Genomic DNA, 57128 nt, shown 5'->3' with positions numbered 1-57128 from the left:
CAAATAGTTTCACTGGTGCGTAAGTTAACCCTTGGGATGCTTTTATTTTTTTCTTATGGCGCCAATTGCATTATTAAGCGTTTCAAATAAAAAAGGGATAGTGCCTTTTGCTAAGGCATTAACTGAAGAATTTAAATTTCAAATAATCTCAAGTGGTGGAACTGCAAAAGCATTAGAAGATGCATCTATTCCTGTAAGCCGCATCTCAGATTTCACTGGTGCACCAGAAATACTAGGAGGGAGAGTCAAAACACTGCATCCCAAAGTTCATGGAGGAATTCTTGCGAAAAAATCAGATTCATCTCATCAGTCTGAATTGAAGGAACAAAATATTCCCTTCATTGATTTAGTAGTAGTAAATCTTTATCCCTTTAAAGAAACCATTGAAAAGCCTGAAACCCTATTTGAAGAAGCCTTAGAAAATATTGATATTGGAGGGCCAACAATGATACGTGCAGCAGCAAAAAATCATCAATCAGTAATTGTTTTAACTAATCCAAGTCAATACGAAAACTGCCTTCTCGCTTTAAAGAATGGAGAAGTATCTAAACAAATACGGTTTGAATTAGCTTTAGAAGCCTTTGAACATACTGCTGACTATGACGCAGCAATAGCTAGATGGATGCAAACAAAAAAACCAGAAAAGAAGTCTCCTTGGATTCAATCTACTCCTCTCAAACAAACGCTACGTTATGGAGAAAACCCACATCAAAAAGCATCTTGGTATAGCTCAAGAAGACATGGCTGGGGTGAAGCAAAACAAATTCAAGGCAAAGAACTGAGCACAAATAATCTTTTAGATTTAGAAGCTGCAATATCAACAATCAGGGAGTTTGGATATGGCACTAACATCAAAAATCAAAATTGTGATAATGCTGCAGTTATCATTAAACATACTAACCCCTGCGGAGTTGGAATAAGTAATTCATTATCCTCAGCATTTAGCAAAGCTCTAGACGCCGATAGAACAAGTGCATTTGGAGGAATAGTCGCACTTAATTGCTCTGTAGATCTCAAAACCGCATCTCAATTAAAAGGTATATTTTTAGAATGCATAGTTGCTCCACACTTTGATGATCAAGCTAAATCAGTCTTGGCAGAAAAGAAAAATCTAAGACTTATAGAACTAGACCCCATTTCAATAGAAAAAACAGACAAGCATAATGTAAGAAGTATACTCGGGGGAGTAATAGTTCAGGAATTAGATGATAAGCCAATCCAGGAAAATGCTTGGAAAGTAGTTACAAGGAAGGAGCCAAGCAAAATACAAATTAATGATTTAACTTTTGCTTGGAAAGTAGTTAGACATATAAGATCAAACGCCATATCAATTGCATCCTCTGGACAAACTCTAGGGATTGGGGCTGGTCAAATGAATAGAATTGGTGCAGCTAAAATAGCACTGGAGGCAGCAGGGATAAAAGCAAATAATGCTGTATTAGCAAGTGATGGTTTTTTCCCTTTTGATGACACCATAAGATTGGCAGCAAAATATGGAATCAGTGCAATTATTCAACCTGGAGGAAGTATAAAAGATAATCTATCAATCGATGCCTGTAATGAATTAAATTTAAGCATGATTTTCACTGGTAGAAGACATTTTTTACATTAAAGTCTTAATTAAACATATAAAAATAATCTATTAATTATCATTAGACTTTGGATAATAGGTTACTTTATTAGTCTTTCTAAAAGCAGACAATCTTCCAGGACCAGCACATAAAAAGTATAAAGAAATAGCAGCATAAATTGCAGACAGCTCAAAAGCATAATTGTGATCATCTACAACAGCCAAAGGAAATCCTTCTAAGCCTGTATCAACCAGGTGAAAATAAACTGCAAAAAGCATTGTATTTAAAAGGCCCAAGGCAGAAATTCTTGCAAATATTCCTAAAGCAAGTCCTATTGGGCATACAATCTGAGTAATAGCTGCAGCAAAAGTCCATATAACAGGATCTCCTGGAAGAAATCCAAAATATTTACCAACAACAAACTCTGCAAAGCCTTGGGGGTCTTGAAACTTTTCAAGGCCATGATGGATCATGAAAATACTAAATCCAACTCTAAGAATAAAAATCGCAAGTTCTCCCAAAATATTAACTTCACCATCATTTGGACTTGCTACAACCACTTCAACCTTCTGCGATTGATTAGCTTTTGAAGATTGAGATTCCTCTGAGTTAAGCTGGATAGAGTCAGGCATCATTTATAAGCATCAGGTACATATATTAGTTGTTTACAAGCAAACTTGATTAAAACAATAAATTTTAATTCTTTATTATGCTTATCTCTAATTCTCAGTTTGTATAAATTAAGTCCATTATCTTAATTGAATCTAAAACAATCAATATCAACTTTTAACTTTCTTGGTACTAAGTTTTATAAGTTTCTGAATGACATGCTCAACTATTCTATCTGGCGTAGATGCTCCAGAAGTAATCCCAACATTAATTTCTCCTTCTGGTAGAAAATTCGATTCAGTTGTAAGAACATTTCCTAAAGGTTTATGGGTAATAGTATTGTCCTCATCGCCAATTCGCTCAGGAGTATCTATATGAAAGGAACGAATACCTTTGCTAAGAGCAATTTCTTGCAAATGAGTAGTATTAGAGGAATTAAAGCCTCCAATCACTACTAATAAGTCAAGTGGTTCGTCTACTAAAGAAAACATTGCATCTTGTCTTTCTTCAGTTGCATCGCAAATAGTATTAAAAGCTAAAAAATGCTCATTCAAATCTGCTGGTCCATATTTGCGAAGCATAGTTTTTTCAAAAAGCCTTCCTATCTCTTCAGTCTCGCTCTTTAACATTGTAGTTTGATTTGCCACTCCAAGTCTTTTAAGATCTCTATCTGGATCAAAACCTTGTGACGAAGCTTTCGAAAACTTTCTCAAAAAGTCATCTCTATTACCTTCTCCTAAAATATAATTAGACACATATTGAGCTTCTTCTAGATCCAAAACAACAAGATATGTACCAGCAAATGAACTAGTGGCTAAAGTTTCTTCATGTTTGACCTTTCCATGAATAATTGATGTGAATTGATGCTTCTTATGTTTTTCTACCGTATGCCAGACCTTTGAAACCCAAGGGCATGTCGTGTCAATAATATGGCAGCCTCTTTCATGAAGAAGTTTCATTTCTTGAACTGTTGCTCCAAAGGCTGGCAAAATCACAACATCACCTTCTTCTACTAAAGAGAAATCTTTCACACCCTTCTCTGCAGATATAAAACGTACATTCATATGCCTTAAATGATCATTTACTGAGGGATTATGAATAATTTCATTCGTAATCCAAATGCTTTCAGTTGGATAATGTCTCCTTGTTTCATATGCCATTGCAACTGCTCTTTCTACACCCCAACAGAAACCAAATGCTTCTGCAAGCTTCACTCGTAATCGTCCATGTTCTAATAAATATCCATTATCACGAATTGACGCAATTAAATTACTTTGGTATGCCTTCTCAAGAGCTTGTGCTCTTTTTGCAGGGGACTCAAATCCCCTCCGGTTATAACGATCAGAGTGGTGTAGAGATCTTTTAAAAGCCTGAGTATCCATTTTTATATTTTATAGAGACTTCATTATTTAATAAGACTCTATTAGCAAGAGCTCCAAAGCACAAAAAAACCTGGCATAAAGCCAGGTTTTTTTATAAATGTAAAAGTTGTTATTAATTGGACGAAGCAAAGTCTGGATAAGCTTCCATTCCATGCTCTCCAATATCAAGTCCTTGGATTTCTTCGGCTTCACTAACACGAATGCCACCAAAGAAGCCCCCAATTACAGACCAAGCGATCCAACAAGTAATCACTGTCCAAATTGCATAAGCAGCTGCACCTAGTGCTTGTATTAACAAGACTGATAATCCCCCTCCATTAAAGAGTCCAATACCAGCTGCGCCAGGATCCATACCATCAACACCCCAAAGTCCAATTACAACAGTTCCCCAAATACCACAGACACCATGTACTGAAAAAGCACCTACAGGATCATCAATTCCTGCTGAGTCCAAAGTTGAAACTGCAAAGACAACAATCACGCCACCAACAAATCCAGCAAGCCAAGATCCAGTTAGTGTCATGTTGCCGCACCCAGCAGTAATACTTACTAAACCAGCAAGAATTCCATTAATGATCATTGTCAAATCAGGCTTACCTGATGTCAATGTAGAAACTACTGTTGCAGCTATTGCTCCTCCAGCAGCAGCAAGGGTTGTTGTTACTGCAACATAAGCAACATATTGATCCATAGCCAGTTCAGAACCTGGGTTAAACCCATACCAACCAATCCAAAGCACCAATGCGCCAAGTGTGGCAATTGCCATGTTATGACCTGGCATTGCTTGGGCTTTACCATCAACAAATTTGCCAATCCTTGGTCCAAGAAGCATTGCGCCTACAAGACCAGCCCAGCCACCTACAGAGTGCACAATCGAGGAGCCAGCGAAGTCTATAAAGCCCAGTTCACTCAACCAACCTCCATTCCACTGCCAACTACCTGAAATTGGGTAAATAAAAGCAGTCAAAATCAAAGAAAAAACAACGAACTCACCAAATTTGACTCTTTCAGCAACCAGCCCTGAAACAATTGTTGCTGCAGTACCTGCAAATGCAGCTTGAAAGAGAAAATCAACCGCAGGGACAAGGCAACCATTGTCACCTGCAGCAGCACATGCAAGTGCTCCAGAGGGATCAGGATCGAAAAACAATCCTTTAAAATATAACCAGCCGCCAACTAAAGAATCTCCATACATTATGGAATAACCAATAAACCAATAAGCAGTTACGGCTAATGCAAAAACAAAAAGATTTTTGGCAAGAATGTTGACAGCATTCTTTTGGCGACACATACCGGCTTCGACCATTGCAAAACCAGCATTCATAAAGATTACTAGTATTGTTGCAATGAACAACCAAAGATTATCAGCTAAGAAAGTTGCAGCCTGTGCACCAGTTAAATCAGAAAGTCCAACTTCAGCACGAGCAGCAAAACCAAAAACACCTAAACCAAGAAGGGCTAACGGAACAGTGGCTAACCAAATCAAAGATTGACTTGATCGAAACCCACGAACGCTTCGAAGGAGTAGCATAGGACCTTCAAGAAGACTGGCTTCCTGAAGACGAACCATGCGACGCCCAGGAGGCGATTGCAAAGCGGTGGTCATAAAAAAATGCAAATCATACAAATGAACTAAATCAGAACGATTTAGTTCTTTCATCTACAAATATGAATAAATTAGAGGCCCTGTCCAGTAATAATTTATACATAATCAAAGATTTGTCTCTTTGGTTTTTAATTTAACTTTCTGGCCTATGACCAAAAAGAAATTTCATAACTCACCCAAAACAACTGAAAAGGTTAAGTCTGATGGGGCAAAAGGAATGATTGTTGGAGGGACGATATTGGCTTTAACTTCAATATTTGTATTAGCAATTATTATTAAGACAAAACTCTTGTAGCTAACGAGAGTGAATCTTCTTCCCTTTTTAAAAAAGGTTTAGTGCCTTCCCAAGTTATATGGTCATTATGGAAACCAAAGGAACAAGGTATTATTTCGACCCCAGCAGTTATAGCCCTTCGAAAAAGACCGCCATAAACTGGATCAGCTGAATCACCTGGCGCAAAGACTTCCACATCAGACCTACTAATACAAGGAACTAAAACAGACCTTGATTGAGGAAGTTGGCTCATCATTTCATTCAAATGTTTTTGCCCTCTTGTGGTTACTGTGTCAGGGAAAAGAGCCTTCTCTTCTTTAGTCCAAGTTGTGTTTTTAATTTCTATATAGATTTCTCTAAGATCACAATTATTGCTATCGGGTGTTAGGAGTAAATCAATGCGACTTTTTCTTTCAATTCCATAAACGACTTCATTTCTAATTTCTTTGATCTCACCCAATTCTTTTTTTAAAAAACCTGCTTCTATAGCAAGTCTAACAAGTTTATTAGGGGCAGAAGTATTTACACCAACCCAACAAAAACCTTTACCTGAAGGCACTTGAGCCTGTTCCCATGACCAAGACAATTTACGAGATGGTGAGGGTACATACCTCAATCTAATACGACCTCCTGGTTGCAAAACCCCTGTCATGGGGCCAGTATTGGCACAATGGGCAGTGACCAATTCACCACTGTCAAGTTTCACATCTGCTAAAAAGCGTTTATATCTTTTCAGCAAGATGCCCTCTGTTAATGAGGGAAAAGTTTGAATAGTCTGGCCAATCATGAAAAACAAATCAAGATTTAATCAATTCAAGAATCTTGATTAAGACGATATCTAAAAACTATGCATTTTGATAAACCAAAAATATGAAAAGGTCACTGAAAAAAATTTCAGCCCTTATTAGCTTTGGTACATTTCTTAGCAAAGCCGGCGGAATGGCCCGTCAAATTGTGATAGCTGGTTTTTTTGGAGTTGGCACTGCATATGATGCATATAATTATGCATATATATTGCCTGGTTTTTTTCTTATTCTAATTGGTGGTATTAATGGTCCATTGCATAATGCAATAGTCTCGGTACTTAGTAAGGCTCAAAAAAAAGATGGGGCATATATTGTTTCATCTATTAATACTTATATCTTAATTACGTTATTATTTATTAGTTTAATTTTGTATTTAAACGCAGATTTAATAATCACTATATTTGGACCTGGGCTAACAAATAAGACTCATGATATTGCAGTAATGCAGCTTCAGATAATGTCTCCTGTTATACTATTATCTGGATTAATTGGGATAGGTTTTGGGTCGTTAAATGCAAGAGATGAATTCTTTCTTCCTTCTATATCACCTCTAATTTCTAGTTTAGTAATAATAACTGGAGTAAGTTTTTTCTGGTTATATCAAAAACCAAATATTAGCGTTATCAACCTTCCTATAGAAAGTGGAATAGTACTGGCAAAAGCAACATTAATAGGAGCAATTTTACAGTTGATAATTCAAATTCCTTTTTTAAAAAAGAAAGGACTGCTAAAATTCAAATTCAATTTTGACACTGAGCATTCAGCTATTAAAGAAGTGTGGAAAATTATTATTCCAGCAACTTTATCATCCGGAATGTTACAAATAAATGTTTTTACAGATCTGTTTTTTGCTTCTAACATACTTGGAGCAGCTGCAGGTTTAAGTTATGCAAATTTTATAGTTCAAGCTCCTTTAGGAATAATATCAAATTCAATAATAATACCTTTACTACCTACTTTCTCAAAACTTTTTCACAATGATAATAATAAAGATTTAATAAGAAGAGTTAGGCAAGGTATTATATTTTCAGCCTCTAGCATGATATTTTTAGGCTCTATTTTTATAGCACTAAATCAATCAGTTACAGAAATATGTTTTGGCAGAGGAGTTTTTGACACCACTGCAATCAAGCTTGTCTCTGGATTGCTCATTTGCTATGGAATTGGAATGCCAGCTTATTTAATAAGAGACTTATTAGTTAGAGTATTTTATACTCTTGGAGATGCAAAGACCCCATTTAAAATATCCACAATAGGAATAATTCTAAATATTTTTTTAGATTGGTTATTTATTGGGTGTCCAACTCCATGGACAAATCAGATTGGAATTAATTTTGGAGCGAATGGGATTATTCTCGCTACAGTAGGAGTTAATATTTTTACTTGCATACTGCTTTTACTAAAATTAAAGATAAGACTAGTCGAAATACCATTAAAAAAATGGGGTTTTGAAATAGGTAAACTTTTAACTTGTGGAATTATTTCAGGCTATATTGCTTGGCGTATAAACTCAATCACATTAATACCCGTAAATAACTTTTTATTGGAAGTAATGCAACTAATTTTCTCTATAACAATAAGTTTCTGCACTTACTGCCTTTTATCTAATATTTTAGGAATAAAAGAAGTTCAAGAGCTAACTAAAATATTTAAATTAAAAGCTGTCAATTGTTTAAAATAACATCACGTTCTTCTCTTATTTGCAAAGGTATTTGCAAGCTATCAGTCCCTTTCAAATTAGGACCCTTTACTGAAAGTATTCTAGCTTCTATTCCAAATTCATTAAAAGCATTTTCTATCTCCTGAATCAATGCTTTCTCAACTTGTGACTCTGCATCAGCGACTTTGCCAATAAGTCTCTCTCCTAATCTGCCGATTTGCTTGCGGACAACATCTCTAGCATTAGTGACCTCAATGATTATCACAATAAAGACCTAACTTAAATAACCCTATCTGCAATAGGGAGCTAATATCTCTTCTAATTCAAAAAACTGGTCAGAAGATACTAAATTAGATAACGGTAATTTTGTTTTACCTTTACCTAGAACAACTTCTACTCCTTCCAATGCCTTTTGTGCAGCTACATTCGCTTCATCATTAAAATGAGCCTGGCATTCAATTGCCAAGGCTTCAGATAAACCTGCATCTCCCAAATACAGATTCCAGTTCTGAACCTGTAGATAAATTCGATCAGCAATTGCGAGCTGTAGCTCTCTTAACTGGGCAGAATCTATATTCATGAAAATTTCTAATCTGATATAGGGAACCTACTCACTCTTTAGAGAAGAGTCACTCTGAGCTGAAGGTCTTCGAATAATTACAAATGTCAAATGAAAAATTAAAAATAAAAGCCATAAACCAGTTATCCATTGCAACTGAGGCAGATTATGACGGATTTGGTGAGCCAACCACAACCCACTATTAACCGCTGCAAAAGCCATTGCATGAATAGTAAAATTTACTATTCGAGAGAAATGCAAATAAAGGGGATCAGTAGGATCTCCATTTCCATACCACCTAAGAGGCATTGCTTTTTTGTATTAATGTAATTCTCACGTCATCCTATAGTTGAAGAAGTAGATCTCAAAATTCTACTTAATCTCATGCGCCTGTAGCTCAGCGGATTAGAGCATCTGACTACGGATCAGAGGGTCGGGAGTTCGAATCTCTCCAGGCGCGTTACAAACTTTTTAATGTGATCAACACAAAAAGGAAAATTAAGCAGGGTTTTTCTTAATCAGACCAAACCTTTGCTTACTATCCGAACAGTGAACCAAAAGGAAACTATTCCCTTGCTTTCGATTAATTCAAATCTCCATACAACTGATCCAGAAATATCTCTTTTGATTAACAAAGAGCTCACAAGGCAACAAACTCATCTGGAACTAATAGCAAGTGAAAACTTTACTTCCAAGGCGGTAATGGAAGCACAAGGGTCAGTTTTAACTAATAAATATGCAGAAGGTCTCCCTAACAAACGTTATTACGGAGGTTGTGAGCATGTAGATGCTATAGAAAATTTAGCTATTTCTCGTGCAAAAAAACTTTTCAATGCGGCTTGGGTAAATGTTCAACCTCATAGTGGAGCACAAGCTAACTTTGCGGTTTTTCTAGCCCTACTCAATCCTGGTGACACAATAATGGGTATGGATCTCTCTCATGGTGGACACTTAACTCATGGATCGCCAGTAAATGTAAGCGGAAAATGGTTCCAAGTTGTGACTTATGGAGTAGACCAAGACACACAAATGCTCAATATGGAAGAAGTGAAGCAAATTGCACTTAAAAACAAACCAAAGCTAATTATTTGCGGTTTTTCCGCATACCCTAGAACTATTGATTTCAAGGCCTTCAGAGCCATAGCAGATGAAACAGGTGCATATTTGTTAGCAGACATAGCTCATATCGCTGGTTTAGTAGCCACTGGAATACATCCAAGCCCTATCCCTCATTGCGATGTTGTAACTACCACTACGCACAAAACACTAAGAGGTCCCAGAGGTGGGATCATACTTTGTAGGGACGAACAATTTGGCAAGAAATTTGATAAGGCTGTTTTCCCAGGGAATCAAGGAGGTCCTTTAGAACATGTGATCGCTGGTAAAGCAGTTGCATTTGGCGAAGCACTAGATAAAAGTTTTGAGATATATACTCGTCAAGTAGTTTCTAATGCAAAGGTATTAGCCAAACGATTGCAAGAGAAAGGGATATCAGTGGTTAGCAATGGAACTGATAATCATATTGTTCTTCTAGACTTAAGAAGTATAAAAATGACAGGTAAAAAAGCAGATTCAATAATGTCAGATATAAATATAACTGCAAATAAAAATACAGTTCCTTTTGACCCTGAGTCACCTTTTGTCACTAGTGGTTTAAGATTAGGGACTGCTGCTTTAACAACTAGAGGATTTAACGAAAAAGCTTTCTTTGAAGTAGCTGATGTAATATCAGATTGTTTATTAAATCCAGAGAATATATCTATTAAAGAAAAATGCAAAGACAAAGTACTTAATCTATGTTCAAGATTTCCTCTCTATAATTCATTGAAATAAAAAAATTGTCTAATAATCAAAGTGTTGAAATTATTAATGTTGGAACAGAATTACTTCTGGGAAACATATTAAATAGTAATGCAAAGTGGTTAGCAGAGAATTTAGCTGAACTGGGAATCGAACACTATAGACAAACTGTTATAGGAGATAATTTTGATCGACTGAAACAAATTATTCTGGAAGCATCTCAGAGAAGTCGTATTGTAATTACAACTGGGGGATTAGGGCCAACTCCTGATGACATAACAACTGAAGCAATTGCCTCAGCCTTTGGTGTAAATTTAACTGAGAATAAATATATTGTAGAAGATATAAAAAATAAGATGGGATCTAGCTTTAACCTGCCCAAAAGTAATTTAAAGCAAGCATTCTTTCCTCCAGACGCAGAAATTATTTACAACCCATCAGGGACTGCTCCAGGAATGATCTGGTCACCAACAAAATTCTGTACCATTCTTACGTTCCCAGGAGTACCTTCAGAAATGAAAAAAATGTGGGAATTAACTGCACGAAATTGGCTTATAATTAATCATCCTTCGAAGAGGATTTTCACTAGTACAAATCTAAAATTTACTGGAATTTCAGAATCTGCACTTGTCGAAAAAATACCTAATTTAATAAATAAAAAAAATCCGACTGTAGCTCCTTACGCATCATTAGGTGAAGTTAAAATAAGAATTACAGCAAAGAGCAAAGATACTAAAGAAGGCAATATTTTAATAAGTCCTATTGCAAATGAATTAATAAATAAATTTGAACATAATTTTTTTGGCAGAGATAAGGAAACATTATCTTCTGTTGTGATTGATTTATTGCGTCAAAAGAAACAAACAATTGCTGTAGCTGAATCTTGCACAGGAGGATTATTAGCAGCATCACTAACTGCCATCCCAGGGTCATCAGATGTTTTTTTAGGTGGTGTAGTCGCCTATAACAATTTAATCAAGGAAAATATTTTGGGTGTCCCTAAAGATCTATTGACAAAACATGGAGCTGTTTCAGAACCTGTTGTTCAATCTATGGCTTTTGGGATTCAAAAAGCATTTAAAACAGATTGGGCCATAGGAATAAGTGGGATTGCTGGACCAAGTGGAGGAACCCTTTCCAAACCCATCGGCAATGTAGAGTTTTACATTTCTGGTCCTAAGGTTAATCAATCAATACAAGAAAAATTTGGTAGTTTCCGAGATCGAGCCGAGATCCAAAAATTGAGTGTTGTAAGAGCACTAGATCAAGTTCGGTTATTTTTGCTCTGTCAAAGCTAATGTTGAATCAGATAAGAATCTAATCATTGAGCTCAAGAACGCTATACGACAAAATTTGGGATCTCCATAAGGTACAAGATTTACCAGGAGGTTCTACTCAATTATTTATAGGCCTTCACTTAATTCATGAAGTCACCAGCCCACAAGCATTTGCTGCGTTAGAAGAAAAAGGGTTAAACGTTTATTTGCCAGAGAGAACAATTGCAACGGTAGATCATATTGTCCCAACTACTACTCAGCAAAGACCATTTTTAGACCCTTTAGCAGAGCAAATGCTCCAAACACTTGAATCTAACTGCTCAAAGCATTCGATCAAATTTTTTCAAATTGGTTCTGGAAATCAAGGAATAGTTCATGTAATCGCTCCTGAAACAGGGTTAACACAACCAGGAATGACTATTGCATGCGGTGATTCTCATACTTCCACTCATGGTGCTTTTGGTTCAATTGCCTTTGGCATTGGAACTAGTCAAGTTAGAGATGTTCTGGCTAGTCAAACTTTGGCAATGAAAAAACTTAAGGTTCGTAGACTGTGGTTTGACGGAAATCTTAAAAAAGGTGTATTTGCAAAAGATCTAATACTTCATGCAATTGAACAACTTGGCGTAAAAGGAGGAGTTGGTTATGCCTATGAATTTGCAGGACCTGCAATAAAAACTCTCTCTATGGAAGAAAGGATGACCATTTGCAATATGGCTATTGAAGGAGGTGCTCGCTGTGGGTATATAAATCCTGATCAAAAAACTTTTGATTATTTAAAACATAGAGAATATTCTCCTAAAGGAATTAAATGGGAGAATGCAATTAAATGGTGGGAGTCAATTATTAGTGATGAAAAAGCAATTTATGACGATGAAGTTAGGTTTAATGCATCTAATATTCCACCAACTGTTACCTGGGGCATCACACCTGGTCAATCAATTGGGATTGACGAATCTATTCCTAGCCCAGAGTCATTAGACCCAAGTGATAAACAAATTGCTATTGAGGCATATCAATATATGAATTTAAAACCTGGGAGTTCCATAGAGGGACTACCTATTGATGTTTGCTTTATAGGTAGCTGCACAAATGGTCGTCTAAGCGATCTACAAATAGCTGCTGAAATTGCTAAAAATCGTCATGTAGCAAATGGAGTAAAAGCTTTTGTGGTTCCTGGCTCAGAGAAAGTTGCAAAGCAAGCTGAAGAAGAAGGTTTACATGAAGTATTCAAAAAAGCAGGCTTTGATTGGCGAAAACCTGGCTGCTCTATGTGTCTAGCAATGAACTCAGATAAACTAGAAAATGATCAAATCAGCGCAAGTTCAAGCAACAGAAACTTTAAAGGTCGTCAAGGTTCAGCAAAAGGGAGGACCCTTTTAATGAGTCCTGCAATGGTTGCAGCAGCCGCAGTTACAGGCTCAGTAATTGATGTGCGAAAACTTATTAATTAAATTTCTCTAGAAAAAATTCTTAGAATCAATGCATCAAACTTCAAATTTACCTCAAGGGCCTATTAAAAAAATAAAGGGGAAATGTTTCTACCTGCAGGGTAATGATATAGATACTGATCGAATTATTCCAGCTCGTTTCCTCAAATCTATTAGTTTTGAAAAATTAGGAGAACAAGTATTTTCAGATGATAGAAAAGAACAAAATGGATTACATCCTTTTGATTTAGTAATTAATCAAACAAAATCTATTTTAATAGTTAATAAAAATTTTGGTTGTGGGTCAAGCAGGGAACATGCTCCCCAAGCCCTAATGAGGTGGGGAATAAGAGCAATTATAGGTGAAAGCTTTGCAGAGATTTTTTATGGTAATTGCTTATCAATTGGTATCCCTTGTGCAAAAATTTCGAATTCTAATATTACAAACTTAGTGAATCATATGGCGTCTTTGAGAGATATGGAAGTTGAACTAAATCTACAAAATGAACAACTAATATCAAAAAAGAATTCATGGCCTTTAAATATAGAAAAAAGTTCACTAGACATGTTTTTGTCTGGGAATTGGGATGGAACTTCTACCTTAATCAAAAGCCAAGATCTGATAAAAAGTAAAAGCAAAAGCATTCCTTATCTAAATAATTTCAAATTCTAATTAATTAATTAGAATTTGAAATTATTAATTATTTTCTTTTGAACTTCTTTTATCTGTGAAGTCAAAGCCATTTAATCGGAAGCTTGCTCCTCCCCGTTCATTCATGTAGTCATAAAAAAGACCAATCTCATAAGACCTTCTTTGCCAAATAACTGATGTTTTAGATTGAATCGAATTACCATAGCTATCTGAAGAAGCATCAATGTTTACTTCATAAATATTTTTAATTAAAATAGGTCCAATTATTTGCTGAGAAAATTCCATATTTAATTTAATTAAATCTCTTGCATTATCAAATTTAAATGGACTATCTCCAGACTTGAGTGTATAAGAAGGCATAAAAGATATTTTAGTATAATCAAAATATTTTTTTTCTAATCTCCCTATTGTCAATACAGGTCCAACGGAAAAGGTCAGCTCAAACTGATGATCTCCATTACTATAAAAATTATTATGAGAACTAATTTTAGTATTTAAAAAAAGTGAAGGATTAATATTTTCAGGAGAAAAAGGTAGAGGGGAATAAATCAGTTTATTTTTTCCTTTAAAAACATTGAGTGGCTTCTTAATATTTAAACTTCCATCTATATTAGATCTCCATAAAGTAATTAATTCAGACTTATTGAACTTTTCAGCCTGATATTCTCCGGTCATACCTATTAGTTTATATGTAAAAAAATTATCGCCTTGCTTCCAACTTTTACCCTTTTCTAGCTTTGTGCCATAAGAAGTATAAATGTCATTACTACCTAAACTTCCATTGAAAACCTCGTCACGATAGGCTGCAAAAAATGTGGTTTTTAAGTTGTCAATATTTGGAAGATCTATTATCTTCTCAAAATTCAATGAATATCTAGATCCATGAAAAAATCTATCTTGATTAAAAGTTGTAATTTTTATATTTAGATTTGTATCCCAATCTAAAGTAGTCCCTTTAACATTAGTCTCTAAACCAAATAAATCTCTTGCTCCAATTGGAGATTTAACTTTTTTACTTATTACAGATTTTCCTTTTGATGGATAAGACTTAGTATCTCCTTGTATTGAACGTTGAATCAAAAACTGTGGTTGCAATAAAATTTCAAAGTTATCATTTATTTGAAAAGGCTTTATCTTTCTACCAACAAAAAAACCATCTTTATCGTTTTTATCATAACCAGTAATCCACTTCTGTATTTTTTCTTCGCCAATTCCAAACTCTCTATTTCCAATTGGGAATTTGATTTTATCTTCTAATATTAAATAACTACGTTTAGCAGTAATTACTGTATTAACAGAAGAATCATCAGATTCTTTAACTTCAACACTAAAAGATTCAATTCGATTTTGCGCAGGCAAATAAGGATCATTAGTCAAACTAACTTGATCAGCTTTCCAAAGATCTTTCTTAATGTAAATTTTAGCTGCTTTTATTCGCCATTGAGTTATAGATTTAGACTTTGATTTATCATGGTCTATAATATTCATTTCAGGGTCAAATCCACCTTGCAATATAAACCCATCTTTCAATTTAACTTTTTTAGAAATAGAGGTTAATTTATCTTTATTATCGAACAAGTTAATATAATTATCAAAATCAGATTGATTTTGAAAATTCAGATCTTTAGCTATTAATTCAAGGTCAACAACTCCATAAACATTATTCAAAATCCCTTCTTTTTTATCTAAATCATATTGGAAATCAGAAGCTGATAAATATTGAGAACCTTTTTTAAAGACTATATTTCCATTTGCTATAATATTTTTCTGGTTTTGGTCAAATTCAATTCTATCTGCAATAAGAATACCTCCTATAAGAGATACTTTTACATTCCCTTCAGCGACAAATAAATTATCAGTTTCCCAAAATTGTTTATCTGCAATAACGTCAAATTCTAGTTTTAAATTATTTTCTAATTCATTGATATTATTTTGCTTCGTAGAAGCAAGGTAGAAGAAAGGTTGAAATAAAAAAAAATTTCCTCTTTTAGAATCTAAGTCTTTAATATGAACATCTCTAATAAAATTTTGGTTTTTAAAATTCTGACTTAAATCGAACAGAGAAGAGGTCTGAACAGATTTCAAGTATTGCTTAGATTCAAATCCTGATTCAACAGGTTGGTTCTCTAATCCTCTTGCTGCCATTAAAGAGCTATTCGCCCTATAGGAGGTGCTATAAGCATCCAAAGGGCATAAACATAGATTTGCTACTGAAATAGATCCAGCAATGATTGCAGTAGGTACTAGCGTCGCCAAAATCTAATCGCCGACGCAAATAAAAAATTCATAAGCCGAAAAACGCTGGCCTATTAGAGCCATTGTTCTAATTAGAACAATGGCTGATTGTATTTAGTCTTGAGGTCCCTCGAGATCTTTTCTGGCTGGAGTCCTTGATGGATCACTAGCCAAGAAACCAAAGAGGAAAACACCAACAAAGAAGAAGACGACCGTATATACGGATATCTTTAAGGCAAGCATGACTAGCTAAATCATCTATAGAAACATGCTTATCTTATGGGGAGTTGTACCCAAATTGACCCAATTATTACCTTTGATTGAAATGTTTCTATGCTCAACATTGGCAAAGAAGGACATTAAAAAGACAGATTCTTAATCATCATGATCATCCCAGGGATCCTCTAAAGCCTTTGCAGGAGGGCCAAATGCTGTATAGAGACCAAAGCCTGTTAATCCCAATAAGACTACTAGGAAGGTTATTGCTATTGAAAGCGCTGGAGATGAAGTTTGCATCAAATCTTTCTAAAGGTTGGACATCTTAGAGGGTATTTCTCATACAATATCGAAAATGATTCATTAACTGAGGAACAAAACTCAAAATGGGACAAAAAACAGCTCTTGGCTCTCTACTTAAATCCATTGGCAATTCTGGCCAGGGCAAGGTTGTAGCCGGTTGGGGAGCAGTACCAGTGATGGCATTGGTTGGAGTATTACTTCTGGTTTTTCTGGTGATAATGCTGCAGATTTACAATCAATCACTACTTTTACAAGGTTTCTCCGTTGATTGGAATGGTGTTAATTAAGTCACAAATCTGACTTAATTATTTCATTTATGAACATTTTCGGGGTGGGGCTGCCTGAAGTAGCAGTCATAACAGCTCTTGCTTTGGTTATTTTTGGACCAAAGAAACTTCCCGAGCTTGGGCGCAATCTTGGCAGGACTCTAAAAGGTCTTCAAAAAGCATCTTCCGAATTTGAAAATGAGCTTCAAAAAGCAATCTCTGATCCTGAAGAAGATGCTAATGAAAAAAACACTGATCTAAATCCTCAAGAAGATTCCTCTAAAAAAAAATACAAAATATAATTAAACCCTATTACACTTCATAGCAAACTCAATGAGCCGAGGTTGTTTCAGGTTATTAGCTGGTCTAGGGAACCCAGGAACTAAATATTTGCAAACTAGACATAACATTGGTTATATGGCACTGGAAAAGCTTGCCAAAAGAGAATCAGCTTCTTTTAAACTTAACAAAAAACTTCTTGGGCATTTAGCAGAAATAGATTCAAGCAGTAAAAAGAAGGTGCTTTTATTACCAAATACATTTATGAACGAAAGTGGACGCTCAATCAATGCTGCAATTAAATGGTTTGATCTAGAAATTCATCAAATCTTGATACTTGTAGATGATATGGATCTACCACTAGGTAAATTAAGGCTTAGAGAAGAAGGAGGCTCTGGAGGTCATAATGGTCTCAAAAGTATTATTCAACATTTAGGATCTGAGGATTTTTGCAGGTTAAAAATTGGGATTGGTGCACCTTCATTAATAATGCAAGAAAGAAAAGCAAAAACAACGCGCCATGTTCTTGGGAGATTTGATAAACAGGAAGAAGTAATTGTAGAAAAAGTTTTAAATAAAGTAGTAGAAGGATTGGATACTATAAAAAAGTATGGATTAGAGCGGGGTACGACTTTTATAAACTCCTCTCAATCAAGCTTGGAAAGTTAGAAATGAATAAAAAAACTTCTACAACAGCATATTTAAAAGTTTATAGTCAAAATTTTGCAACCCAGACAATTAAAGGAGAAGTATGTGCAGGAAGTTTTCATTGGGATTTTATTTGGAGCTTCAGCAATGGTACTCTTACAATAGAACCACCACTAGGTAGAGCACTAATACAAGATGCTCTTTTACGATTTCTTATAAAATCTGACTATTATCTTGAGCCAGGAAGTGATTACAACTTTATAATTAGGGCCAAATTTTGAAATTAGGAGGGCATTTCCATGTTATTTGAATACCAAAATAATCCTCTATTAATATCAAAGAGACAACACTATCTATATTTTTAGGTGTTAAAGATAATGTTTTTAAAAGCTTGCTACAAATAGATTTAGGGGGGAATAATTGCCAATATCTATCTCTTGCACGTAAAGTTGTCCTGGCTTCCTCAACCAATCTTATAGAGATAATATTATTATCAATCAACAATAATTTCCAATATTTACTACCAGTGCCGTTCCCTAAAATGAAAAGGTCTATATTATAATTCTCCATCCAATCATTTATCAATTCTATAACATATTCTCTCTTAACAATCCTGCCATCTAAAACAACTTTACTTTCTATATCTGCAAGTAATAATCCACATTTTTTTTGCCCAGGGTCTATTGAAATGACTTTGCTCATTGACTAAATAAATTCACTTAAGAAGAAGTTCTTTTTATTCTTAATGAGACTGAAATAATTTCAGCAGTGTCACTATTCTTATCAGAAATAGCCTCTAATAAGAAAGCTCCATCCTTTCTATTTCCTAATTGATTTACTATTTTTTTAATAGATTTCGAATCAACTTGAATTTCAGTGACAAGAGAACCTCTTTTCTTGACCTCTGCTAAAGTTGATGCTAATAGAATTTTTACTTGTTTTTGAATAGAGGGTAGATTAAGTTTATCTGCAAATATTTTTATACTAGAAATTACTTCATCTTCTAAAACAATGTTTTTATTTATAAGAGCTTCAGGGAAAGCATAAACATAACTTTCTCCTAATAAAATATTACCAGCAGAACGTATATTAATAACCCATTCTCTTTTATCTGCGATCTTTTCTTCTAATCGTTCTATATGATCTTTTCTTACTAAAACTATCCTTCTATTAGGAGCTTTACCTGGCATAACTCTCAAAAAAGCATTGAGATTGGCTCTTCTGAGAATATTTTCAACCTCTTCTTTTACATTTGATTTATTTAATCCTTTCACGGTGAAAGTTGCAAGGCTTTGACCACTAGCAATGACAACCTCACCTTTACGAAAAGCAAACAAATCCTTTCCAAGCCTAACAAGCTCCTTCTCTGATTTCTTGATTTTGCCTTCTAGAGTTTCTCTTTGTTTTTTCAACGAAAGAAGGCCTACTCTACTTTCTTTTAATCGGGCCTGAATATCATCTAATTCAAATAGCCCTACCCTTAACTCACGGCTAACCAAAAGCATTAAGCTTAATGAAATAGCACTTATCAAACTACCAGTTAAAATTGTTATCAGAACAGCTGTTCTACGAGGCCTTAGTTTGAATATGCTAAGTCTAGCCTTGCCAATTTTACTACCAAGCAAATCTCCTAATGTAGAGAGAACTCCTCCTAGTAAAAGTAAAAAAATAATTAGCTGCCAACCTGTCACTTAAAGAGTATTTAATTTAATTCTGTATTTAAATACAATTTTACTATGAAAAAAGGACTTGGTTTAATTAAAACGTTTAGCAAGTGCAATTGGGTCAAAAACAGTTATTTTTTTTCTATCTATCTGTAATAATCCCAGATTTCTTAAGTCTCCCAACAGCCTAGTGATCGTTACTCGAGTGGATCCTATAGCTTCAGCTATTGACTGATGAGACAACCGAAGGTCAATAGTAATCCCCTGTTCACTAGGAACACCAAAATCTCTGCAAAGAACAAGCAAAAAGCTAACCAAACGAGATGACATATCTCTATGAGTCAAGGTTTCAATCATGGTTTCTGTTTGCAAAATCCTGCTCGAAAGCCCCTGCAGAAGAAGCAATCCAACTCCACTATCAGCTTCTATAGCATTTCTCACTGACCCTGCAGGAGCGGACATCATCTCCACCCTGGTAAAAGCAACTGCATGATAAAACCTATCTGATCTATGACCAGTCAAAAGAGATAACACTCCAAATAAACTATTTTCTCTTAGCAAGGCAACGGTTATCTCTTCACCAGATTCATAGACGCGAGTTAAACGTACCGCTCCTCTGCGTATTAAATAGACTCTTTCGGCTGGATCGCCAGGGAAAAAAATTGTTTTAGACCTTTCTACAACTTCATTAGATGCTCCATCAAGACCTTTAATGACATCTAATAATGTCCTCTGAATTAAGGAGTGATCATTCTTATTTTGCAGTTGAGATTGCTGCCCAAGTGTATGACTGGGGTAGCGACTGAATGAGCTAGCATTAGTTGCCATTTGGCAAGCATTTTCAAATGACCATAAGTACTACAGTCAAAATGACTTGTAGCAAAAAAGACTATTTGATTGATAGTTAAGGGAATCCAACAACGAAATTACGTGAAAAGTCATTATTTGAATTAGAAAGAAGAACAAAAATTTTTATAGCAAAAGCATAACGCTATGGATAGTGTCGAAATACTTGTGTACCCTTATACCACCGCTAGATTCAAAAAAGAGTTTATTCAATTGCTTTTCACGCCTTCATGACTGCAAGCCCTAGCTCAATAAATAAAGAACTGAAAAGGAATCAATATGGATTAAGACCGCTTAGTTCAGTTGAATCAAAGCCTCCACTTCAACTTATTTCCTCGCAAGGACAACTACAAATTCATTCTGCTCCTTATAGAGGAAGTTTTTCTGCGGTAATGAGTGAAGCACTTCGATCTGCAGGGTTAGGAAGTCAAGTCTTAATAGCTCAATTTTTAAAAGGGGGAGTAGCTCAAGGGCCATCTCAATCCATTAGCCTTTGCGGCAACCTTAATTGGTTGAGGCCAGACATCCATGGTTGCATAAGCCAAAATCATCCAAGCAATAGTTCAAAAGAATCATTGAAAAACAAAGAGGCAATACAAGAAGTTTGGGAAATCTGTAAAGAAAAATTGACCTTTAATTCAATAAATAAACTAGTTCTTGATGAAATTGGAATAGCAATTCAATTAGGGTTTATTCCCGAAGATGAATTAATCAATGCATTAGAAAACCGAAATGACTCCATAGATGTAATTCTTACAGGACCATCAATTCCTACTAAAGTTTTCTCTATGGCTGATCAAATTACTCAATTGAGGATTTCAAAATAATGCTTAAAAATGATAAATGGATTATTGAGCAAGCCAAAGCAGGCATGCTTAATCCTTTTCAAACAAATCTTGTTAGACATCTTGAACCTAACTCCAAACAAAAACCCGTACTAAGTTTTGGATGTTCTTCATATGGATACGATTTAAGGCTTTCTCCCAAAGAGTTTCTAATTTTTCGTCATGTACCTGGGACAGTGATGAATCCCAAAAAATTTAATTCTGAAAACTTAGAAAAAACTACTCTTCATAAGGATGAAGATGGAGATTACTTTATTCTTCCAGCACATTCATATGGACTAGGCGTTGCATTAGAAAAAATGAGAGTTCCTTCAAACATTACAGTCATATGTTTAGGGAAAAGCACCTATGCAAGGTTAGGGATAATTGTAAATACAACACCAGCTGAAGCCAGCTGGGAAGGTCACTTAACTCTAGAGTTCAGCAATAGTTCAGGCGCGGATTGCAGAATATATGCAAACGAAGGTATCTGCCAATTATTGTTTTTTGAAGGAGACCCTTGCGAAACTACTTATAGCGATCGCAAAGGCAAATATCAAAACCAACCTGAAAAAGTAACACTTGCAAAAATCTAACCATGAATCAAGTTCATCTGGTTACGGCCACTCCAGATGGGGAAAAAACAATGGCATACATTGCCAGAGTAAGTAACCCTAAAAATCAAGAAAATGAAGATTTTAAGAAGCTTCTTCAATATTGCATCACTAATCAACACTGGAGTGTTTTCGAGCAAGCCTATATGACCCTGCAAATAGAAACCAATAGAGGCATTGCTGCTCAAATCCTCCGTCATAGATCTTTTACATTCCAAGAATTCTCACAAAGATATGCAGATAGTACACAACTTGGAGAGATACCTGTCCCAGAACTGCGCAGACAAGATAATAAAAATAGGCAAAATTCAATATCTGATTTACCCAAAGATGTTTCTAATTACTTTAATGAAAAAATAACAGTTCAATTTGAGAATTCTCTAAAGCTTTATCAAGAAATGTTAGACAAAGGAATCGCTAAAGAATGCGCAAGGTTTGTTCTTCCGATAGCAACCCCGACAAGGATTTACATGACAGGATCATGTAGATCATGGATTCATTATATAAATCTAAGGTGTGGCAATGGTACACAAAAGGAACATTTACTGATAGCACAGCAATGCAAAGAAAAGTTCTGCCTAGAATTCCCAACAGTATCTAAAGCTCTTAATTGGCACTAAGTTTAACTATGACTTCGAGGACTAATATTATTATTCTTAAGATAAGGTGTAAAGGAACTAATATCAGAACGAACTCCTGGGAATTCAGGTAAAGGTTTGTTATTTAATAAAGAGTAAGCTATTTGCTCTAATTGGTGAATACTTTTTAAACCTATTGATTCACCTTTAAAAGCACCTAACTCATCAAAAAAATCAAGCTGAGGAATTCCAGTTACTTTATATTTTTCAATTAAGTCTAACCATCTTTCATTGTCAACATTTAATAAAACAATATTGATTTCATCATGATTTTGTTCTTTTAAGCTAATTATTGTAGGCGCCATTTCCTGACAGGCTTCACACCAATCTGCATAAAACTCAATAATTGTGGGTCTACCATTACTCAATGCAATTTCTGGTTCTAATGAGTTTCGAGCAAGCTTTTCAAGCGAATTTGTTGGAGCAAAAGACAGCCTTAAAACGAAAAGTAATATTGCCAGCAAAAAAGAAGCTATTAGTAAGGAAATCCTTTGAACCTTACTTAATTTTACTAAGGGAGTGCTTTCCACAAAACAGCGTTTTACAATTACTTTGACATTTTCAGAAGGAATTGTAAGGAAAATGTTTCTATTTGAGCTAATGTTTGTTTTTAGTTAAAAATTATTATTTGTTTTCCATGACCAACAATGCATTGCATCCTGTTGGCAGAAACCAAGAGACAGGAAATGAATTTCTCTTTGGTACAGATGGAATCCGTGGAGAAGCTAGAAATTTATTGAAAGGAAATCTTATAAAAGAAGTTGGGTATTGCACTCATTACGTGCTCCCGAAAAAAGGGCCGATTCTAATAGGACAAGATTCAAGAGAAAGCAGCGGGCAAATAGTTTCTGAATTATCTGCTGGGTTAATGGCAAATGGAAGAGATGTTTTCACAATAGGCCTATGTCCAACTCCAACAATCCCACATTTAATTAAAAGCATTGATGCCGCAGGTGGTCTAATGGTCTCAGCAAGCCATAATCCTCCAAAAGATAATGGAATCAAAATTTTCGACTCGAATGGCGAGAAAATTAGCTCAGATAAACAAAAATTTCTAGAAGCAAGTCTCCAGAAGAGAATTGCTTTTGATGAAACTTTAACTTTAGGTAATGCTTACAGTCGTAATGATCTTCTAAAAGATTACAAAGAAAGTCTCCTCGGCACAGTTAGAATAGATAGTCTTAACAAGATTCCTATTGTTCTTGACCTTTGCTGGGGATCTGCAACTGCCTGCGGAAAAGAAATATTTACAGCTTTAGGTGCAAAAGTAATTTGCATCAATAGTCAACCAAATGGAAGAAAAATCAATGTGAATTGTGGTTCAACTAATCTTAGCGATATTAAAAAAGCTGTTCAGGAAACTAATTCTCAAATGGGGTTTGCTTTTGATGGTGATGCTGATCGTGTAATTGCAATTGATAAGAAGGGTCGGGTTCTAGATGGGGATCATATACTTTATTTATGGGGCTCAAATCTTCAAGAAAAAGCAATTCTTCCAAAACAAAGACTTGTTGCAACCATGATGTCTAATCTAGGGTTTGAAAAGGCTTGGGTTAAAAGGGGTGGAGTCTTAGAGAGAACTGCAGTTGGAGATAAATATGTTCATGAAACAATGCTAAAAACCCAAGCAAGTCTTGGAGGTGAGCAATCGGGGCACATTCTTACAAAAATCAATGGATTGTGTGGAGATGGATTATTAACTGCACTTCAACTAGCAAATATGTGCAATGAGAAAGGTATAGAACTATCAGATTGGTTAGATGAAAGTTTTACCCCATATCCACAAAGGTTAATAAATATTCCTTTAGCACCACATATCAAAGATAGTTTCACAACTAAATCAGAAAGCTTTCAGTCAATTATAAAGAAAGCACAGTTAGAACTTGGAAATGAAGGTCGTATTTTTATTAGAAAAAGTGGGACCGAATCATTACTTAGGGTAATGATAGAATCACAAGATTCTCAATTAGTAGAAGAATGGGCTCATAAAATATCAAAGACAGCTTCTGAAGAAATCTCAAAAATGTAATAATCTTTTATTTGACAAAAAGATATTTATTCAAAATCCATTAGAATTCCTACGATAAGATTTACGATAAATTACCAAGCCTTTTTTAATAGCATAACTTTCTCTTTCAGTAGAAAACTTAAAAGGGTTTTTGATCATATCTAATTGATCATCATTGTGTTTGCTATCAAAATTTTGACTAATATCTATAACCTGAACCATTTCTTGCATAATACTTAAGACATCACTTTGAATAAAAAGTTCAGACCCAGCTACCAAATGTCTTGACAGCAAAGAAAGGAAAGAAGGCTGTAAAAGCCTACGTTTTTTGTGCCGTGTTTTATACCAAGGATCTGGAAATTGTATAGAGACTCTCTTCAATTGACCAACATTTAACTTTGCAAGCCATTTCTCAAGGCTTACATTTGCATTGCAAAATAAAAACTTTAAATTTCTTAATTGTAACTCCAGACGTTCTTTTTCTGCAGCCACAACAAGAGGCCTTCGAATCTCAAGACCTACATAATTCCATCCTCTGTAAAAAGAGGCCATGTCAAAAAGGAACCTACCTCTGGCACAACCAATATCTAAATGTATTGGCAAATCTCCATTCTCAAATAATTCAACTGGCCCAGGTAACTCATTTTCTAGCTGAAAGAAACGGCTCAATGGATTGACATGTTGACGCACTATGTAGAAGCTTTTTGAGAATTTATTTTTTTCATCCTAAACAAGGCCGATGAGGGTTGATAATAATTAAATGAGAAGCTTTCAAAATTGACAGAAATTTCATACCAAATTCTTGTTTGGTTGACCTATAGGCTAGGAGCAACTTTTGCATTCGGCCTACCATTAGTCCTTTTTATATGGTCTTCGATCAAAAAAGAAGTATCTATTCTCAGACTTTTATCAATTTATTGGAAAGTATCCAGTTTGATGGTGATCAGCATGCTTCTTTTAACTGGGAATAGATCTATTGGTTATTGGACTTCTTTTTTATCACCATTACTAATGATAATATCTATTTGGTTTTGGATAGATCTTAACGAGGAGCTAAACGAATTACCTCCTTGGAAACCACTACCTTTTGTTGTAAGAGTTTGGAGGTGGTCATTAAGTATATTTTGCTGTTTATATGCTTCATTAACATTTCAAAGTTTAACTTGTATGAATGGAAACATAAGTAAGATCTGTAGTTATTGGAAAGAAGCACCAGCAAATTTAAATGTGATGTTAAAAAATATCTTCAGTTTTCTTTTTGGAGCAAACTGGACAGAAGGAATGGCTGCATTTATTGGTTACTTAGCTTTAATTATATATTGTGTAGGGATAATTCAATGGGTCTTTATACGTTTACCTAAACAAGGAAGAATTTCTGGAGGATTTTAAACATAAGGCTTGCAGTATTTATATTTAAGTAATTTGGACCTGGTCTTACAAGCTTAAAAAAGAAAACTTCAACTTAATCGCTCAAAAATATCTACACATCGATTACATAGCCTTGGGTGATCTTTATGCTCACCAATATCAATTTTATAATGCCAACACCTTTCACATTTGATCCCTCTGGATTTTGCTATCTCAATAATAGCCATATCATTATCTTCGTTAAATAATACTTCAGCCCATGGTTCACCCCCAATTTGTACATTAGAAACAATTAACCAATTCGACAAATTATCAATTTCAAAATTCCCTTTATGTTGTAAATAATCCAAAGCTTCTTGAAGTAAAGGATTATTGGGATGAATTCGAACTGATGCTTCAAGAGATGACCCTAACTTTTGTCTTGTGCGACAATCTTCTAGACCACGATTAACTGAACTTCTTAATTCTCTAATTAAATTTACTGATTTATTATATGAATCATCTTTCCAGGATTCTGGGGCATTAGGCCAACCACGCTGAAAAACAGATTCTTCTTTTAATTCATAAGGAATGTTCTGCCATATATCTTCTGCCATATGACATAATACTGGTGCAATTAATCCAGATAAGCTTTCTACTATTTGAGACAATACATATTGGCAAGATCTTCTATTGAAATCAGATGGAGCACTAACATATAGACGGTCCTTAGCTATATCCAAATAAAAATTAGATAAATCAACAACACAAAAACTTTGTAAAATTTGAAAAAATTTTGAAAACTCATATTTTTCAAATGCTATTGAGACTTGATCAATAACATCAGCTGTTCTATTTAACATCCAGCGATCTAAAATTGGTAATTCTTCAATATTCACTTCATATTTTAATGGATTAAAATCATGTAAGTTACCTAAAAGGTAACGAGAAGTATTTCTGACCTTTCTATAAACATCTGATAATTGTTTTAAAATATTTCCACCTATTGGAACATCAACTGAATAATCAACAGAACTAACCCATAACCTTAGAACATCTGCGCCAAAAGCAGGCTCTATTTTCTGATTTTTTCCGCCATTAATAATCACTAAAGGATCCACAATGTTACCCAATGACTTACTCATCTTTCGACCATTTTCATCTAAAGCAAAGCCATGGGTTAAAACTTTTAAATAGGGTGCGTTTTGATTAACTGCTACTGATGTAAGCAAAGAAGATTGAAACCAACCACGATGTTGATCTGATCCTTCCAAATACAAATCTGCAGGAAAATTTAAATTGTCAGTTTGCTTGGTTACTGCAGCCCAACTAGATCCTGAGTCAAACCAAACATCCATAGTATCTGTTCCTTTTATCCATTTATCAGCTTGATCTTTATAAGATTCAGGCAATAGTTCCGATACTTCTAATTGCCACCAAATATCAGAACCATTAATTCGAATTAAATTATAAATATGTTTCAAAGTATCTTTATTCAAAAGCACTTCATCGCCTGTTTTAGAATAAAAAACTGGAATAGGTACTCCCCAAGTTCTTTGTCTAGAAATACACCAGTCGCCTCTATCAGAGACCATTGACTTGATTCTCTTTTTACCAGTTGAAGGTAGCCATTCAACTTTATTAATGGCATTTAAAGCATCAGTTCGGAATCCTTTAACCGAAGCGAACCATTGTTGAGTTGCACGAAAAATTGTTGGTTTTTTTGTTCGCCAATCATAAGGATACTTATGTTGATATGACTTTTCCTTTAATAAGTTGCCTGATTTAGTTAAAGCATTGATAATAGATTGGTTAGCATCTTTTAGAACATTTAAGCCCTCAAACTGACCTGCCTCAGAAGTAAAGAACCCCCTATGATCTACAGGACAAATTATAGGTAAATTATACTTTATTCCTGTTTTAAAATCATCAATACCATGACCAGGCGCTGTATGAACTATGCCAGTACCAGATTGGGTCGTAATATAATTATCTCCTAAAACAAAAGGGTTATTTATATTAAATAATGGATGTTGATAAATAGCTCCCTCAAGACTTAAACCTTTGACTACTGCTAAAACTTCTAACTCTCGATCAATATCCTTGCTTACTAAATCTATAAGGTCAGCAGCCAAAATTAAAATGTGTCCTGAAGATATATCTCGAGCAAAAACATATTCAATATCTTTATTTAAAGCCACTGCTGTATTAGCAGGTAAAGTCCATGGCGTAGTTGTCCATATGGCAACTTTTAAGATCGCACATAATTCTTTTTCATCAATAGGTAATTGCAATCCTTCTTCTGCAAGATTCAGGCGCAAAGAATCGGGAAGTTTTATTACATTAAAAGCAACATATATACTTGGACTTGTATGGCCTTCTGGATACTCTAACTCTGCTTCAGCAAGAGCAGTCCTGGAACTTGGACTCCAATGTACAGGTTTAAGCCCCCTATATATATGACCTTTAAGGACCATTTCCCCAAATAATTTAATTTGTGCTGATTCATATTCTTTTTCAAGAGTTAAATAAGGGTTATTCCAATCGCCCCAAATTCCCCATCTACGAAAGCCCTCTTTTTGGTTAGAAATTTGTTTGCGCGCATAGGCAGCAGCCTTTTTTCTTAATTTAAATGGGGTCAAGACATCGCGATCTTTTTTTTCAAGTGTTTGAAGGACTTTTAATTCAATAGGCAATCCATGACAGTCCCAACCAGGTATAAATCGCACTTTATACCCCCTCATAATCTTAAATTTATTGATTATGTCCTTTAAAACCTTATTAAGTGCATGTCCCATATGAAGAGGACCATTTGCATAAGGAGGGCCATCATGCAATGTAAAAATTGGGCCATCATTATTAATTCCAAGTTCAAAATCAATGCCTTTCTCTTCCCAAAACTTTTGAAGTTCTGGCTCACGAACAGTGGCGTTAGCACGCATACCAAAATTGGTTTGTAAGAGGTTTAACGTCTCTTTATAAGAAGGAGAATTATCTGCATCCATTTTTTTATCTTGATTCACGGTGAAATTTGATTAAATAAAGATTATGAAGCGTCAGAAGTAGTATTTCCTGAAGTTGGCTTTGAGAGCTGATCTGATAATAATTTTTCTTTTTCAATCTTACCCTCAATAGATCCCACCTGCTTTAGCTGAGAAAAATCATTTCCTGATTTATTCTCTGGACGAACCCACTTTTTTTGGATTGGACTTGGCTTCTTTTTAAATTTCAACAGTTCAACAAAAATAGAAGCCATTTTTCCTACAGCAGAAAAATTCTCTTGAAAACTATTTTTCCATTTATTAAAAGACTTAAAATTTCCCTTTTCTTGAGAACTAAGCTGCTCCCATCTTTGGACCGAGACTTCATAAGAAAGCCTAGAAATTATCAATGATGTAAAAAGAACTACAAGCATTGGAGATCCAACAAATCTTTCGTGATTTGTAATCAAGGTCAATCCAAAAAGCATTATTAAAGCGCCTAACACAGTATCTTTCGGTCGACTAAGTTCCTTAATCAAAATCGGTAGTAAAAGAACAACAAAACCAAAAGCAATTGAAAGATCTCCAATCAGAACTGCCAACATAATTTTCTTAGCCCCATAGATGTCTCTATTTTGTCTAAAATCAGAGAATAAGCCCATCTCAGGGGATTATAGACGCAATGGCTTTAGGTTCGGACGCAAAATAAAAACTTACATGCAATTAAAACCTTTAAAATAAAAGTGTCTCATTGCTTTAGAAGACGTTGGTTTTATCTAAAAGGTAGATCCAACGTATCTAACAAGCTTAAAAATTGCCTTGTCAACCGCTATAGTAATAGAAGATCAGGGAGCAGAATTTCCGAGATCCATTGGCCCATCTGGCGGAATTGGTAGACGCGCTGGTTTTAGGTACCAGTGACTTATGTCGTGGGAGTTCAAGTCTCCCGGTGGGCATTGTTTATTAAGATAGAAAGTATGAATATGAGTTCGTTTAGAGTTTGCACTTGAAAAGAACAATGAACAAAAGGTTAAATGTCACTAAAGAAGAAGAAGTATCTAACAAATTTCAATCAACAGCTTTTTGGCAAAAGCAAATTCAAGAATATTTAGATCCCCCTGGTAAATTCAACCCTACATTAGGTTTATTTTTAGGTGGCTATGCAATAGCTTATTTGGCAATTTGGCAATGGTACAGAGGGGTCTGGCCTTTACCTTTATTAGTTGGTCTTGCCTTTCTTGCTTTGCATATGGAAGGAACTGTTATTCACGATGCATGTCATAAAGCAGCTCATCCCAATAAGTGGATCAATCAAATAATGGGGCATGGTGCTGCAATTTTATTAGGCTTTAGCTTCCCAGTGTTTACAAGAGTTCATCTCCAACATCACTCACATGTAAATGATCCAAAAAATGACCCAGATCACATAGTGAGTACTTTTGGCCCAGTATGGTTAATTGCTCCAAGATTTTTTTACCATGAGTATTTCTTTTTTCAAAGAAAACTTTGGCGAAAATATGAACTCATGCAATGGGGAATTGAGCGGGCTATTTTTATCACAATTGTACTGGCTGGTATAAAGTTTAATTTCATGAATGTTGTCTATAACTTATGGTTTGGACCCGCTCTTATGGTTGGTGTAACACTAGGAATATTTTTTGATTATCTTCCTCATCGCCCATTCCTAGCGCGCAACAAATGGAAGAATGCAAGGGTTTATCCTAGTCGCTTAATGAATATACTAATAATGGGTCAAAATTATCACCTTGTTCATCATTTATGGCCTTCTATTCCTTGGTTTGAATATAAATCAGCTTATGAAGTAACTAAACCACTCTTAGACCTCAAAGGCTCACCTCAAAGAATGGGAATTTTTGAATCTAAAAAAGATGGATTTAATTTCTTATACGATATTCTTTTAGGAATAAGAAGTCACAAAAAAAGTAGAAGTAGAATGAGGCCATTAGCCAAAATTCTACCAGGTATAAAATGGAAAAAAAGATGGATTTACCTCTTACATAAAACTGCAGTGATACCAGAAAAAATTAATTAAATCAATCCGAAAGTATTTTCGGGACTTTATAAAACTCACCTTCCCTTTCAGGAGCTAAGTTAAGCAATTCTTCCCTATCAATTTCTTTAGTTACTGTATCTTCCCTCAATACATTTACTACCTCTACTGCCCTTGTTGTTGGTGGAATATTATCAGTATTAATATTATCTAATTGAGCAACATATTCCAATATCTTCTCAAGTTGGGATGTATAAATACTCACATCTTCTTCAGAAATTTCTAATCGAGCAAGTTTAGCAACCTTGCGAACATCTTCAGGAGTAATTTTACTCATAACTCTTTTAGGAAATTTACTAAATCCGTACTCAAAGCAATAGTTGCTTTGTCAAGGAACATTTTGCCATGCTCAGGCTTGGCTAGATAAGGGTCTGACCCCATTCTTCCATCAGGATATCTCCTCTTGAAGTCCTGACTATCATATATAGGTCCTGATTTGGCAGGCGGAGGAAGCTTACATTGCTTTTGTATTAAATCGGGATGCAAATAAAGAGTAATAGCTATTTCACTAGGAGTGGCATGTTGGCCTTCCTTATCTCCATATAACGATCTAGCTTCTCTTAATACTTCAGGCGTCATGAACCAACTAACAATTTTACATCTTAAAGAATTAGCCACTGGTAATTCTAATTTTGATGCAGTGCTATAGGCCTGGGCAAATGCAGATTTAATTGTAGAAATATTTCCTCCATGACCATTAATAATGAAAATCCTCTCAAACCCATTTTTAGCAAGAGATAAAACAAGGTCATGAATTAATTGCAGTAAAGTTGAAGGCTGCAAACTCATAGTCCCTGGGAATCCAAGATGATGCTCAGCCATCCCATATGCCTGAACAGGAGCAACATATACTCCTGTTCTTTTCCCCACCGCAAGTGCTATAGATTTCGCAGTTAAAGCATCCGTTCCTATTGCGCCAGTTGGTCCATGTTGTTCAGTAGATCCAATAGGCAAAATAATCCCTTTGCAATTTTTTAAATATTCTTCAACTTCTTGCCAAGTAGAAAGATCTAAGCGCATAAAATTAGTAATTAAGAAGAGGTTTTCAACATGAATCCTTTACTATTAAAAGTTTTTCAATTAAAATGAAACTTAATCCATTTTAATTTATGACTTTATAAAATTGAAATATATTCTAAATAAAAATAATTTACTTAGTCCATTTATCTTTAATAGCAAATAACTATTTCTCCTCTCCCAAACTGCTTCTATTCTAGGCCAGCAAAAGTTGTTGCAAGAGATTTAATTGGTTGTTTACTCATTAAAAGACAATCGAATCAAAGACTTCTTTGGGGAGTAATTGTAGAAACAGAAGCTTATTCCCAAGAAGAAGAAGCATGTCATGGTTACAAAAGTAGAAACTCAAAAAATGAAACTCTTTTTGGAGAGCCTGGACGTTTATATGTTTATTTAACTTATGGCATTTATCACTGTGTCAACATAGTTACAGATAAAGATGATTGGGCTAGTGGAGTTCTCCTTAGAGCAATAGCAATTCCTAATGAAAATGAACGTATTGCTTCAGGGCCAGGATTATTAGCAAATAGATTTGGATTAAATAGAAGCAATGACAATTGTCCTATCTCAATAGAGAATGGTATATGGCTAAGTCAAAACCCATCAGCTACCAATATGCATGAAATTATTCAAACAACAAGAATAGGAATTTCAAAGGGCAAAGATTTACCTTGGAGATGGTATTTAAAAACTAGTCGAAGTGTAAGCAAAAGATCTAAAGGAGACAGGACTCCTCCTAGGCATTTAGCTTGGACACCAACCCCTCACAAAGCTCCATGAGTAACTGGAAGCACAAACATATTTTAGATTTATCGTCCTTCTCTCTTGAAGACTATAAAACTGTTCTAGAACTTACCAATAGATTTAAATTACTTCCAAAATCTGGTTCTAGAAAATTGCCAGCATTGCAAGGACGCTTAATAACAACTTTATTTTTCGAACCAAGTACAAGAACCAGAAGTAGTTTTGAACTTGCCGCAAAACGTCTATCAGCAGATATTCAATCATTTTCTCCATCTACTAGCGCTTTAAGTAAAGGAGAAACACCTCTAGACACTGCTCTAACTTATGTAGCAATGGGAGCTGATATTCTCATTGTTCGTCATGCGAGCGCTGGTGTACCTGAGCAAATTGCGAATTTTTTCGATAAAACCCAAAAACAGGTCTCCATACTGAATGGTGGAGATGGGCTCCATAGTCACCCAAGCCAAGCACTTCTTGATTTGTATACATTGACTCATTTCTTTAATTCTAAAAAGCCTTCTCCCGAAAATCTTGCAGGTAAACGCATAGCTATTGTCGGAGATATTCTTCATTCAAGAGTTACTCGTTCAAATTTATGGGCCCTTACAGCATGTGGAGCCAATGTTGTACTCTGTGGACCAAATACTCTGCTACCTGAAGATTTTATCAATTTTTCACGAAAGCCCCCTTCTGGACAAACAAAAGATCCAATCAAACATCGTGGGGAAATCACAATATCGAGATCACTAAAAGAAGCATTGATAGACGTAGATGCAGTTTTTACACTCCGACTTCAAAAAGAAAGAATGAGTGAAAATCTTTTAACAAACCTTGAAAGGTATCACAGGGAATTTGGAATAAATCATGAGAATCTCAAATATTGCCCACGAAAAGTCCCTGTTTTACATCCAGGACCAGTAAATAGAGGGATTGAAATTAGCAGTGAAGTGTTAGACGATCCGTCTATTTGCTTAGTGGAAGATCAAGTCTCTAATAGCATCCCTGTTCGAATGGCACTTTTATATCTTCTTGCTGCCTCAAAAAATAATTAAACTCAATTTTCAAAGTAATTTAAATCCTTCCATAAAAAGTCCATACACAAATCCCATTCTAAAAATATCAATTATTTTAAATGAAAGAGAAAATTCTTTTTTACGAACAGCCACTCTTCTAATTCTAATAAGGAATTCAATAAATAAAACTGTAAAGAATGCACCTATAGGGTCCATTAAAGCGAGAACACCATTAATCATTCCAATTGAGCTTCCTAATAAAAAAGCAGAAAAGAAAATAATTAAAAATAAAGAATATCTACGCCATGGATTATACGCCCATACTTCTAAGACTCTAATCAAATTCTCAATATTTAGATTTAAACTTGTGGGTTGGTATTTCATCTTTTATGTCAATAATTCCCTAAGAAAAGTATAGTTGATTATAATTTGTGTAGAACATAAACAGAAAAAATTCAATATGCATTTGTTCTTCTTAGAGACAGCTTTAAAGCTATTAATCTTCTAAAGGTTTTGCTTTAGGCTTAGCCTTCCCTTCAAGCAATTCATGTAATGCCTCCATTTGAGCCATAACACCTCGAATCTCTCCTGGCTCTGGAAGCAAGCCATCATCAAGTACTCCTTGATGCATTTCTCGAAGTTCCTGCCTCACATATCTAAGATGGCTAACAACTTGTTCTCTTTTTGATTGAGACATAAATCAAATTCCTTTTAACATTAACTTAATAGGTTTTTTAACTCCTTATATGAATTCTGGCAAAAGCAACCAAGGAATTGCACATAAAATATAAACTCTATATCAAATTATTTTTTTACATTTAGAACTTTCTTTCAATTAGAAAGGCTCAATCTTTTATGATATTTAAGAAAAGTTTCATACGTAGAGTAATTATTCCTTTCAACCAAAGGATTGCTCCGCAATTATTGCTTAAAGACAAGAAATAAAAACTATGGAAGACACCCATACTATTTCAAACGCAAAAAACCAAAGAATAACCACAGAAATCCTGCTGGATTTTGATGAAGAATCGACGGCAGTTCTAGCCGAAAGGCTTGAACAAGACGATTATATAAATCCTTTTGCAGGTTTAAATGACTGGCATCTTTTAAGAGCACTGGCCATCCATAGACCAGAGTTAACTCTTGACTATTTACATTTAATAGACCAGGAACAATTTGATGAAGATTAAATGAAGCAATTATTAAAAGGGAAAAAGCTCTTAATCATAGCTACAGGGAGCATTGCTGCCATTAAAACCCCCTTACTCATTAGTAATTTAATTAAGCAAGGTGCAGAAGTTCGTTGCGTAGTAACAGAAAGTGCAGCAAAGCTAGTTAGCCCACTATCTTTATCAATTATCAGCAGAAATCGATGCTATCAAGATGAACACCAATGGGACCATGCTGAATCAAGACCATTACATATCGCTCTTGCAGAATGGGCAGATATTGTTGTTGTTGCTCCTTTAAGCGCTTCTTCTCTTGCTAAATGGGTTCATGGACTAGCAGAAAATTTAAGCACAAGTATTCTCTTGGCTTCAGAAAAACCAATAATAATAGCGCCTGCAATGAATACAGGTATGTGGAATAACCCTTTGATAAAAGCAAATTGGAACAAAGTAAAAGATTTTCCGAATCTGATCCCATTACCTCCATCAGAAGGATTACTAGCTTGTGATCGAATAGGAAATGGTCGAATGGTAAGCGTTGAACTTATTCAATTAGCAATAGAAAGTGCAACCATTCAAATCAAAGAAGCCGGTTATCTAAAAAAAGATTTGAAAGATATAACACTTTTAATCAGTGCAGGAGCAACAATTGAAGATATTGATTCAGCAAGGTTCTTCACTAATCGAAGTAGCGGTAAAATGGGCGTATTTCTTAGTCAAGCCGCGAGATTTAGAGGGGCAAAAGTTGATTTAATACATGGACCACTACAAATGAGCTCAACATTTTTAGAAGGTTTAAATTGCATTGAGGTAAGAAGTGCTAAGGATATGCTTAAGTCGCTCGAATCTTTGCAACCATCTGCTGAGGTTATAGCCATGTCAGCAGCAGTAGCTGACATAAAGAGCACAAACATCAGCAAAGATAAAATTGAAAAAAAAGAACTTTTACAATCACTTGCAAATCGATTTGAAATAGTTCCTGATTTATTGCATACCCTCATTAAGAACAAAAAGAAAAACCAAATTTTCCTTGGCTTTGCTGCTTTAGCAGGAAGTGATAATGAAATTAAAAGACTTGCAATCTCAAAGAAAAATCAAAAGTGTTGTGATCTTTTAATGGCAAACCCAATTGACAGGGAAAACCAAGGATTCGAATCCGATTCAAATGGAGGCTGGTTACTTGACAGCAAAGGAGGTGTTAAAGCAATGCCCGTAAATTGCAAATTATCTATCGCTCACCAATTATTAGATTCAATAAAAGGTCTTTTAATGAGCAAATCAATCAACAATTAACAACATCATCAAAAAAACTATTTAAAGCCTTAAAAAGGAAGAAGTCTTGTGCCGCAATGATTTACGGGAGAATGTGCCATTTTTTTGATGCATAATTAAGCTACGAGTTGTTTAGAGCTGCAAAAGGCTCTACATAACGAGCATTTCCCCCTGTAAGCTCCCAACTGAGTAATAGGGCGGTTTTTACACCGCATTCATTTAGCCTTTGGCTTCCAATCCATGAGATTTCGTCCTCTGCTAGCCCTGGTGCTTGCTTTCTGTCTCACCTTCATAGCTGCCCCAAGTAGTGTATCTGCCTCCGGAGAAAGAGGTAATGCAAGATTTGCCGATGTTGTTAATACCGGCAAAGCAAATGATTGCCCAACAATATCTGCTGGATCTCAAGGATCACTCAGCATTGATGGAGCTCTTACAGACATCTGCATGCACCCAACAGAAGTGTATGTAAAGATTGCTAAATCAAAAAGAGCTAAGGCTGATTTCGTACCAGCAAAAATTATTAGCCCAAGAAACAACACCACAGTTGAACAAGTCTATGGTGATGTTTCTGGAAGCACCTTCAAAGAGCAAGGTGGTATCGATTTTCAATTAATTACAGTTCTTTCTCCCAATGGAGAAGAATTTCCTTTTGTTTTCTCTGCTAAGCAAATGGCAGTAGATTTCAAAGGTAAATCGATAGCCCCAGGCACTCAAGCCTCAGGCACTACCTACACACCTAGCTACCGCACAGGTGATTTCTTAGACCCTAAGAGTCGTGCTAAAGACACTGGTGTTGAATATGCACAAGGTCTTGTTGCCCTAGGTGGTGATGATGAAGAGCTTGCAAAAGAAAACATCAAAAGAGATCTTGACGGTTCTGGTGTGATTACACTTTCTATAGATAATGTTGACTCTGATACTCAAGAGTTTGCAGGATCTTTTGAAGCAATCCAACCATCAGACAATGATCTTGGTTCTAAGGATCCCGTTGATGTAAAAATCATCGGCGAGCTTTATGGACGCAAAGCTTAAGCAAATCTTATTTGCTCAAGCTTAATCAAAATAAAAAAGGAGGCTGCCATTTGCAGCCTCCTTTTTTTTTATACCTGCTCTAGTTTTTTAGACGCTTATCTGGGAGAATCTCCGGGCAGACAAATTTTCGTAATGCCCTCTAATCAATCCCTCAGCAATCAACGATCTGAAGTAATAAAACCATATGGTGGGGAGCTAGTAAATCTTATGGTTCCAATAGAATGTCAAGAAGGAATTAAGACACCCGAAATTAAATCTTTAAATTGTTCAGAAAGAAATGCCTGTGATATTGAACTTCTTTTAATTGGAGGATTTTCTCCTCTTCAAGGATTCATGAATCAAGAAAATTATGATTCAGTAGTTGATAAGAATAGAACAGTTTCAGGCATATTATTTGGTCTGCCTATAGTTATGGATACTGATCGTGAAGATATCTCTATAGGAGATACAATCCTTCTCAAATATAAAAAACAAGATCTTGCAATACTTACCATTGAAGATAAGTGGGAACCAGACAAAGTCCTAGAAGCAAAAAAATGTTATGGGACAACATCATTAGAGCATCCTGCTGTAAAAATGATAGCTACTGAAAGAAAACGATTTTATCTAGGTGGCAAATTACAGGGACTAGAACTCCCAACAAGAATCTTTCCTTGTAAAACACCTGCTGAAGTAAGAAAAGAACTTCCTATAGATCAAGATGTAGTAGCTTTTCAATGCAGAAATCCTATTCATAGAGCTCATTATGAACTTTTCACACAAGCACTTTTTGCAGAAAATGTCAGCAAAAAAGCCGTAGTCCTTGTTCATCCAACATGCGGACCAACACAACAAGACGATATCCCTGGAGAAATTAGGTTTCAGACATATGAAAAGCTTGCTGAAGAAGTAGAAAACCCAAATATCAAATGGGCTTATCTTCCTTATTCAATGCATATGGCTGGGCCCAGAGAAGCTCTACAGCATATGATAATTAGAAGAAATTATGGTTGTTCTCATTTCATAATTGGTCGTGATATGGCTGGCTGTAAATCCCAATTAACAGGAGAAGATTTTTATGGCCCTTACGACGCTCAAAATTTTGCAAAAGAATGTGCACCAGAGTTAGAAATGGATACCGTTCCATCCCTTAATCTTGTATTTACAGAAGAAGAAGGATATGTAACTGCAGATCATGCAGAAAAACAAGAATTACACATTAAAAAGCTTAGTGGAACTCAATTCAGGAAAATGCTCAGAGCAGGAGAAGACATTCCAGAATGGTTTGCTTTTAAAAGTGTGGTAGAAGTACTACGGAATGCCTAACAGATAGATCAAAATACTATTAACATTGCTTCTATACGAGAAAACGAACCTTGAACAAACGCTGGCGCAACATAGCCCTCTACGCCTTGATGGTTGTAGTCCTAATTTTTGTTGGTACTGCTTTCCTTGACAGACCCAATACATCTCAACGTATAGAGACTCTGAGATATAGCGATTTCATTGAAGCTGTTCAAGAAAATCAAGTTAGCAGGGTATTAATTTCTCCTGATAATTCAACTGCTCAAATTATTGAAACTGATGGCACTCGAGCAGAAGTAAATCTTGCTCCAGACAAAGATCTTCTTCAACTGCTTACTGAACATGATGTTGACATTGCCGTTCAACCTACTCAACAAGCAAATCCATGGCAACAAGCTGCTGGAAGTCTAATTTTCCCAATTCTTCTTTTAGGTGGTTTGTTCTTTCTATTTAGACGAGCTCAAGGAGGATCTGGTGGAGGCGGAAACCCTGCGATGAGCTTTGGCAAGAGTAAAGCTCGCTTACAGATGGAACCTTCTACACAGGTTACATTTGGAGATGTAGCTGGAATAGAGGGGGCAAAATTAGAACTTGCGGAGGTTGTTGATTTTTTAAAAAATCCTGATCGTTTTACAGCTGTTGGGGCAAAGATTCCAAAAGGTGTCCTCCTTGTTGGTCCTCCAGGAACAGGTAAAACTCTCTTAGCAAAAGCAGTGGCTGGTGAAGCAGCCGTACCATTTTTCTCAATCTCAGGTTCTGAATTTGTAGAAATGTTCGTTGGTGTAGGAGCAAGCAGAGTTAGAGATCTTTTTGAACAAGCTAAAAAGAATGCTCCATGTATTGTATTTATTGATGAGATTGACGCAGTTGGGCGACAACGTGGGGCAGGGCTTGGTGGAGGAAATGATGAAAGAGAGCAAACCCTTAATCAATTACTAACAGAAATGGATGGTTTTGAAGGTAATACTGGGATAATCATAGTTGCTGCAACGAACAGACCAGATGTTCTTGATTCGGCACTCCTAAGGCCAGGACGATTTGACAGACAAGTTGTAGTTGACAGACCAGATTATTCAGGTCGGTTGCAAATTCTAAAAGTACATGCACGAGAAAAAACCTTATCTCAAGACGTAGATTTGGACCAAGTAGCTAGACGAACACCAGGCTTTACAGGTGCTGATTTGGCTAATTTATTGAATGAAGCAGCTATTCTAGCAGCAAGGAGAGAAGGTACAGAAGTAAGCAATTTAGAAATTAGTGATGCTATTGAGCGAGTAATGGCTGGGCCCGAGAAAAAAGATCGCGTAATGAGCAAGAAACGTAAGGAATTGGTGGCTTACCACGAAGCTGGTCATGCATTAGTTGGAGCAGTAATGCCTGACTATGATCCTGTACAAAAAATTTCCATTATTCCAAGAGGCCAAGCAGGTGGCCTAACTTTCTTTACTCCCAGTGAAGAAAGAATGGAATCAGGTCTTTACTCAAGATCTTATTTACAGAACCAAATGGCTGTTGCTCTTGGTGGCAGAGTTGCTGAAGAAATAGTTTATGGAGAAAATGAGGTTACAACTGGTGCTTCAAATGATCTCAAGCAAGTTGCCCAAGTAGCACGGCAAATGGTTACTCGTTTTGGAATGAGTGAAAAGCTTGGTCCTGTTGCATTAGGAAGATCACAAGGAGGAATGTTTCTTGGTCGTGATATTGCTGCTGAAAGAGACTTCTCAGAAGATACTGCTGCAACTATAGATGACGAAGTTTCTTGTTTGGTAGAGATAGCCTACAAAAGAGCAACTAAAGCACTCGTAGATAATCGATCAGTTCTTGATGAACTTGCTACAATGCTTATACAAAAAGAGACTGTAGATGCAGAAGATTTGCAAGAATTACTGATAAAGCGCGAAGTAAAAGTTGCTGATTATCTTTAAATAAATTAAGTGAACATATGGCTTAAAAAACAAGCTGACTTAGTTTCTTCTTTATCAACTCAACCATTAATAATCGTTGTTAGAATTCCTATAAATGAACTAGATAATTGTGACCTTAAGCCAGTGATTAAATTAATTACTGGCTTAAGAGATGCAAATATCAAACATATAGAAATTGCTTGGTCTCATCATAAAAACTGGAGCTTTTTCATAGAAGAACTTAACAAAGCATTTCAAGGATTTTCATTTGGAGCAGCCTCTGTATCACATATCAATGCTTTAGATGAAATAAAACAACTTGGATTTTCTTACGCAATGAGTCCATGTTGGAATCTAGAGTTACAAGAAAAAGCAAAAGTATTAGATCAGATATTAATCCCTGGTGTCTTAACCCCTTCGGAGATTTATCAAGCAATTAACTTTGGGCATAAGATTATTAAACTCTTTCCAGCGACATTAGTAGGCTCATCATATTTAAATCAAATAAAAGCTTCTTTCTCTACATTTCCATTTGTAATAGCAGCAGGAGGTTTAAGACTTAATGATCTAAATGCATGGTTAAAAAATGGGTGTAACGCTATTGCATTAGGCAGAAGTTTCTCTCAAAAAGAAAACAGTTTACTTCTTCTAAAAAAATGGATTATAGAAAATAATCTTTAAATTATAACTACTTATATGCAATATTTTTCCAGCAAGTTTTTAATTCATTACCACAAAGTGCACTGGCCTTGTTGCCTTAAAAGGTGATCTGCCAAAACAATTGCGACCATTGCCTCTACCATAGGAACAGCTCTTGGCAAAACACAAGGGTCATGACGACCTTTTGCTTCAAGCTGTCTTGGATTCCCATCTGAATCAATTGTTTGTTGACTCTTCCGAATAGTTGCTGTTGGCTTGAACCCAACTCTTAAGACTATTGGTTCGCCATTACTAATACCTCCCTGAATTCCTCCAGAATTATTAGTAACTGTTTTTAAGCGATTTCCTTGAGAAGGCAAGAAAGGATCATTATGTTCACTCCCTTTAAGGAATGTTCCACTAAATCCAGAGCCAACTTCAAAGCCTTTAGTTGCTGGAAGAGACATTAAAGCCTTTGCTAGATCAGCCTCTAATTTGTCAAAAACTGGCATTCCCAATCCTCCAGGAATATTCCGAACAACACATTCAATAACACCTCCACAAGAATCTCCTTCTCGACTAATTTCTTCAATTCTATCTATCATTAATTGAGCGGTACTTTGATTTGGACAACGTACGAGGTTGGATTCAATATCTTTCATCGTCACTCTCTCATGATTTATATCAGCTTCAATATTGTGAATACGCTTTACCCAAGCAAGTATTTCAACATTACTAACTTTATAGAGCACTTGCTTAGCTATTGCTCCAGCCGCAACTCGTCCAATAGTTTCTCTTGCAGAAGCTCTTCCTCCCCCACTATCTGTATTGATTCCATATTTCAATTGATAAGTTCCATCTGCATGAGAAGGTCGAAAAATCTCTTTCATTTCTCCATAATCCTTTGGCCGCTGATCCTTATTCCTTACAAGCATTGCTATAGGGCTTCCTAGTGTTTTGTTATTAACTACTCCACTTAAAATTTCTACTTTATCTAATTCATTTCTAGGAGTAGTTATTTTACTTTGGCCAGGTCTTCTTCTATCGAGCTCTTCTTGTATTTTCTGAAGATCTAATTCCATTCTTGGAGGGCAACCTTCCAGAATTACTCCAACTCCACCACCATGAGACTCACCAAATGTGGTGACTTTAAATAACTTTCCAAAACTACTTCCCATGAATTCCTTAATCCTCAAAAACAAAAAGGACTTAATCTAAAAAAAGCCTAATCAATGATTAGGCTTTTAACAGCAATTCAATTATAAAAAAACCCCCTTTCAAAGAAAGGGGGTTTAAAAACTCTTAAAATGAGTTTTTCCTATTAGAAATATCTATTAACCAATAGCAGGAGCAACTAAAGCCACAGAAGTGGTTTCAGCAGCAGCTAGGTCAAGTGGGAAGTTGTGAGCATTGCGCTCATGCATAACTTCCATACCTAAGTTTGCACGGTTAAGAACATCTCCCCAAGTAGGAACAACCTTTCCATTTGCATCAACAACAGATTGGTTAAAGTTAAATCCATTGAGGTTGAAAGCCATGGTGCATATGCCCATAGAAGTCAACCAAACACAAACAACAGGGAAGATAGCCAAGAAGAAGTGAAGACTGCGGCTATTGTTGAAACTTGCATATTGGAAGATTAAACGACCGAAGTAGCCATGAGCTGCAACGATGTTATAAGTCTCTTCCTCTTGGCCAAACTTATAACCATAGTTCTGAGACTCAGTCTCGGTGGTTTCACGAATTAGTGAAGAAGTCACCAAAGAACCATGCATAGCTGAGAACAAGCTGCCGCCAAACATACCTGCAACACCTGCCATATGGAAGGGGTGCATAAGTATGTTGTGCTCTGCCTGGAACACAAACATAAAGTTAAATGTTCCTGATATACCTAAAGGCATTCCATCAGAGAAAGAACCCTGACCAAATGGATAAACAAGGAATACTGCAAAAGCTGCAGATACAGGAGCTGAATAAGCAACACAAATCCATGGGCGCATACCTAGGCGGTATGAAAGTTCCCATTGACGGCCCATCCAACCGCAAATACCAATAAGGAAGTGAAAAACAACGAGCTGATAAGGACCGCCGTTATAAAGCCACTCATCAAGAGTCGCAGCTTCCCAAATAGGGTAAAAATGAAGACCTATAGCATTACTAGAAGGAACTACAGCACCAGAAATGATGTTGTTTCCATAGATAAAAGATCCTGCTACAGGCTCGCGAATACCATCAATATCAACTGGAGGAGCTGCTATAAAAGCAACTACAAAACATATGGCTGCAGCTAAAAGGCAAGGAATCATCAAAACACCGAACCAACCGACATAAATACGGTTGTCAGTGGATGTGACCCACTCACAGAACTGAGGCCATCCTTTGAGCAACGATGAACGTTGCTGCCTAATGGTGGTCATGAGGACGTGAAGAAAATCCCAAAAAGGGAAAATTATGTAAGAACGGATATGAACCCGCCGGGATGATCTTAATGGAAAATTTGCAATAGTGCGAGTGACGTAGGAAAGATTTTCATTAAGAAACTATTTGCAATGGGCTTTGTAATTTGAGCTGAAATAACAAAGCCATAGTCAATCCAATGAATTAAACGTAAAGGTATTCCTATAAAATATCTTTTTAAAAATTAATAATTAGAAGTTATTAATAATAATTAGTTTGAAAATTCAGTAGGTAGGGTATAAACTATAAGGAATGCATAGTATAAATATATAAGAAATTATATATTAAATAATTCAATAAGTTGCTTAAAGTCCTCTTTCCTAAGATCCAATACTTCCCTTTTTGTTAGGCTCATAGCGATGCCTTTCTCTGCATAGGCTGCTTCATTAATAAATAGTGGAATAACTTCTCCAGAAAAGGATTCAAGATCTAAATAAGTAATTTTTCCAAGCAAATCTACGAACAAAGGGTGTCCACCTTTAATAGGATACCAATCTCTTCCTTGAAGTTTGGGGTGAATGAATGATGCTATTCGGCCTAATCTGTCTCTAGGAAAATCAAGACTTTTTAAATGTCTATGAATTACAACTTTATTAGGGAATATTGCTTGGTCAGAATTTGCCTTAATAATCTCTTTTAGAGAAGTCAAAAGAATCAATAAAGTGCTTTTAATAATTTGGGAACTCAATAAACTTTGAGGGACAGGACCTATTTCTACTACAAGTCCACAAGGCCAAGATTCAACTAAAAAACCCTTTTGGGATGGATCACCCTCATGTAAATAAATTGGAAGGCCAAGACGATTTTGGATAATGGATGCTAATGCCAAATCAGCTGATCGACGTCCATAAATCACTAGAGAAGAACCCATAGCAGCAGTTGTACTATGGAAATCAATAACAATTTTTGACGGCTTAGTCCCAGCAGGACCATATTTGCTAAGAAGCCATTGAGCTCGATCAATCTCTAAATTATTCAATCCAGAATTATTAAGCAAATCATTAGAAAAACTTCTGTTCAAATCTCTATCTAAATATCTACAACCATTTTTACGAGCAATTGGATTCCCAATCACAGTTTGAATATCAAGACCAGGAAAATCAATTAACTTTTCATTTTCCTCAAATTGATCAAAAATCCAAGCAGCATTAATCTCATTACCATGAGTACCAGCTACTAAAAGAACCTGAATATCAGACATCAAGCTTTATAAACAAAACATCTCATACCTGAAAATATCTACAAGATTGGATTTTATGTCAATACCCCCTGGAATAGTTACAACTGCTCGCAAAGGTTGGAACTGGCAATGGAATCAATTAATGAATGCCCTTGCACCTTGTGACGAACAAGGGAATTATGTGAGAAAGCCTAGTCATGCACTAAAAGCAACTATACCTAACAAGCAAGATTTACTTCAAAGGTCTAAAAACGAATTACCCCTATTAATCATAGGGAGGAGTTGTCCTTGGGCCCATAGAACATGGTTGATATATGAGCTTAAGAATTTATCGAGTAGTTTAAATTTGCTAATTGCAGAAGCTGATCATAAAGCTGGGAACTGGAAAATAAATCCAGCTTGGAAAGGATGCAATTCCCTTCTTGAAATTTACAAGCTTTGCAATTCTCCACCAGAACATAGAGCTACAGTTCCAGCACTAATAGATCCAAAAGGAATTCCAAATAGCCAGCCCAAATTATTAGGTAATGAAAGTGCGCAATTAGTAGAAGTCCTTAATGAATGGCCTTCAGAAGATAAAAACTTTGAAGATTTAAACCCACAAAATCTTCATAAAGAAATCAATAATTGGCAAGAGCTAATTCAATTTTCAATAAATAATGGTGTATATAAATGTGGCTTTGCAAGAAATCAAACTGCATATAACAATGCGAGTGAAGACCTATTTAAAGCAATGAAAATATTAAATGAACATCTTTCCAGAAAAGGACCCTGGCTATGCGGAAATAAAATAACTATTGCAGATATCAGATTATTTCCAACTATTATTCGTTGGGAATCAGTTTATGCTCCCTTATTCGGATGTTCTGAAAAATCTCTGCAAGCTTTTCCAAAAATTCTCGAATGGCGTAAAAGATTTTTTAACATACCCAAAGTTTCCAAAACCTGTAATTCACATAATTGGCTCAATGACTACTATGGTGCTCTTTTTCCTCTTAACGCAAGTAACATTATTCCAAGAGGGCCAGACTTACAAGAAATAATCAATTACAAATGATCCAATTAAAAAAATCAAAACCTAATTTTCTTACATAAAAATCATGAACACAGCTTTAGAGAAAGAGTATGAAGGTATTTATGGAAAATATAAAATCACTTCTCAAGATCAAAAAGAAGTTCAACTGTATAGAATTTCTCTTTTCATATGTGGAATTTCATTTATAAGCGGACTAATAAATTGGCTACTAATAGGACCAAATTATGTATGGATTTGGCTTTTAATCCTTTCAATTTCACTTGGCTTTGCTCTTAAATGGATTCATATTTATATTAGTTTTCTTCATAAAACTCTACAAGCATTGTCTGCTCTTGGATTAATAGGGCTTTCAATACTTCTTTTAACTGAAAATCCATCAGAGTTATTACCTAACATTTCCTCCAATCCATTATTGTCATTACTAATTGGCCCTACTTTTGCAGCTTTAACTGGTTTGGGGTTTAAGGAGTTTTTCTGTTTTCGACGTCCAGAAGCTATAGGCCTAACATTACTTTTACCTTTAAGCATTTTAAGCCACTTGTTCAATTTTTTTAGCAACGAAATAATAATGTTTTTACTGATTTCATCTGCAATGCTTTTAACCATCCTTGCAATTCGAAAGTTTGGGATGGATGCGGCATCTGATATTGGAGACAAGAGTGTTTTCGAATTCTTAAAAAGGACTAAAGCCGAAGAGGCTTTTTAGTTTTCTATTTTGGTTAAATATCCTCAATAAAAGCAATTTAAAGATTCTCAAATACAAACCTAAATGGAGGAAATGGTATCTAAGGATACGGTATTAGGCCAAAGGTGTTGTAAAGCAAACTAATTATTGATAACCGAACGTGGCACAAATCCTCAACTAATTTAATGTATGTAAGTTGAATGAGAATGCTTTAGCCAAGAAAATGAAATCCATTGATGAGCACATTCAAAAGGATCAAACTGAGATCCTTTCAGCCAAAGCTCAAGGCAACTCTCCTAAAGTCCGTCACCTCGAAGAGGAGCTACACTCTCTTGAGGAATATAAGGAACATCATCCAGAAGACAAGCATGACCCTAATGCCTTGGAATTATTCTGTGATGCCAATCCGGACGAACCTGAATGCTTAGTCTATGATGATTAAAAAGAGTGGGCTTAGGCCCACTCTTTTTTATGAGTTAAATCCCACTCACTCAAAAGAAAGATTAATAATCCATATTGAAATCTGATGGGCTGCCAGTAAGAGAACAAACAATAGATTCCTCTCTCCTCATTTCCTTAACCTCTTTAATAGGACGGCCCATACGCCTCAAAACTTCGATTTCTTGAGATGTTTGACAGCGAGCGATAACTTCACCCTGATTATCAAAACAAGTGTAAAAATTCATAAAAAACTATACCTCTCTCTATTTATGACCAATTCTTCTCTTTTCGACAAGTCTTATTTTGCTATTAAATATATAAATAGTATTAAGTATTAAGGCTTTCCCAAACTTTTCTTAGAAGTAGATCTAATCCTTGACTCATTGCAGCAGAAATAAAAATCAATTCACGACTAAGTTCCTTTTTTAATTGCTGTTCTAATTCTTTAAATTTCTCGGCTATTAAAAGTTCTTTTTTATTCAAAACCATAATTCTAGGACGATCAATAAGACCATGCCCATAAGCCTCAAGCTCAGTTTCCACAACTTTGATGTCTTCTAAAGGGTTTAATGAAGAAGCATCTACAAGGTGAACCAATAATTTTGTTCTTTCTATATGCCTTAAAAAATCATGACCTAAACCTATACCTTGAGCAGCACCAGCTATTAAACCAGGAATGTCAGCAAATACAGTGCCATCACCTGTTGGTTTTCTTACAACCCCAAGGTTTGGTATCAAAGTAGTAAAAGGATAATCAGCAACCTTAGGTTTTGCTGAAGAAAGGACTGAAATTAATGTGCTTTTTCCTGCATTTGGCAATCCAATAATTCCAACTTCTGCTAATAACTTCAATTCAAGATTAAGCAACCACTCTTCACCTTCTTTGCCCTCTGTAAACTTCTCTGGAGCGCGATTTCTATTACTTAAATAGTGGGCATTACCGAGCCCACCAGAACCGCCATAAGCAACGACCAGAGTATCTCCATTAACTGTTAAATCTCCAAAAATAATTCCCGTATTGATATGTCGAACTTCTGTACCACAAGGGACTTTAAGTATTAAATCATTTCCAGACGCTCCTGTACATTTATTAGGACCTCCCCTTCGACCATCAGCAGCAAGAATAAGTTGCTTAAACTTGAAATCCAGTAAAGTTTGAAGGTTGTCATCCGCTTGGAAAATTATATTTCCGCCATTACCTCCATCACCACCAGAAGGACCTCCAGCAGGCACATACTTTTCTCTTCTAAAGGCTACTATTCCATCTCCGCCACGTCCTGCGCTTACTTTTATACGCGCTTGATCTATAAACTGCATTTGAATCTAGCTAAAGCAAGGAATTACGAAAAGCAAATACAATATGTACTTCCTCTAAAACTACAATAATGCAAATGTATCAATAAAAAATATAGAATCTCGATTCGTAAGCCAAGAAAAAATAACAATAAGGAATAACGTCTCCGAAATCTCTTTTACTTGTAATGAGTAGACAATAAAACTATTATGTCTCTCATCTTTAAAGTACATAGCTCAATCGTTAACATAAATATTGTTCTTGTTTTATCAACAAGCATTAATTACAATCAATATTAATAGATCATCTCAGCCATACGACACTACAGCCTGCTCCACCATCATACTTTTCTGCCATTGTTATTTTTTCAACATAGTCGAGATTTTTCAACCACTCCGTTAATCCTTTTTTCAGCCTACCAGTACCTATACCATGTATGACCCATACAGGGCCCAGGGTATTTCGGAATTTTTCTTCGATTACAGCTTCAGCTTCATGCACCCTTAAACCTCTCACGTCAACAGTATTACGTTTGGTTCTAATATTTGAATTGCCCCCTAAAGAAAGATTCGCTTTTACATTAAATAATGGTTTGGTGAAACTCGGTTTTTTACCATCAAGACTTTCGACAGCACTTAAATCAACTGTACTTCGAAAGACTCCACACATAACTGTAAGCTGCATTCCATCATCTGAAACTGAAACGACTTCTCCTGATTTGCCTATAGAAATCAACCTCACCCTATCCCCAACTTTAGGGAACCAGTTAATCTTATCTTTGTTAGTTTTATCTTGAAAATGTACAGCTTCTATTCGTTTTAAACGCTGACCTACTGTTCTCGCAATCTCACCATCTGCTGATCTATCCCGTAGTCGCCGAATTAATGATTTAACTTCCTTTTGTCCCTCAAGTATAGAAATTTCTAACTTCTTTTTACCTCTTTCTTGAAACTTCTCAGATTGTTGACGTTCTTTCTCCCAACGGCTAATTAATTCTTCATGAAGCAATTCTGTACGAGCCAACAAAGCAGCCGCATCTTCAGCAGCTTCCTGTTGTCTTTCTCTTTGTTTTTCTAATCCTTCAATAATACTATTTACATTTTCGGTACCATTAACTCTCATTAATTGCTTCGCGTGACCTATAACAGAATCATCAAGACCCAATCGGTTTGCAATTGCCAAAGCATTACTTCTTCCAGGAATACCCCATTGCAAATGGTATGTAGGGCAAATAGTATCGCTATTAAAACCAACTGAAGCATTCTCAAAACGAGTGTCATTATATTTTAAAGTTTTTAACTCACCAAAATGTGTCGTCGCAACAGTCAACCTTGCTCGATCTGCAAATGTCATAAGTAAAGCATGGGCTAAAGCAGTACCCTCAGTAGGATCAGTTCCTGCTCCTAATTCATCCAGTAACACTACTATGGGACCAGGTTCGGTAGATATAGTCTTAAGAATTCGTCGAATACGAACTATATGTCCACTAAAAGTTGATAAATTTTGTTGAAGTGATTGTTCATCTCCAATATCTGCTAAAACCTTATGGCACCAAGGTAAAGAAGGCTCGCCAATTGATGGTAATAACAAACCAAACTTAGCCATAAGAATCGCCAATCCAATGCTTTTTAAAGTAACTGTTTTACCACCTGTGTTTGGGCCAGTAATAATAACAGACATAACACTTGAAGAGATTTCAAAACTAATTGGCACAACCGGCTCACCATCTTCATAATGCTCTTGCCAAACAAGCAAAGGGTGGCGAAATTCCTGAATCAAAAAATCTGATTCGGGTTCATTTTTTATCGAAGGAGCAATACCTCCTATCCATTTTCCGTATCGTGCTCTTGCTAAAGCAAAATCCAATTTTGGTAAAGCCTGAGAAAGATGTTCAAGCTCTTCGAAGTTTTTACCTACTTGACTACTTAAATCCGATAATATTCTCTGCTCTTCTACTAAAATTTGGTCTTGAATTTTAGATATTCTATTACCTAGTGGGATAACAATTTGAGGCTCTATATAAACCGTATTACCTGAAGCAGAAGTGTCATGAACAGTCCCCGAAATTTGATCAAGTGCTCCAGCTTTTAATGCCATAACAGGACGGCTAAAACGTTCTGCTAATACTGTGGTTTGCAAAACCGCATGATGCCTCCTTACAACCTCTTTTAAACATTCTTTTCTCTCAACACTCAATCGACTCGCCTTTTGCCTTAATTCAAACAATTGCTGGCTTGATCGATCGGCCACTCTTCCACCTTCTTCTAACATGAATTCAATCCGTCTTTGTAGATCAGGTAATGTGACGAAATTAGAAACAAGTGAGGATATGTGTGGCCTAATTTCTGGCTGTTCAATTTGACGACGCAATCGACGAGCAGCTCTTAGTGTTTCAGCAACTTCCAATAATTGAATCCCAGTTAGAACACCTCCTTTAGAACATCTCAAAATAATATCTTCTAAATCATTTATGCCATGAAAACTAATACCTCCTTCAATCTCTTCATCTAAAGAGCCAATTTCTAAAGTCTCTGCAAGATATTGATGACTAGTCTCAAAATTATTTGGTATTGAAGAATGCAAGCATTTTTTCCTCCCTACTGATGAAGATGCAAATGATGCAAGTTGCTCGCAAAGCCTTGGCCACTCCAATAAATCAAGGGTTTCTTGAAAGGCTATATCAGCAATATATGATTCAGAATTCTTATCTATAAGGCCCATTCAAGAATTACTCACTGTCTTATTGATTAGAAAAGATCCCTTCAGGTGGGTGATAAAGCATTTCCAACCAATTACCTTCAGAATCTTTAAGGTAAAACGAGGCTGTCCCATCTCGATGATCATGTAACGAGCCAACTTCCACTCCAGATTTGATCAAATTCTTGTGAGCATCTTCGACTTCGCTTTTATCTGTAAAATGAAAAGCGAAATGGGGCCCGGCAGCTTTATAAGTAGGTCCTAACAAAGCCAAACCATCTTTACCGGGCTCAACTTCTAAATAACACCAGTCTTGATCATCCCAAACTAGTTTCATACCTAAATTGATATAAAACAATTTTGCCCTCTCGACATCTTTTACACGTATAGCTACATGGCCAAGTCTTTGAACATTTGCTATACACTTTAAGGCAGACATTTGAAGCTCTCTCTAATACTCTATAACCTAATACATAAAAAATAAGTAACAAATTTACTCATGATTTTCATTAATCTTGTAACCATTTAGCAGCGTCACATGCATGATAAGTCAGAATCAAATCCGCGCCTGCTCTTTTAAAGCTCAACAAAGTTTCTAATACTACTGACTTTTCATCAACCCATCCTTTTAAAGCAGCAGCTTTAATCATTGAATATTCACCACTAACGTTGTAAGCAGCAATAGGCAATTCTGACTCTTGTCTTATGCGATAAATAATATCGAGATACGCTAACCCTGGCTTAACCATTAAAATATCAGAACCTTCTTGCTCATCTAAATACGCTTCAGTAATAGCTTCCCTGGCATTTGAGGGATCCATTTGATAGGTGCTTTTATCCTTGGGTATTGGCTTAGAATTTAAAGCGCGTGGAGCAGAGTCAAGTGCCTCTCGAAAAGGTCCATAATAAGCAGAAGAGTATTTTGCGGTATAGCTAATAATTCCAACGCTCTCAAAACCTTCATCGTCTAAAGCTTCACGAATAGCACCTACTCGTCCATCCATCATGTCACTAGGTCCTATAAGGTCAGCTCCAGCTTGAGCTTGAACAATAGCTTGCTTACACAAATGTTCTACTGTCTCGTCATTTAAAACCACTCCCTCCTGACTAACAATTCCATCATGTCCATCTATTGAATATGGATCTAAAGCAACATCGGTCATAATTGTCATCTCTGGCAATTCTTCTTTCAATTTCCTAATTGCTCTGGGGATTAACCCATTTTTGTTAAAACATTCTTCTCCTCCTTCTGTTTTCAAAGATTCAGCAACTTTTGGGAATAAAACTATGCATCTGATTCCTAAGCTCCAAGCTCTTTTAACCTCATCAACCAAACTATTCATAGTCCATCGATTAGCTCCGGGCATTGCTCCAATGGGCTCAACCTCTTCACCTTCATGAATGAATAATGGATAAATAAAATCTGAAGGAGTAATAATGTTTTCTCTCACCATACTTCTTAAAGCTGGTGTTTTACGAAGTCGTCGAGGCCGATAAGTGAGGTCCATATGATGAACAAAGTAAAATGAATAATGAGCCTAAAGCTTCCTCTGGCTCATTTTAGTTCCACATCAATCGTAAATGGCTTTAAATTTGTTTCTACAAAAAATGCAATAAGTACCCTCTACAAGATAAGCTGCTTCAAGTTAAATGAACAATGGAGAGTTTTCAGTGGCTCTGATTCATGGTTTTCATCTGAAAAATATTAGAGGGGACGTTTTAGGAGGGGTAACAGCCGCAGTAGTAGCTCTTCCACTAGCACTTGCTTTTGGGAATGCAGCGCTTGGTCCTGGTGGTGCAATATATGGCTTGTATGGAGCTGTCGTTGTTGGTTTCTTAGCAGCTTTATTTGGTGGCACGCCAGCTCAAGTAAGTGGGCCTACAGGTCCTATGAGCGTAACAGTTGCGGGAGTGGTTGCAAGTCTTGCCGCAGTAGGTGTACCAAGAGACCTTTCAGCTCAACAAATTTTGCCACTTGTAATGGCTGCAGTTGTTATTGGAGGATTATTTCAAATTTTATTTGGGATATTAAAACTTGGTAAATATATAACTCTTGTCCCTTATTCAGTTGTTTCAGGCTTTATGTCTGGAATTGGAGTGATTATTATTGCGTTGCAAATTGGACCTCTATTAGGAATTAGTACTAGAGGTGGCGTAATAGAATCTCTCTCAACAGTTTTTTCTAATTTTGAACCTAATGGAGCAGCAATTGGAGTTGCAATAATGACTCTTGGAATAGTTTTCTTAACTCCAAGGAAAGTTAGTCAATGGATTCCATCTCCCCTTTTAGCTCTTTTAATAGTTACTCCTCTCTCAATTGTTCTTTTTGGAAATACTGCATTAGATAGAATTGGAGAGATTCCAAGAGGAGTTCCATCTTTTAATCTTCCTAGCTTTAATCAATATTTGCCAATAATTTTCAAAGCAGGTTTAGTTCTTGCCGTATTAGGGGCAATTGATTCTTTATTAACTTCATTAGTTGCAGACAATATTTCACAAACACGTCACAACTCAGATAGAGAACTAATAGGACAAGGGATAGGCAATGCTATAGCAGGAATGTTTTCTGGTCTCCCAGGTGCTGGAGCAACTATGAGAACAGTTATCAATGTCAAATCTGGAGGAGCCACCCCCCTCTCTGGCATGGTTCATTCAATAGTATTGTTAATAGTATTAGTTGGTGCTGGTCCACTTGCTGAACAAATACCAACAGCCCTTCTTGCGGGAATTCTTATAAAAGTTGGCCTAGATATTATTGACTGGGGTTTCTTACTTAGAGCTCACAAACTTTCTTTAAAAACCGCAAGTGTAATGTATGGCGTATTATTGATGACTGTCTTTTGGGATCTAATCTGGGCAGTTCTAGTGGGAGTTTTTATTGCAAATATGCTCACAATAGATTCAATTACGCAAACTCAATTAGAAGGAATGGATGCTGATAACCCTCTTGAAAATTCAATGCAAGATCTACCTTTACCTGAGGATGAGCAAAAAATATTAGAAAGTTGCGCTGGTGAGGTAATGCTATTTAGACTTAAAGGCCCACTCAGTTTTGGAGCAGCTAAAGGTATCACAGAAAGAATGATGCTAATTCGAAACTACAAAATATTAATTTTAGATATTACTGATGTTCCTAGACTAGGAGTTACAGCGACATTAGCTATTGAAGATATGATGCAGGAAGCGCAAATTAACTCAAGAAAAGCGTATGTCGCTGGAGCAACCGGCAGAGTGAAAGATAGATTATCTAAATTTGGAGTGAAAGGTCTAATTGGGTCAAGGAAGGAAGCTCTTCAAGCAGCCAGTAATGATCTTAATAACGTTTAAAAGCATCAATTAGCTATTAATTTATGGAGACTAATCTTGTCTTACAAAATGTACTTACTCCTCCTGTCCTTTTCTTTTTCTTAGGAATAGTTGCTGTTGTTCTTCGCTCTGATCTAGAGATTCCAGCACCATTACCAAAACTATTTTCTTTATATCTACTTTTAGCAATTGGTTTTAAGGGGGGCATGGAACTTGAAAGCAGTGGGTTAGGGGGTCAAGTATTACCTACTGTTGGTTCAGCTATAATTATGTCTCTTGTCATTCCATTAATTTGTTTTGTAATTCTCAGACTTAAGCTTGATGTATTCAATTCAGCAGCTATTGCAGCAGCTTACGGATCAATAAGTGCAGTTACTTTTATAACAGCTGAAAGTTTTTTAGAAAGTCAAAATATACCTTTTGACGGTTTTATGGTTGCTGCTCTTGCACTAATGGAATCGCCGGCAATTATTGTTGGTCTTATTTTAGTAAAGATAGCAGGCACAAAAAATCGAAGGCCAGATTCAAGACCAATGAAATGGAGAACGATATTAAGAGAGTCTGTTCTCAATGGATCAGTTTATTTACTTCTTGGCAGTCTATTAATTGGATTTTTAACTGCAGCACATAATCCAAGCGGTGTTGAAAAAATGCAACCATTTACCGGCAAGTTATTTTATGGCGCAGAGTGCTTCTTCCTGCTTGATATGGGTATAGTCGCTGCCCAAAGACTACCTGGTTTAAGAAAAGCAGGATCATTTCTAATATTTTTTGCTGTACTAATACCTCTATTTAATGCATTATTGGGAATAGCTGTCGCAAAAGCATTAGTGTTAGGTCCTGGTAATGCTTTATTATTTGCTGTTCTTTGTGCAAGTGCATCATATCTTGCAGTACCAGCAGCTATGCGCATGACCGTTCCTGAAGCCAAAGCAAGTTATTACATTTCAACTACTCTTGGTTTAACATTTCCTTTTAATATAGTTATTGGAATTCCACTATATATGGGATTAGTGAACACATTTATTCCTTCTTAGCGCACCAAGAATGAAAAGATTAGATCTTATCTTTAGCGAGAGAGAATTAGACGCAATTCTAACTGCTCTTGAAAATGCAGGAGCACCAGGCTATACAGTCATGAAACATGCTACTGGCAGAGGCCCTGAAACAATAGTTTCAGAAGATATGGAATTCTCAGGATTAGGAGCTAATGCACACGTAATAGTTTTTTGCGATGAAGATATTATTAATAAAACAAGAGAAAATATAAAGTCTATATTGAATTATTATGGTGGTGTTGCCTATGTATCCGAGGCAACTCCATTATAAATTTGAAAATAAATGAATATATTTTTCAGGTGTGAACCCAATCCACACGAATAGATTTACGACTATTCAAAAATCTATCAATAGCCATAGCAGCTATGCATCCATCTGATGCAGCGACAACAGCTTGCTTAAAAGGAGTATTTCTAATATCACCAATTGCCCAAACTCCTTCAGAAGTAGTAGACATAAAGTCATCGACTACAACACCTCCATCCTCTTTCAATGCAATTTGATCCCCTAAAAAGTCAGTAATAGGTTTAGAGCCACTCATATAAACAAATACACCTTCAGTAGAAACTAATTGATTCTCCTCTTTAGCTCGATTTTTCAAAAGGATTCCTGACACGCCTTGATCATTACCTTGTATTTCGAGCAACCTAGTTCTACTCCAATGTTTTACATTAGATTGTTTTATTAAACTTTGAGCATGGGCATCATCTGCTTTAGGGTCACTTGATGTAATCCAATGAACAGTAGATGCAAATTTAGTCAAAACATTGGCTTCTTCAATCGCCTCTTTATTAACTCCAACTACAGCAACTTCTCGATTTCTATAAAAAGCTCCGTCACAAGTAGCGCAATAACTAACACCTCGTCCTAAGAATTCGGCTTCACCCTTGAAAGAAGCTGGCCTGCCCATGGCGCCACTAGCAAGAACTAGCGCTCTTCCCTTAAAAGTTCCCTCTGGTGTATATACGGTTTTCCAATCCCCATTGACATCGACTCCAAAAACCTGTGCTCGACGGTAATCTGTACCATATTTAACAGCTTGGTCTCTCATCAAATTCAATAAATCTTCTCCGCTCATATCCGTTGGGACTCCAGGATAATTTGCAATTTGATGCGTAATGGCAAGAGCTCCAACCGAAGGGTTCTTATCTAAAATAACTGTCTTTAGATCTGCTCTTGATGTGTAAAGAGCACAGCTGCAACCAGCTGGGCCACCTCCTACTATCACCACATCTGTTTCAATTGTTTCCAAAACTCACCCTCGGGTTAAATTGCTTTGCTATTACTTTATAAAGCTTAGAACGCAGAAAGAAGAAAAATAATCAAAGCTTAATAGCAAGAATATTTCTATTTCAAAATCTATTGAGAACTAAAAAAATTGTTTTTGATCGTCTAACAGACTAAATTACAACATAGAAGCAATTAAATTAATTCTTAGGCTTAATAGTTCTAAGCAAGAAAAAAATAGTATAATTTTAGAATAGATGAACTAAAATGCATGCATTAAAAACTAAGTATGATTAGAAAAATTCTAATATTCTGGTTATTTCCTTTTACAATTGGTGTTTGCCTTGCGATTGGTTACAAAATAACTAACCATTTTTTAAAGGCAGAAAACCAACAAAACAAACTAGCAGGTATACAAGAAAATATAAAAGAAAAATATACTGAAATTGATTCTATAAAAGGAGCTATTCAAATTGAAAATTCAAATCAATTGCAAAGGAGAACCGATATAAAAGAGCAAAATAACATTTCAAATTTTGCACCCAAAATAAACACATCCTTAATGAAGAATAACTCATCAAAAAATGATGAAAATGATCCTGATTTAACTGATAAAAAGATAATATCTAAAATTAAGCTATTAAACCAATCAAAATTCGCCAAAGAAAACTTATCCAATCTATCGAAAAATGATGATATTATAGTGACTCCAATCATAGAAATAAAAATTGATGGCTTGTCAAAAGAGGAAAAAAGTTTCTTTAATAGGCTTTTCAAAACACTTCCAAAGCCATAACTACTCCAAAATCTTATAAAGTCGAATTTATTAAAGTTGAGCTATGGTGTCATCTAAAACTTTTCTAAGAGCCACTGTTAGCAGGCTAAAAGTACGTTGTGAGAAAATAATTGTTTCTTCCATTTCCGAAGCATCTGTTTTATTTAAGAATGCTCCGGATCGAATTGAACAAGAATGGGATGCATTAAAAGAAGAAATTGTTAATGAAGCTTTTCGTCTAGATGCAATTAACAATCCTGAGACAGTCTCCCAGGATAGTCCACTACAAAATCAAGAGCCTGAAAGTTCTCAAAATCAAATAGATAGAATC

At 35.8% G+C, this 57128-nt stretch carries 63 protein-coding genes and 2 tRNA genes (1 of these 65 running past the window's edge); 35 read left to right on the top strand and 30 right to left on the bottom strand.

The genetic code is table 11. The features are described from left to right. Nucleotides 1–55: 55 nt before the first annotated feature. Nucleotides 56–1612, top strand: coding sequence for a bifunctional phosphoribosylaminoimidazolecarboxamide formyltransferase/IMP cyclohydrolase (gene purH / locus O5636_RS08345; protein ID WP_269622339.1), 1557 nt, complete (start codon nt 56–58; stop codon nt 1610–1612). Between the two features lie 30 nt (nt 1613–1642). On the opposite strand, the gene O5636_RS08340 is transcribed toward purH, so the two are convergent. The 3 genes from O5636_RS08340 to O5636_RS08330 form a co-directional block, all read right to left on the bottom strand. Next, nucleotides 1643–2206 (bottom strand): DoxX family protein, encoded by a 564-nt coding sequence (locus tag O5636_RS08340; protein ID WP_420063768.1) that lies wholly within the window; start codon nt 2204–2206, stop codon nt 1643–1645. Between the two features lie 144 nt (nt 2207–2350). After that, on the bottom strand, nt 2351–3562 hold the full coding sequence (locus tag O5636_RS08335) for a 4-hydroxy-3-methylbut-2-enyl diphosphate reductase (RefSeq protein WP_269622338.1): 1212 nt from the start codon (nt 3560–3562) through the stop codon (nt 2351–2353). A gap of 112 nt (nt 3563–3674) precedes the next feature. Then, nucleotides 3675–5168, bottom strand: coding sequence for an ammonium transporter (locus O5636_RS08330; RefSeq protein WP_269623573.1), 1494 nt, complete (start codon nt 5166–5168; stop codon nt 3675–3677). 148 nt (nt 5169–5316) lie between these two features. Between O5636_RS08330 and O5636_RS08325 the strand changes: the two genes are divergently transcribed. Further along, nucleotides 5317–5463 (top strand): hypothetical protein, encoded by a 147-nt coding sequence (locus tag O5636_RS08325; RefSeq protein ID WP_269622337.1) that lies wholly within the window; start codon nt 5317–5319, stop codon nt 5461–5463. Here O5636_RS08325 and sfsA read toward each other — a convergent pair. Beyond that, the gene (gene sfsA, locus O5636_RS08320) at nt 5444–6229 is read right to left on the bottom strand and encodes a DNA/RNA nuclease SfsA (RefSeq protein WP_269622336.1); all 786 of its coding nucleotides are present in this window, start codon (nt 6227–6229) and stop codon (nt 5444–5446) included. The genes O5636_RS08325 and sfsA overlap by 20 nt on opposite strands. Nucleotides 6230–6312: 83 nt before the next feature. Here sfsA and murJ point away from each other — a divergent pair, with 83 nt between their 5' ends. Continuing rightward, nucleotides 6313–7929 (top strand): murein biosynthesis integral membrane protein MurJ, encoded by a 1617-nt coding sequence (murJ, locus tag O5636_RS08315; protein ID WP_269622335.1) that lies wholly within the window; start codon nt 6313–6315, stop codon nt 7927–7929. On the opposite strand, the gene O5636_RS08310 is transcribed toward murJ, so the two are convergent. From O5636_RS08310 to O5636_RS08300, 3 genes are read right to left on the bottom strand one after another with little or no spacing between them, the layout of a single operon-like run. After that, entirely contained in the window at nt 7913–8173 is a 261-nt protein-coding gene (locus O5636_RS08310) for a cytochrome-c oxidase (protein ID WP_269622334.1), read from the bottom strand. The genes murJ and O5636_RS08310 overlap by 17 nt on opposite strands. Nucleotides 8174–8197: 24 nt before the next feature. Beyond that, entirely contained in the window at nt 8198–8488 is a 291-nt protein-coding gene (locus O5636_RS08305; RefSeq protein ID WP_269622333.1) for a DUF3181 family protein, read from the bottom strand. 27 nt (nt 8489–8515) lie between these two features. Continuing rightward, nucleotides 8516–8776, bottom strand: a complete 261-nt coding sequence (locus O5636_RS08300; protein ID WP_269622332.1) for a 2TM domain-containing protein — start codon at nt 8774–8776, stop codon at nt 8516–8518. Nucleotides 8777–8853: 77 nt separating this feature from the next. Between O5636_RS08300 and O5636_RS08295 the strand changes: the two genes are divergently transcribed. The 5 genes from O5636_RS08295 (at nt 8854) to O5636_RS08275 (ending at nt 13647) form a co-directional block, all read left to right on the top strand. Further along, nucleotides 8854–8927, top strand: a tRNA-Arg gene (locus O5636_RS08295). Nucleotides 8928–9040: 113 nt separating this feature from the next. Continuing rightward, nucleotides 9041–10300 (top strand): serine hydroxymethyltransferase, encoded by a 1260-nt coding sequence (glyA, locus tag O5636_RS08290; RefSeq protein ID WP_269623572.1) that lies wholly within the window; start codon nt 9041–9043, stop codon nt 10298–10300. After that, a complete protein-coding gene (locus tag O5636_RS08285; RefSeq protein WP_269623571.1) occupies nt 10297–11565 on the top strand; it encodes a competence/damage-inducible protein A in 1269 nt (422 codons plus the stop codon). The genes glyA and O5636_RS08285 overlap by 4 nt, the downstream gene beginning before the upstream one ends. 26 nt (nt 11566–11591) lie before the next feature. Then, nucleotides 11592–12998 (top strand): 3-isopropylmalate dehydratase large subunit, encoded by a 1407-nt coding sequence (leuC, locus tag O5636_RS08280; protein ID WP_269622331.1) that lies wholly within the window; start codon nt 11592–11594, stop codon nt 12996–12998. 28 nt (nt 12999–13026) lie between these two features. Further along, nucleotides 13027–13647, top strand: coding sequence for a 3-isopropylmalate dehydratase small subunit (locus O5636_RS08275; RefSeq protein WP_269622330.1), 621 nt, complete (start codon nt 13027–13029; stop codon nt 13645–13647). 24 nt (nt 13648–13671) lie between these two features. Here O5636_RS08275 and O5636_RS08270 read toward each other — a convergent pair whose 3' ends face one another. The 3 genes from O5636_RS08270 to psbN all read right to left on the bottom strand — a co-directional run bounded on the left by O5636_RS08270 (nt 13672) and on the right by psbN (nt 16377). Next, nucleotides 13672–15882, bottom strand: a complete 2211-nt coding sequence (locus O5636_RS08270) for a DUF3769 domain-containing protein (RefSeq protein WP_269622329.1) — start codon at nt 15880–15882, stop codon at nt 13672–13674. Between the two features lie 93 nt (nt 15883–15975). Next, a complete protein-coding gene (locus O5636_RS08265; RefSeq protein WP_012194835.1) occupies nt 15976–16104 on the bottom strand; it encodes a photosystem II reaction center protein I in 129 nt (42 codons plus the stop codon). Between the two features lie 132 nt (nt 16105–16236). Further along, nucleotides 16237–16377, bottom strand: a complete 141-nt coding sequence (gene psbN / locus O5636_RS08260) for a photosystem II reaction center protein PsbN (protein ID WP_269622328.1) — start codon at nt 16375–16377, stop codon at nt 16237–16239. Between the two features lie 86 nt (nt 16378–16463). On the opposite strand from psbN, the gene psbH reads away from it, so the two are divergent. The 4 genes from psbH to O5636_RS08240 are packed head-to-tail and all read left to right on the top strand — an operon-like array spanning nt 16464 to nt 17854. Continuing rightward, nucleotides 16464–16667: a photosystem II reaction center phosphoprotein PsbH gene (gene psbH / locus O5636_RS08255; protein ID WP_269622327.1), complete on the top strand. Its 204-nt coding sequence runs from the start codon at nt 16464–16466 to the stop codon at nt 16665–16667. A gap of 29 nt (nt 16668–16696) precedes the next feature. Then, nucleotides 16697–16948, top strand: a complete 252-nt coding sequence (locus tag O5636_RS08250; RefSeq protein ID WP_269622326.1) for a TatA/E family twin arginine-targeting protein translocase — start codon at nt 16697–16699, stop codon at nt 16946–16948. A 31-nt stretch (nt 16949–16979) separates the two neighbouring features. Beyond that, nucleotides 16980–17594 (top strand): aminoacyl-tRNA hydrolase, encoded by a 615-nt coding sequence (gene pth, locus O5636_RS08245; protein WP_269622325.1) that lies wholly within the window; start codon nt 16980–16982, stop codon nt 17592–17594. Nucleotides 17595–17596: 2 nt separating this feature from the next. After that, nucleotides 17597–17854 carry a DUF3146 family protein gene (locus O5636_RS08240; protein ID WP_269622324.1) on the top strand — a complete coding sequence of 86 codons (258 nt, stop codon included), beginning with the start codon at nt 17597–17599 and terminating at the stop codon, nt 17852–17854. Here the strand turns inward: O5636_RS08240 and O5636_RS08235 are convergent. The 3 genes from O5636_RS08235 to ntcA all read right to left on the bottom strand — a co-directional run bounded on the left by O5636_RS08235 (nt 17838) and on the right by ntcA (nt 20065). After that, nucleotides 17838–18275: a resolvase gene (locus O5636_RS08235; protein ID WP_269622323.1), complete on the bottom strand. Its 438-nt coding sequence runs from the start codon at nt 18273–18275 to the stop codon at nt 17838–17840. The two genes, O5636_RS08240 and O5636_RS08235, sit on opposite strands and share 17 nt — an antisense overlap. Nucleotides 18276–18292: 17 nt before the next feature. Continuing rightward, nucleotides 18293–19264, bottom strand: coding sequence for a DUF3084 domain-containing protein (locus tag O5636_RS08230; RefSeq protein ID WP_269622322.1), 972 nt, complete (start codon nt 19262–19264; stop codon nt 18293–18295). Between the two features lie 63 nt (nt 19265–19327). Beyond that, nucleotides 19328–20065, bottom strand: coding sequence for a global nitrogen regulator NtcA (gene ntcA, locus O5636_RS08225; protein WP_269622321.1), 738 nt, complete (start codon nt 20063–20065; stop codon nt 19328–19330). Nucleotides 20066–20313: 248 nt separating this feature from the next. On the opposite strand from ntcA, the gene O5636_RS08220 reads away from it, so the two are divergent. Genes O5636_RS08220 through thyX form a run of 3 tightly spaced genes read left to right on the top strand, consistent with a single transcriptional unit; the run spans nt 20314 to nt 22141 of the window. Next, nucleotides 20314–20910: a cob(I)yrinic acid a,c-diamide adenosyltransferase gene (locus O5636_RS08220; protein ID WP_269622320.1), complete on the top strand. Its 597-nt coding sequence runs from the start codon at nt 20314–20316 to the stop codon at nt 20908–20910. Beyond that, nucleotides 20910–21503, top strand: a complete 594-nt coding sequence (gene dcd, locus O5636_RS08215) for a dCTP deaminase (protein ID WP_269622319.1) — start codon at nt 20910–20912, stop codon at nt 21501–21503. The genes O5636_RS08220 and dcd overlap by 1 nt, the downstream gene beginning before the upstream one ends. Nucleotides 21504–21505: 2 nt before the next feature. Continuing rightward, nucleotides 21506–22141 carry an FAD-dependent thymidylate synthase gene (thyX, locus tag O5636_RS08210; protein WP_269622318.1) on the top strand — a complete coding sequence of 212 codons (636 nt, stop codon included), beginning with the start codon at nt 21506–21508 and terminating at the stop codon, nt 22139–22141. Between the two features lie 2 nt (nt 22142–22143). Here thyX and O5636_RS08205 read toward each other — a convergent pair whose 3' ends face one another. Then, entirely contained in the window at nt 22144–22689 is a 546-nt protein-coding gene (locus O5636_RS08205) for a thioredoxin domain-containing protein (protein ID WP_269622317.1), read from the bottom strand. A gap of 107 nt (nt 22690–22796) precedes the next feature. On the opposite strand from O5636_RS08205, the gene glmM reads away from it, so the two are divergent. After that, entirely contained in the window at nt 22797–24188 is a 1392-nt protein-coding gene (gene glmM, locus O5636_RS08200) for a phosphoglucosamine mutase (protein WP_269622316.1), read from the top strand. Nucleotides 24189–24218: 30 nt separating this feature from the next. On the opposite strand, the gene trmB is transcribed toward glmM, so the two are convergent. Further along, nucleotides 24219–24857 carry a tRNA (guanosine(46)-N7)-methyltransferase TrmB gene (gene trmB / locus O5636_RS08195; protein ID WP_269622315.1) on the bottom strand — a complete coding sequence of 213 codons (639 nt, stop codon included), beginning with the start codon at nt 24855–24857 and terminating at the stop codon, nt 24219–24221. An 87-nt stretch (nt 24858–24944) separates the two neighbouring features. Between trmB and O5636_RS08190 the strand changes: the two genes are divergently transcribed. Further along, nucleotides 24945–25556 (top strand): DUF3177 family protein, encoded by a 612-nt coding sequence (locus O5636_RS08190; RefSeq protein ID WP_269622314.1) that lies wholly within the window; start codon nt 24945–24947, stop codon nt 25554–25556. Nucleotides 25557–25624: 68 nt separating this feature from the next. Here the strand turns inward: O5636_RS08190 and ileS are convergent, their stop codons facing one another. Together ileS and O5636_RS08180 are read right to left on the bottom strand one after the other, a co-directional pair. After that, a complete protein-coding gene (gene ileS / locus O5636_RS08185) occupies nt 25625–28537 on the bottom strand; it encodes an isoleucine--tRNA ligase (protein WP_420063767.1) in 2913 nt (970 codons plus the stop codon). A gap of 23 nt (nt 28538–28560) precedes the next feature. Next, nucleotides 28561–29157: a hypothetical protein gene (locus tag O5636_RS08180; protein WP_269622313.1), complete on the bottom strand. Its 597-nt coding sequence runs from the start codon at nt 29155–29157 to the stop codon at nt 28561–28563. Between the two features lie 212 nt (nt 29158–29369). Here O5636_RS08180 and O5636_RS08175 point away from each other — a divergent pair. Beyond that, a tRNA-Leu gene (locus O5636_RS08175) sits at nt 29370–29451 on the top strand. A gap of 62 nt (nt 29452–29513) precedes the next feature. Then, the gene (crtR, locus tag O5636_RS08170; RefSeq protein WP_269622312.1) at nt 29514–30548 is read left to right on the top strand and encodes a beta-carotene hydroxylase; all 1035 of its coding nucleotides are present in this window, start codon (nt 29514–29516) and stop codon (nt 30546–30548) included. A gap of 1 nt (nt 30549) precedes the next feature. Here crtR and gatC read toward each other — a convergent pair whose 3' ends face one another. Both gatC and O5636_RS08160 read right to left on the bottom strand, forming a co-directional pair. Continuing rightward, the gene (gene gatC / locus O5636_RS08165) at nt 30550–30843 is read right to left on the bottom strand and encodes an Asp-tRNA(Asn)/Glu-tRNA(Gln) amidotransferase subunit GatC (protein WP_269622311.1); all 294 of its coding nucleotides are present in this window, start codon (nt 30841–30843) and stop codon (nt 30550–30552) included. Then, nucleotides 30840–31586 carry a creatininase family protein gene (locus tag O5636_RS08160; protein WP_269622310.1) on the bottom strand — a complete coding sequence of 249 codons (747 nt, stop codon included), beginning with the start codon at nt 31584–31586 and terminating at the stop codon, nt 30840–30842. The genes gatC and O5636_RS08160 overlap by 4 nt, the downstream gene beginning before the upstream one ends. Nucleotides 31587–31745: 159 nt before the next feature. Here O5636_RS08160 and O5636_RS08155 point away from each other — a divergent pair, with 159 nt between their 5' ends. Both O5636_RS08155 and O5636_RS08150 read left to right on the top strand, forming a co-directional pair. Continuing rightward, nucleotides 31746–32363 (top strand): DNA-3-methyladenine glycosylase, encoded by a 618-nt coding sequence (locus O5636_RS08155; RefSeq protein ID WP_332299719.1) that lies wholly within the window; start codon nt 31746–31748, stop codon nt 32361–32363. Then, the gene (locus O5636_RS08150; protein ID WP_269622309.1) at nt 32360–33379 is read left to right on the top strand and encodes an aspartate carbamoyltransferase catalytic subunit; all 1020 of its coding nucleotides are present in this window, start codon (nt 32360–32362) and stop codon (nt 33377–33379) included. Before O5636_RS08155 ends, O5636_RS08150 begins: the two co-directional genes overlap by 4 nt. 9 nt (nt 33380–33388) lie before the next feature. On the opposite strand, the gene O5636_RS08145 is transcribed toward O5636_RS08150, so the two are convergent. Continuing rightward, entirely contained in the window at nt 33389–33724 is a 336-nt protein-coding gene (locus O5636_RS08145) for a DUF565 domain-containing protein (protein ID WP_269622308.1), read from the bottom strand. Nucleotides 33725–33836: 112 nt separating this feature from the next. Next, the gene (locus O5636_RS08140; RefSeq protein ID WP_269622307.1) at nt 33837–34037 is read right to left on the bottom strand and encodes a hypothetical protein; all 201 of its coding nucleotides are present in this window, start codon (nt 34035–34037) and stop codon (nt 33837–33839) included. 253 nt (nt 34038–34290) lie between these two features. Here O5636_RS08140 and O5636_RS08135 point away from each other — a divergent pair, with 253 nt between their 5' ends. The 6 genes from O5636_RS08135 (at nt 34291) to O5636_RS08110 (ending at nt 40682) form a co-directional block, all read left to right on the top strand. After that, nucleotides 34291–34530, top strand: a complete 240-nt coding sequence (locus tag O5636_RS08135) for a DUF2555 domain-containing protein (RefSeq protein WP_269622306.1) — start codon at nt 34291–34293, stop codon at nt 34528–34530. Then, nucleotides 34531–35802: a bifunctional phosphopantothenoylcysteine decarboxylase/phosphopantothenate--cysteine ligase CoaBC gene (gene coaBC, locus O5636_RS08130; protein WP_269622305.1), complete on the top strand. Its 1272-nt coding sequence runs from the start codon at nt 34531–34533 to the stop codon at nt 35800–35802. It begins immediately after the preceding gene. 219 nt (nt 35803–36021) lie between these two features. Next, complete coding sequence (locus O5636_RS08125) at nt 36022–36813, top strand: photosystem II manganese-stabilizing polypeptide (RefSeq protein WP_269622304.1); 792 nt, start codon at nt 36022–36024, stop codon at nt 36811–36813. A 132-nt stretch (nt 36814–36945) separates the two neighbouring features. Further along, nucleotides 36946–38118: a sulfate adenylyltransferase gene (sat, locus tag O5636_RS08120; protein WP_269622303.1), complete on the top strand. Its 1173-nt coding sequence runs from the start codon at nt 36946–36948 to the stop codon at nt 38116–38118. A 50-nt stretch (nt 38119–38168) separates the two neighbouring features. Then, the gene (ftsH, locus tag O5636_RS08115; RefSeq protein WP_269622302.1) at nt 38169–40022 is read left to right on the top strand and encodes an ATP-dependent zinc metalloprotease FtsH; all 1854 of its coding nucleotides are present in this window, start codon (nt 38169–38171) and stop codon (nt 40020–40022) included. 9 nt (nt 40023–40031) lie between these two features. After that, nucleotides 40032–40682: a bifunctional 4-hydroxy-2-oxoglutarate aldolase/2-dehydro-3-deoxy-phosphogluconate aldolase gene (locus O5636_RS08110; protein ID WP_269622301.1), complete on the top strand. Its 651-nt coding sequence runs from the start codon at nt 40032–40034 to the stop codon at nt 40680–40682. A gap of 47 nt (nt 40683–40729) precedes the next feature. Here the strand turns inward: O5636_RS08110 and aroC are convergent, their stop codons facing one another. The 3 genes from aroC to O5636_RS08095 all read right to left on the bottom strand — a co-directional run bounded on the left by aroC (nt 40730) and on the right by O5636_RS08095 (nt 44298). Then, complete coding sequence (gene aroC / locus O5636_RS08105) at nt 40730–41818, bottom strand: chorismate synthase (RefSeq protein WP_269622300.1); 1089 nt, start codon at nt 41816–41818, stop codon at nt 40730–40732. A 156-nt stretch (nt 41819–41974) separates the two neighbouring features. Beyond that, complete coding sequence (gene psbA, locus O5636_RS08100; RefSeq protein ID WP_269622299.1) at nt 41975–43057, bottom strand: photosystem II q(b) protein; 1083 nt, start codon at nt 43055–43057, stop codon at nt 41975–41977. Between the two features lie 317 nt (nt 43058–43374). Further along, nucleotides 43375–44298, bottom strand: a complete 924-nt coding sequence (locus O5636_RS08095; protein ID WP_269622298.1) for an aspartoacylase — start codon at nt 44296–44298, stop codon at nt 43375–43377. A 55-nt stretch (nt 44299–44353) separates the two neighbouring features. Between O5636_RS08095 and O5636_RS08090 the strand changes: the two genes are divergently transcribed. The 3 genes from O5636_RS08090 to O5636_RS08080 all read left to right on the top strand — a co-directional run bounded on the left by O5636_RS08090 (nt 44354) and on the right by O5636_RS08080 (nt 46440). Further along, nucleotides 44354–45334 carry a glutathione S-transferase family protein gene (locus tag O5636_RS08090; protein WP_269622297.1) on the top strand — a complete coding sequence of 327 codons (981 nt, stop codon included), beginning with the start codon at nt 44354–44356 and terminating at the stop codon, nt 45332–45334. A gap of 43 nt (nt 45335–45377) precedes the next feature. Next, nucleotides 45378–46019 carry a DUF2301 domain-containing membrane protein gene (locus O5636_RS08085; RefSeq protein WP_269622296.1) on the top strand — a complete coding sequence of 214 codons (642 nt, stop codon included), beginning with the start codon at nt 45378–45380 and terminating at the stop codon, nt 46017–46019. Between the two features lie 202 nt (nt 46020–46221). Next, complete coding sequence (locus O5636_RS08080; RefSeq protein WP_269622295.1) at nt 46222–46440, top strand: CP12 domain-containing protein; 219 nt, start codon at nt 46222–46224, stop codon at nt 46438–46440. Between the two features lie 61 nt (nt 46441–46501). Here the strand turns inward: O5636_RS08080 and O5636_RS08075 are convergent, their stop codons facing one another. From O5636_RS08075 to hemB, 5 genes are all read right to left on the bottom strand, one after another. Continuing rightward, a complete protein-coding gene (locus tag O5636_RS08075) occupies nt 46502–46684 on the bottom strand; it encodes a hypothetical protein (RefSeq protein WP_269622294.1) in 183 nt (60 codons plus the stop codon). An 82-nt stretch (nt 46685–46766) separates the two neighbouring features. Next, nucleotides 46767–47756, bottom strand: coding sequence for an Obg family GTPase CgtA (gene cgtA, locus O5636_RS08070; RefSeq protein ID WP_269622292.1), 990 nt, complete (start codon nt 47754–47756; stop codon nt 46767–46769). A 280-nt stretch (nt 47757–48036) separates the two neighbouring features. Beyond that, nucleotides 48037–50454 carry an endonuclease MutS2 gene (locus O5636_RS08065; protein WP_269622291.1) on the bottom strand — a complete coding sequence of 806 codons (2418 nt, stop codon included), beginning with the start codon at nt 50452–50454 and terminating at the stop codon, nt 48037–48039. 19 nt (nt 50455–50473) lie between these two features. Beyond that, the gene (locus O5636_RS08060) at nt 50474–50869 is read right to left on the bottom strand and encodes a VOC family protein (RefSeq protein ID WP_269622290.1); all 396 of its coding nucleotides are present in this window, start codon (nt 50867–50869) and stop codon (nt 50474–50476) included. A 70-nt stretch (nt 50870–50939) separates the two neighbouring features. Next, nucleotides 50940–51938 (bottom strand): porphobilinogen synthase, encoded by a 999-nt coding sequence (gene hemB, locus O5636_RS08055; RefSeq protein WP_269622289.1) that lies wholly within the window; start codon nt 51936–51938, stop codon nt 50940–50942. Between the two features lie 163 nt (nt 51939–52101). Here hemB and O5636_RS08050 point away from each other — a divergent pair, with 163 nt between their 5' ends. From O5636_RS08050 to O5636_RS08040, 3 genes are read left to right on the top strand one after another with little or no spacing between them, the layout of a single operon-like run. Continuing rightward, nucleotides 52102–53757 carry a SulP family inorganic anion transporter gene (locus tag O5636_RS08050; RefSeq protein WP_269623568.1) on the top strand — a complete coding sequence of 552 codons (1656 nt, stop codon included), beginning with the start codon at nt 52102–52104 and terminating at the stop codon, nt 53755–53757. A gap of 23 nt (nt 53758–53780) precedes the next feature. Further along, the gene (locus tag O5636_RS08045; RefSeq protein ID WP_269622288.1) at nt 53781–54773 is read left to right on the top strand and encodes a sodium-dependent bicarbonate transport family permease; all 993 of its coding nucleotides are present in this window, start codon (nt 53781–53783) and stop codon (nt 54771–54773) included. 10 nt (nt 54774–54783) lie between these two features. Beyond that, on the top strand, nt 54784–55065 hold the full coding sequence (locus O5636_RS08040; protein WP_269622287.1) for a P-II family nitrogen regulator: 282 nt from the start codon (nt 54784–54786) through the stop codon (nt 55063–55065). 25 nt (nt 55066–55090) lie between these two features. On the opposite strand, the gene O5636_RS08035 is transcribed toward O5636_RS08040, so the two are convergent. Then, nucleotides 55091–56047: an NAD(P)/FAD-dependent oxidoreductase gene (locus O5636_RS08035; protein WP_269622286.1), complete on the bottom strand. Its 957-nt coding sequence runs from the start codon at nt 56045–56047 to the stop codon at nt 55091–55093. 264 nt (nt 56048–56311) lie between these two features. On the opposite strand from O5636_RS08035, the gene O5636_RS08030 reads away from it, so the two are divergent. Continuing rightward, complete coding sequence (locus O5636_RS08030) at nt 56312–56818, top strand: hypothetical protein (protein WP_269622285.1); 507 nt, start codon at nt 56312–56314, stop codon at nt 56816–56818. Nucleotides 56819–56861: 43 nt separating this feature from the next. Further along, a protein-coding gene (locus O5636_RS08025; RefSeq protein ID WP_269622284.1) for a hypothetical protein crosses the window boundary here: on the top strand, nt 56862–57128 show its 5' portion. 42 nt of this gene lie beyond the right edge of the window; 267 of the gene's 309 nt are visible here — the first part of the coding sequence; the start codon lies at nt 56862–56864; the stop codon falls past the right edge of the window.

The sequence above is a fragment of the Prochlorococcus marinus str. MIT 0918 genome (assembly GCF_027359415.1).
Classification (GTDB): Bacteria; Cyanobacteriota; Cyanobacteriia; order PCC-6307; family Cyanobiaceae; genus Prochlorococcus_E; species Prochlorococcus_E marinus_C.
This window is presented reverse-complemented; position numbering and strand designations above follow the sequence as displayed.

Excerpts from the sequence above, each read along its gene's own strand:
- O5636_RS08305 (WP_269622333.1), bottom strand. The coding sequence starts at position 8,488 with ATGAATATAGATTCTGCCCAGTTAAGAGAGCTACAGCTCGCAATTGCT.
- gatC (WP_269622311.1), bottom strand. The coding sequence starts at position 30,843 with ATGAGTAAAATTACTCCTGAAGATGTTCGCAAGGTTGCTAAACTTGCT.
- O5636_RS08325 (WP_269622337.1), top strand. The coding sequence starts at position 5,317 with ATGACCAAAAAGAAATTTCATAACTCACCCAAAACAACTGAAAAGGTT.
- O5636_RS08150 (WP_269622309.1), top strand. The coding sequence starts at position 32,360 with ATGAGTAACTGGAAGCACAAACATATTTTAGATTTATCGTCCTTCTCT.
- murJ (WP_269622335.1), top strand. The coding sequence starts at position 6,313 with ATGAAAAGGTCACTGAAAAAAATTTCAGCCCTTATTAGCTTTGGTACA.
- pth (WP_269622325.1), top strand. The coding sequence starts at position 16,980 with ATGAGCCGAGGTTGTTTCAGGTTATTAGCTGGTCTAGGGAACCCAGGA.
- ntcA (WP_269622321.1), bottom strand. The coding sequence starts at position 20,065 with ATGGCAACTAATGCTAGCTCATTCAGTCGCTACCCCAGTCATACACTT.
- O5636_RS08075 (WP_269622294.1), bottom strand. The coding sequence starts at position 46,684 with ATGAATTTTTACACTTGTTTTGATAATCAGGGTGAAGTTATCGCTCGC.
- O5636_RS08235 (WP_269622323.1), bottom strand. The coding sequence starts at position 18,275 with ATGAGCAAAGTCATTTCAATAGACCCTGGGCAAAAAAAATGTGGATTA.
- O5636_RS08080 (WP_269622295.1), top strand. The coding sequence starts at position 46,222 with ATGAAATCCATTGATGAGCACATTCAAAAGGATCAAACTGAGATCCTT.
- O5636_RS08340 (WP_420063768.1), bottom strand. The coding sequence starts at position 2,206 with ATGATGCCTGACTCTATCCAGCTTAACTCAGAGGAATCTCAATCTTCA.
- O5636_RS08060 (WP_269622290.1), bottom strand. The coding sequence starts at position 50,869 with ATGTCTGCCTTAAAGTGTATAGCAAATGTTCAAAGACTTGGCCATGTA.
- O5636_RS08240 (WP_269622324.1), top strand. The coding sequence starts at position 17,597 with ATGAATAAAAAAACTTCTACAACAGCATATTTAAAAGTTTATAGTCAA.
- O5636_RS08125 (WP_269622304.1), top strand. The coding sequence starts at position 36,022 with ATGAGATTTCGTCCTCTGCTAGCCCTGGTGCTTGCTTTCTGTCTCACC.
- O5636_RS08160 (WP_269622310.1), bottom strand. The coding sequence starts at position 31,586 with ATGCGCTTAGATCTTTCTACTTGGCAAGAAGTTGAAGAATATTTAAAA.
- sat (WP_269622303.1), top strand. The coding sequence starts at position 36,946 with ATGCCCTCTAATCAATCCCTCAGCAATCAACGATCTGAAGTAATAAAA.
- O5636_RS08330 (WP_269623573.1), bottom strand. The coding sequence starts at position 5,168 with ATGACCACCGCTTTGCAATCGCCTCCTGGGCGTCGCATGGTTCGTCTT.
- dcd (WP_269622319.1), top strand. The coding sequence starts at position 20,910 with ATGCTTAAAAATGATAAATGGATTATTGAGCAAGCCAAAGCAGGCATG.
- cgtA (WP_269622292.1), bottom strand. The coding sequence starts at position 47,756 with ATGCAGTTTATAGATCAAGCGCGTATAAAAGTAAGCGCAGGACGTGGC.
- sfsA (WP_269622336.1), bottom strand. The coding sequence starts at position 6,229 with ATGATTGGCCAGACTATTCAAACTTTTCCCTCATTAACAGAGGGCATC.
- O5636_RS08135 (WP_269622306.1), top strand. The coding sequence starts at position 34,291 with ATGGAAGACACCCATACTATTTCAAACGCAAAAAACCAAAGAATAACC.
- aroC (WP_269622300.1), bottom strand. The coding sequence starts at position 41,818 with ATGGGAAGTAGTTTTGGAAAGTTATTTAAAGTCACCACATTTGGTGAG.
- purH (WP_269622339.1), top strand. The coding sequence starts at position 56 with ATGGCGCCAATTGCATTATTAAGCGTTTCAAATAAAAAAGGGATAGTG.
- O5636_RS08335 (WP_269622338.1), bottom strand. The coding sequence starts at position 3,562 with ATGGATACTCAGGCTTTTAAAAGATCTCTACACCACTCTGATCGTTAT.
- O5636_RS08030 (WP_269622285.1), top strand. The coding sequence starts at position 56,312 with ATGATTAGAAAAATTCTAATATTCTGGTTATTTCCTTTTACAATTGGT.
- O5636_RS08275 (WP_269622330.1), top strand. The coding sequence starts at position 13,027 with ATGCATCAAACTTCAAATTTACCTCAAGGGCCTATTAAAAAAATAAAG.
- O5636_RS08145 (WP_269622308.1), bottom strand. The coding sequence starts at position 33,724 with ATGAAATACCAACCCACAAGTTTAAATCTAAATATTGAGAATTTGATT.
- O5636_RS08250 (WP_269622326.1), top strand. The coding sequence starts at position 16,697 with ATGAACATTTTCGGGGTGGGGCTGCCTGAAGTAGCAGTCATAACAGCT.
- coaBC (WP_269622305.1), top strand. The coding sequence starts at position 34,531 with ATGAAGCAATTATTAAAAGGGAAAAAGCTCTTAATCATAGCTACAGGG.
- crtR (WP_269622312.1), top strand. The coding sequence starts at position 29,514 with ATGAACAAAAGGTTAAATGTCACTAAAGAAGAAGAAGTATCTAACAAA.
- O5636_RS08180 (WP_269622313.1), bottom strand. The coding sequence starts at position 29,157 with ATGGGCTTATTCTCTGATTTTAGACAAAATAGAGACATCTATGGGGCT.
- O5636_RS08095 (WP_269622298.1), bottom strand. The coding sequence starts at position 44,298 with ATGTCTGATATTCAGGTTCTTTTAGTAGCTGGTACTCATGGTAATGAG.
- O5636_RS08065 (WP_269622291.1), bottom strand. The coding sequence starts at position 50,454 with ATGGGCCTTATAGATAAGAATTCTGAATCATATATTGCTGATATAGCC.
- psbA (WP_269622299.1), bottom strand. The coding sequence starts at position 43,057 with ATGACCACCATTAGGCAGCAACGTTCATCGTTGCTCAAAGGATGGCCT.
- thyX (WP_269622318.1), top strand. The coding sequence starts at position 21,506 with ATGAATCAAGTTCATCTGGTTACGGCCACTCCAGATGGGGAAAAAACA.
- O5636_RS08300 (WP_269622332.1), bottom strand. The coding sequence starts at position 8,776 with ATGCCTCTTAGGTGGTATGGAAATGGAGATCCTACTGATCCCCTTTAT.
- O5636_RS08220 (WP_269622320.1), top strand. The coding sequence starts at position 20,314 with ATGACTGCAAGCCCTAGCTCAATAAATAAAGAACTGAAAAGGAATCAA.
- O5636_RS08045 (WP_269622288.1), top strand. The coding sequence starts at position 53,781 with ATGGAGACTAATCTTGTCTTACAAAATGTACTTACTCCTCCTGTCCTT.
- O5636_RS08265 (WP_012194835.1), bottom strand. The coding sequence starts at position 16,104 with ATGCTTGCCTTAAAGATATCCGTATATACGGTCGTCTTCTTCTTTGTT.
- glmM (WP_269622316.1), top strand. The coding sequence starts at position 22,797 with ATGACCAACAATGCATTGCATCCTGTTGGCAGAAACCAAGAGACAGGA.
- O5636_RS08040 (WP_269622287.1), top strand. The coding sequence starts at position 54,784 with ATGAAAAGATTAGATCTTATCTTTAGCGAGAGAGAATTAGACGCAATT.
- psbH (WP_269622327.1), top strand. The coding sequence starts at position 16,464 with ATGGGACAAAAAACAGCTCTTGGCTCTCTACTTAAATCCATTGGCAAT.
- O5636_RS08085 (WP_269622296.1), top strand. The coding sequence starts at position 45,378 with ATGAACACAGCTTTAGAGAAAGAGTATGAAGGTATTTATGGAAAATAT.
- hemB (WP_269622289.1), bottom strand. The coding sequence starts at position 51,938 with ATGGACCTCACTTATCGGCCTCGACGACTTCGTAAAACACCAGCTTTA.
- O5636_RS08140 (WP_269622307.1), bottom strand. The coding sequence starts at position 34,037 with ATGTCTCAATCAAAAAGAGAACAAGTTGTTAGCCATCTTAGATATGTG.
- psbN (WP_269622328.1), bottom strand. The coding sequence starts at position 16,377 with ATGCAAACTTCATCTCCAGCGCTTTCAATAGCAATAACCTTCCTAGTA.
- O5636_RS08090 (WP_269622297.1), top strand. The coding sequence starts at position 44,354 with ATGTCAATACCCCCTGGAATAGTTACAACTGCTCGCAAAGGTTGGAAC.